Raw genomic sequence first — 51,380 nt, forward strand, 5'->3', positions numbered from 1 at the left:
GTCCCGCCTGACGGGTGTCGGCGTGCTGAACCTGTCGGGGTGCTTCGCGCTCGGCATCACGGGGCCGGTGCTGCGCTCGGCCGGGCACCCGTACGACGTGCGCAAGGCGTTCCCGTACTGCGGCTACGAGGACTACGACTTCGACGTCCCGACCGACACGGCGGCGGACTGCTACTCGCGGGTGGTGCTGCGCATCGAGGAGTGCTACCAGTCGCTGCGCATCGTCGAGCAGTGCATGCGGCGGCTGGACGAGACGCAGGGCGCCCCCGTGATGGTGGCGGACAAGAAGATCGCCTGGCCGGCCCAGCTCGCGGTGGGCCACGACGGGCAGGGCAACTCCCTGGACCACATCCGCCACATCATGGGCACCTCGATGGAGGCCCTCATCCACCACTTCAAGCTGGTGACGGAGGGCTTCGGGGTGCCCGCGGGGCAGGCGTGGCAGACGGTGGAGCACCCGCGCGGCGAGCTCGGGGTGCACCTGGTGTCCGACGGCGGCACGCGGCCGTACCGGGCGCACTTCCGTGACCCGTCGTTCAACAACCTGCAGGCCGTGTCGGTGATGTGCGAGGGCGGCCAGGTGGCCGACGTCGTCGTCTCCGTCGCGTCCCTGGACCCGGTGCTGGGAGGGGTGGACCGATGACGGCCGAACCGGTGGGCGCGCGCTCGCGCACGGGGTACGACGCCGAGACGCTGGCCGCGCTGGTGGCCGACGCGGAGCAGATCCTGGCCCGCTACCCGGATCCGCGCTCGGGCCTGCTGCCGCTGCTGCACCTGGTGCAGTCGGTGGACGGGTACGTCAGCCGGGACGGGATCATCTTCTGCGCGGAACAGCTGGGGATGACGGCGGCCGAGATCTCCGCGGTGGCGACCTTCTACACCCAGTACAAGCGCCACCCCAACGGCGAGTACACGGTGGGGGTGTGCACCAACACGCTGTGCGCGGTGATGGGCGGGGACGCGATCTTCGACCGCCTGGCCGACCACCTCGGCGTCGGGCACGACGAGACCACGCCGGACGGCTCCGTCACGCTGGAGCGCGTCGAGTGCAACGCCGCCTGCGACTACGCACCCGTGGTCATGGTCAATTGGGAGTTCTTCGACAACCAGACCCCGGACTCGGCCGCCGAGCTGACCGACCGGCTGCGCGCCGGCGAGACCGTCGCCCCGACGCGCGGCGCCGCCTCGGTGTGCTCCTTCAAGCAGATGTCCCGCGTGCTCGCGGGGTTCGACGACGGCCGCGCCGACGAGGGCGTCGGGGCCGGCGGACCCACGCTGGAGGGCCTGCGGCTCGTGCGGGCGGCCGCGGCCGTCGACGACGCGCCCGGCACGCCGGGCACGCCCGCCGCGGCGACCTCGGACCGGCCGGGCGCCGAGGTGCCGCCCGAGACCGGCACCGAGCAGTCGAGCGCCGAGCGCAGGCCGACGACGCCGTCGGACGACACGGGACCGGCGGGCCCGGCCGACCCGGAGGAGGGTGACGATGACTGAGCTGATGGCGGCCCTGACCGACACCTGGGACGCCGAGAACTCCTGGAAGCTGTCCACCTACGAGGCCGCCGGCGGCTACGAGGGTCTGCGCCGCGCCCTGCGGACCGACCCGGCCGACCTGGTCCAGATGGTCAAGGACTCCGGCCTGCGCGGCCGCGGCGGCGCCGGGTTCCCCACCGGCATGAAGTGGGGGTTCCTGCCCGAGCCCGACGGCGGTCCCCGTTACCTCGTGGTCAACGCCGACGAGTCCGAGCCGGGCACCTGCAAGGACATCCCGCTGATGATGGCCAGCCCCCAGCACCTGGTCGAGGGCGTCGCGATCACGAGCTTCGCGATCGGCTGCCACCACGCGTTCATCTACGTGCGCGGCGAGGTGCTGCACGTGTACCGGCGGCTGCTCGCCGCCGTGCGCGAGGCGTACGCCGCCGGGCACCTGGGCCGCGACATCCACGGTTCCGGCTACGACCTCGAGGTCACCGTGCACGCCGGGGCCGGCGCCTACATCTGCGGCGAGGAGACGGCGCTGCTCGACTCCCTGGAGGGTCGCCGCGGCCAGCCGCGCCTCAAGCCGCCCTTCCCCGCCGTCGCCGGCCTCTACGCCCGCCCGACGGTGGTCAACAACGTCGAGTCCATCGCCTCCGTCCCGGGCATCGTGACCCACGGAGCCGACTGGTTCTCCTCCCTCGGCACCGAGAAGTCGTCCGGGCACGGACTGTTCTCCCTGTCCGGTCACGTCACCCGTCCGGGGCAGTACGAGGCCCCCCTGGGCATCACGCTGCGCGAGCTGCTCGACCAGGCCGGCGGCGTCCGCGCCGGCCACCAGCTGAAGTTCTGGACCCCCGGCGGCTCGTCCACGCCGATCTTCACACACGAGCACCTCGACGTCCCCCTCGACTACGAGTCCGTCGGCGCCGCCGGCTCCATGCTCGGCACCCGCGCGCTGCAGATCTTCGACGAGACCACCTGCGTGGTGCGGGCCGTGAGCCGCTGGACCGACTTCTACGCCCACGAGTCGTGCGGCAAGTGCACCCCGTGCCGCGAGGGCACCTACTGGCTCAAGCAGATCCTGCACCGCATCGAGGCGGGCGACGGCGAGGAGACGGACCTCGACCTCCTGCTCGACCTGTGCGACAACATTCTCGGCCGGGCGTTCTGCGCCCTGGGGGACGGGGCGACGTCGCCCATCACCTCGTCCATCCAGTACTTCCGGACCGAGTACGAGGCCCACCTGGGCGGGCGAGGCTGCCCGTTCGACCCGGCCCGGTCCACCCTGTTCGACGACACGCCCCAGGCGCCCCCGGCGCTCGCGGGCGCGGGAGGCCACTGATGACCGCCACCACCGACAAGCCGGCGGCCGCACCCCCGGTCGAGACGGTGACCTGCACGATCGACGACGTCGAGGTCACCGTCCCGAAGGGCACGCTGGTCATCCGCGCCGCCGAGCAGGTGGGCATCCAGATCCCGCGGTTCTGCGACCACCCGTTGCTCGAGCCGGCCGGCGCGTGCCGCCAGTGCCTGGTCGAGGTGTCCATGCCCGACCGGGAGGGCAACCTGCGCGCCATGCCGAAGCCGCAGGCCTCGTGCACGATGACGGTCACGCCCGGCATGGTGGTCCGCACCCAGCACACCTCGCACGTCGCCGACAAGGCGCAGCAGGGGGTCATGGAGCTGCTGCTCATGAACCACCCGCTGGACTGCCCGGTGTGCGACAAGGGTGGCGAGTGCCCGCTGCAGAACCAGGCGATGACCAACGGGCGCGGCGACACGCGGTTCGTCGACGTCAAGCGCACCTTCCCCAAGCCCATCGAGGTCTCCTCGCAGATCCTGCTGGACCGGGAGCGCTGCATCCTGTGCCAGCGCTGCACCCGGTTCAGCGAGGAGATCGCCGGCGACGTCTTCATCGACCTGCAGGAGCGCGGCGCGGAACAGCAGATCGGCCGCTTCGACGAGGAGATCCTCGACTTCGCGCCGCCGTCCGGTCAGGACCGTGCCGACTCCGCGGTCGACGTCCCGCAGGGCGTCGCCCTGCCCGACACCTCGGGTCAGCCGTTCGCGTCGTACTTCTCGGGCAACACCGTCCAGATCTGCCCGGTCGGGGCGCTGACCGGCGCGAAGTACCGGTTCCGGTCGCGGCCCTTCGACCTGGTCTCCTCGCCGGCGATCGGGGAGCACGACGCCTGCGGCTCGGCGATCCGCGTGGACCACCGGCGCGGCAAGGTGATGCGCCGGCTGTCGGGGAACGACCCGGCGGTCAACGAGGAGTGGATCACCGACAAGGACCGGTTCGCGTTCACCTGGCAGGCCGCGGACGACCGGATCACGACGCCGATGGTCCGCGAGGACGGCGCACTGCGCCCCGCCTCGTGGGTGGAGGCGCTGGACGTGGCGGCCCGCGGGCTCGCCGCGGCGCGGGACTCCGGCGGCGTCGGCGTGCTGCCCGGCGGACGGCTCACGGTCGAGGACGCGTTCGCCTGGTCGCGGTTCGCGCGCACCGTGCTGGGCACCGACGACGTCGACCAGCGGGTGCGGGTGCACTCGGTCGAGGAGGTCGACTTCCTGGCCCACGCGGTGGCCGGCACCGGCGTCGGCGTGACGTTCGCCGACCTGGAGAAGGCGCCCGCCGTGCTGCTGGCCGGGCTGGAGGCCGAGGAGGAGGCCGGGGTCACGTTCCTGCGGCTGCGCAAGGGCGTCAAGGCCGGTGCCCGGGTCTTCTCGGTCGCCCCCTTCACGTCCCGCGGCCTGGCCCGGCTCGACGGCACCCTGCTGCCGGCCGCACCCGGGACCGAGGCCGAGTGGCTCGGCACGCTGGCCGCGCAGGCCGCCGGCGACCTGGTCCCGGCGTCGGCGGACCGCGAGACGCTGGAGGACGTCGCCGGTGCGCTCGGCGCCGAGGGCGCCGTCGTGCTGGTGGGCGAACGGCTGGCCGGCGCGCCGGGAGCCTACGCCGCGGCGCTGCGGCTCGCCGAGGCCACCGGGGCGCGGATCGCCTGGATCCCCCGCCGCGCGGGGGAGCGCGGCGGCGTCGAGGCGGGCCTGCTGCCGGGTCTGCTGCCCGGTGGACGCCCCCTGACCGACGCCGGGGCCCGCGCCGAGGTCGCGGCCGCGTGGGGGGTGGACGACGCCGCCCTGCCGCAGGCCCGCGGCCTGGACACCGTGGGCATCCTCGATGCGCTGAGCGTCGGGCAGCTCGCCGGCGCCCTGGTCGGCGGCGTCGAGCTCGCCGACATGCCCGACCCCGAGCACGCCCGCCGGGCGCTGCGCGCCGCCGGGTTCGTCGTCTCCCTGGAGGTGCGGGCCTCGGAGGTCACCGAGCTGGCCGACGTCGTCCTCCCGGTCGCCCCGCCCGTGGAGCGTGCCGGGTCGTACTGGAACTGGGAGGGCCGGGTGCGTCCCTTCGCCGCGGCGCTGGACTCCACCGCGCTGACCGACCACCGGGTCCTGGACGCGCTGGCCGCCCAGCTCGGCGCCACGCTCGGCGCCGCCGACCCGGTGCAGGCGCACCGGGCGATCGCGGCGCTGCGACCCTGGCACGGGGAGCGGGCGCCCGCCCCGCAGCAGACCACCAGCGACCCGCCCGCCGTGCCGGCCGGCACCGCGGTGCTCGCCGGCTGGCGCCTCCTCCTCGACGACGGGCGGATGCAGGACGGCGAGCCGTTCCTGGCCGGTACCGCCAAGACGCCGGTGGCGCGGATGAGTGCCGCGACCGCCGCCGGGTTCGACGTCTTCGACGGCGACCGGGTCACGGTGTCCACCGACCGGGGAGCGATCACGGTGGCGGTCGCCATCACCGAGATGGTCGACCACGTCGTGTGGCTGCCCCTCGCCTCGCGGGGCTGCCGGGTGCACGACGCCCTCGGCGTCAGCCCCGGCCAACCGGTCCGGGTCGCCCCCGCCGAGAAGGGAGGGGACGCATGATCCCCGGGGTCGCCGCCGACTTCTCCGCCGATGCCCTGTGGGTGTCGGCGATCAAGGCCGTGCTCATCATCGTCTTCCTGCTGACCAGCGTCCTCTTCGCGATCTGGTTCGAGCGCAAGCTCGTGGCGCGCATGCAGCTGCGCCCCGGCCCCAACTGGCACGGCCCGTTCGGGCTGCTGCAGTCCCTGGGCGACGCGATGAAGCTGCTGCTCAAGGAGGACGTGACCGTCACGAACGCCGACCGGCGCGTCTACCTGCTCGCCCCGATGATCTCGGTGCTGTGCTCGCTGCTGGTGTTCGCCGTCATCCCGTTCGGGCCCAACGCGACGATCCCGTTCACGGACTTCAGCACGCCGCTGCAGCTCACGGACTTCCCGGTCGCCGTGCTGTACGTGCTCGCGTGCGCCTCGATCGGCGTGTACGGCATCGTGCTGGGCGGCTGGTCCTCGGGCTCCACGTACCCGCTGCTGGGTTCGGTGCGCTCCAGCGCCCAGGTCATCAGCTACGAGCTGGCCATGGGCCTCAGCCTGGTCAGCGTGTTCATCATGGCGGGGTCGATGTCGACCTCCACGATCGTGGAGTCCCAGACGAGCATCTGGTGGTTCGTCCCGCTGGCACCGGCGTTCGTCATCTACATCATCTCCATGGTCGGCGAGACCAACCGGCTACCGTTCGACCTGCCCGAGGCCGAGGGCGAGCTGGTCGGCGGATACATGACCGAGTACTCGTCGATGAAGTTCGCCTGGTTCTTCCTGGCGGAGTACATCGCCATGATCAACGTCTCCGCCGTGGCCACCACGCTGTTCCTCGGTGGCTGGCGGGCGCCGTGGCCGCTGTCGCTCATCAACGACGGCATGTTCAACACCGGCTGGTGGCCGCTGCTGTGGTTCCTGGCCAAGGTGTGGCTGCTCATGTTCTTCTTCGTGTGGGTGCGCGGCACGCTGCTGCGGCTGCGCTACGACCAGTTCATGGTGTTCGGCTGGAAGGTGCTCATCCCGGCCGGATTGGTCTGGGTGGTCGTCCTCGCCGGATTCCAGTACGCGGGCCTCGTCGGGATCACGCGCACGCAGATGATCGTCGCGATCGTCGTGGCCGCCGCCGTCGTGCTGGCCCTGCTGTGGCTGTGGCCCCAGAAGAAGGAACCCGAACCACCCGGTGGGACGGGCGCCGACGGCGGGTTCGACGCGTTCGCCGGCGGGTACCCCGTGCCGCCCCTGCCCGGGCAGTCGCTGCCGCCGTCGCCCCGCGCACGGCGCAGCGTGGCGCCGGCCGAGGACGCCGGAGCAGCCACCGCCACCCGGGTCGCACCCGACGCCGTCGACGAGGACGAGGAGACGCGATGACCGAGCCGTACGAGTCGCAGCGACCCAAGAAGGGGCCGATCGGCGAGCTGTTCGCCCCGGTGGCCGGGTTCGGCGTGACGTTCTCGTCGATGTTCAAGCCGACCGTCACCGAGCAGTACCCGCGCAGGAAGACCCCGCCGCAGACCCGGTACCACGGGCGACACCAGCTCAACCGGTACGCCGACGGGCTCGAGAAGTGCATCGGCTGCGAGCTGTGCGCGTGGGCGTGCCCCGCCGACGCCATCTACGTCGAGGGTGCGGACAACGCCGAGGCCGTCGCCGGCTCGCCCGAGGCGCACATGAGCCCCGGCGAGCGCTACGGCCGCGTCTACCAGATCAACTACCTGCGCTGCATCTTCTGCGGGCTCTGCATCGAGGCGTGCCCCACCCGCGCGCTGACGATGAGCAAGGACTACGAGATCGCCGGTCCGACCCGCGCGGGCATGATCTACGAGAAGCAGGACATCCTCGCGCCGCTCGCCGAGGGCATGCTCGCCGCGCCGCACCCGATGGTCGAGGGCACCACCGACACCGAGTACTACCGCGACGAGATCTCCGGCCCCACCCAGGAGCAGGTCGACTGGGTGCGGGAGCACCGGCCCGACGACGACACGCTCGCCGCGGCCGCCGCCGTCGTCACCGGGGACGCCCCGAAGCCCACCCCGTCCCAGCACGAGCTGCGTCCCGACCAGGACCGTGCCGTGGCCACCCGGGCCGCCGCCACGCAGTCGTCCGTCGACGTCCGCCCGGTGCAGACCGAGGAGGCCCGCCCATGACCGTCTCCGGCGGCGAGACCGTCCTGTTCTGGGTGATCGCCCCGCTCATGGTGATCGCCGCGTCGGGACTGCTCGTGGTGCGTCGCGCGGTGCACGCCGCCGTCTGCGTCGTGTTCGTCATGATCTCCCTGGCCGTGCTGTACGTGGCCCAGGAGGCGCCGTTCCTCGGAGCGGTGCAGGTGGTCGTCTACACCGGCGCCGTGATGATGCTCTTCCTGTTCGTCCTGATGCTGGTCGGCGTCGACTCGGCCGACTCCCTGACCGAGACCATCCGGGGCCAGCGCTGGATCGGGCTGCTGCTCGGCCTCGGGCTCGCCGTCGTGCTCTGCGGGGTGGTCGCGAGCGCGACGTTCCGCCAGCCGGTCGGGCTGGCCGAGGCCAACGCCGTGACCAACCCCGTGGCCCTCGCCCGGGTGCTCATGGAGCACTACGTGGTGGCGATGGAGGTGGTCGGCATCCTGCTGGTCACCGCAGCCCTCGCCGGGCTGGTGCTCACCCACCGCCGTCGGCTCGGCGCGAAGCCCAGCCAGAAGGCGCTCGCGGAGGCCAAGGTCGCCGAGCTCCCCACCGGCCGCACGCTCACCCCGCTGCCGGCGCCCGGCGTGTACGCCCAGCACAACGCGATGGACGCCCCGGCGCTCGACCCGGAGGGCCGGCCCATCGAGAAGTCCGTCTCGAGGGTGCTGCGCATCCGCGGGCAGGAGCGCTCGGCCACCGAGCTGCTCACGGCGGAGGAGACGCTGGTGCGCCGCGAGCTGGAGCGGCCCGACGACCCGGTGCCGAGCGTCGGGCCGGCCAGCGGTACCGACGGCGACGGGGGAGGGGCCCGCTGATGGAGCTGACCAACTATCTCTACCTCGCGGTGATCCTGTTCGCGCTGGGGGCGACGACGGTGCTGCTGCGGCGCAACGCCATCGTGGTGTTCATGGGCATCGAGCTGATGCTCAACGCCACCAACCTGGCCCTGGTGACGTTCGCGCGGATGCACGGCGACATCACCGGTCAGGTGCTCGCGTTCTTCGTGATGGTCGTGGCCGCCGCGGAGGTCGTGGTGGGTCTGGCGATCATCGTGACGATCTTCCGTGCCCGGCGGTCGGCCTCGGTCGACGACGCGAACCTGCTGAAGAGCTGAAGGGGCGACGATGACGACGCAGACCCTGTCCCTCGCGCCCTGGCTGGTGGCGACACCGCTGCTCGGGGCGGCGCTGCTGCTGCTCGTGGGCCGCCGCAGCGACCGCTGGGGCCACTGGATCGGCGTGCTGGCCTCGACGGCGACGTTCGTGATCGGCCTGGTGATCCTCCTGGCGATGCTGGCCCTGCCCGCCGAGGAGCGCACCGCCGACCACGTGGTCACGACCTGGCTGGACGCCGGCGGGCTGAGCGTGGACCTGGGCTTCCGGGTGGACCCGCTGTCGATGACGTTCGTGATGCTGGTGACGTTCGTCGGCACGCTCATCCACGTCTACTCGGTGGCGTACATGTCGCACGACCGCGACCGGCGCCGGTTCTTCGCCTACCTGAACCTGTTCGTCGCGGCGATGCTGCTGCTGGTGCTGGCCGACAACTACCTGCTGCTGTTCGTCGGCTGGGAGGGCGTGGGCCTGGCCTCGTACCTGCTCATCGGGTTCTGGGACCACCGGCTGCCCAACGCCGTCGCGGGCAAGAAGGCGTTCCTCATGAACCGCGTCGGCGACATGGGGCTCATCGTGGCGATGATGCTCATGGTCGCGACCTTCGGGACCCTGAGCTTCGCCGGCGTCCACGAGGCGGCCTCCGGTGCTAGCCAGGGCACGACGACGGCGATCGGCCTGATGCTGCTGCTCGCGGCCTGCGGCAAGTCGGCCCAGCTGCCGCTGCAGGCGTGGCTCGGGGACGCGATGGCCGGCCCGACGCCGGTCTCCGCGCTGATCCACGCCGCCACGATGGTCACGGCGGGCGTCTACCTGCTGGTCCGGTCGGGGCCGATCCTCGAGGTCGCCCCGGACGCCCAGCTCGTGATCGCGATCGTCGGCACGCTGACCCTGCTGTTCGGGGCGATCGTCGGCTGCGCGAAGGACGACATCAAGAAGGCGCTCGCCGCCTCGACGATGTCGCAGATCGGCTACATGATGCTGGCCGCCGGGCTGGGACCGGTCGGGTACGCGTTCGCGATCTTCCACCTGGTCACCCACGGCTTCTTCAAGGCCGGGCTGTTCCTCGGCGCCGGCTCGGTGATGCACGCGATGGACGACGACGTCGACATGCGCCGGTTCGGCGGTCTGGCCCGGCTGCTGCCGGTCACGGCGATCACGATGGGGCTGGGCTGGCTGGCGATCCTCGGGGTGCCGCCGTTCTCCGGCTTCTACTCCAAGGACAAGATCATCGAGACGGCGTTCGTCGGCGAGGGCTGGCAGCCGTGGGTGTTCGGCTTCGCCGCCCTGCTCGGCGCGGGGATCACCGCGTACTACATGTCGCGGCTGGTGTTCATGACGTTCGCGGGACGACGCCGCTGGTCCGGCGAGTCCGGCGGCGACCTGCCCGAGCGGCACCCGCACGAGTCCCCGGCGCTGATGACGTGGCCGATGATCATCCTGGCCGTCGGTTCCGTCGGCCTCGGGTTCTTCCTGAACGCGGGGGACCGGCTGGTGCACTGGCTGGAGCCGGTCACCGGCCACACTGAGGGTTCAGGGCACCACGAGCCGGTGCTGGCGGTGCCGGTCATCATGACGCTCACGCTGGTGCTCGTGGTCGTCGGTGCCGCGCTGGCGTTCTGGCAGTACGCGACGCGCCCCGTGTCGACCGAGCCGCCGGCCGCCCCGGCGCTGGTGCGGGCCGCGCGGGTGGACCTGCACCAGGACGACGTCAACGAGACGTTCGTGATGCTGCCCGGGCAGTACCTGACGCGGTCGATGGTGTTCGCCGACCGGACCGCGGTGGACGCCGGCTGGCTGGGGCTGGCGGGCGGCATCGGCCGGCTCGGGACCTGGCTGCGCGGGATGCAGTCGGGGTACGCGCGGCAGTACGCGGCGATCACGCTCGGCGGGCTCGGGGTGATCGTGCTGGTGGTCTGGCTCGTGTCGGGCACGGCGAGCTGAGGGTGTGGAAGGGATGACGATGTCGACATTTCCCTGGCTGACGGCGCTGGTGGTCTGGCCGCTGGTCGCGGCCCTGGCCACGGTGCTCACCGGCGTCGGGCGCGGGCGTCCGGCGTCGGGCGCCGCCACCGGTGGCGGGACGTTCAGCGCCGGGACCGCGCGCACCGTCGCCCTGACCGGTGCGCTGGTCGAGGTGGCGCTGCTGGTGGGTGCGTTCCTCGCCTTCGACACGGGGGCGGCGGGCACCCACCAGCTCACCGAGACGTACTCGTGGATCCCGGCGCTCGGCGCGAGCTACGCCGTCGGCGTCGACGGGGTGGCGCTGCTGCTGGTGGCCCTGTCGGTGGGTCTGGTGCCGCTGGTGATCCTCGCGGCGTGGCACGAGCAGGGCGGCGACCACGTGCGGCTGCGCCGCTACCTGGCGACCGTGCTGGTGCTGCTGAGCTTCATGGTGCTGGTGTTCACCGCGCGCGACGTGTTCCTGTTCTACGTCGTCTTCGAGGCGATGCTGATCCCCGCCTACTTCCTGGTCGGCGGGTTCGGGCAGGGCGCCCAGCGCCGGTACGCCGCGGTGAAGTTCCTGATCTTCTCGCTGGCGGGCGGGCTGGTCATGCTGGCCGCCGTCATCGCCCTGTACCTGCAGGTGCCGGTGGACGCCGCGACGGGGCTGCGGCCCGAGGACGCTTTCCTCACCGACAACCTGACGGGGCTGGCGCTCGACCCGACGGCCGAGCGACTGATGTTCTGCGCGTTCTTCCTCGCCTTCGCGATCAAGGCGCCGATGTTCCCGGTGCACACCTGGCTGCCGGACGTCACCCAGAACGCCACGCCGGGCACGTCGACGCTGCTGATCTGCGTGCTGGACAAGGTGGGCACGTTCGGGATGCTCACCCTGTGCCTCCCGCTGTTCCCGGAGGCCAGCCGGTGGGCCGCGCCCTTCGTGGTGGTGCTCGCCGTCATCTCGATCCTCTACGGCGCGGTCCTGGCGATCGGGCAGACCGACGTGCTGCGCCTCATCGGCTACACCTCGGTGTCCCACTTCGGGTTCATCATCCTGGGGATCTTCACCTTCACGTCGCTGGGCATCTCCGGGTCGAGCTTCATGATGCTCAACCACGGGATCTCCACCGGGGCGCTGTTCCTGCTGGCCGGGTTCGCCATCGCCCGGCACCCGCGCCGCAGCCAGCAGATCGCCGACTACGGCGGCATGAAGACCGTGGCCCCGGTTCTGGCCGGCACGTTCCTGGTGGCCGGCCTGTCCGCCCTGGCCCTGCCCGGTCTGGCCACGTTCGTCTCGGAGATCATGGTGTTCCTGGGCTCCTACGGCCGTTGGCCGGCCGCCGCGATCGTCGCCGTGCCCGCCGTCGTGCTCGCCGCCGTCTACGTGCTGCTGACGTACCAGCGCATGTTCACCGGGCCCCTGGGTGCCGACGTCGTCGGCGCGAAGGACCTGGGTGGCCGTGAGAAGACGGTCGCCGGCGTGCTGGTGGCCGCGCTGGTCGTGCTGGGCCTGGTGCCCGGGCCGGCGCTCGACTACGTCCGTGAACCCGCGTCGGTCTCCGTCGAGCTCGTCGGCGCGACCGATCCGGAACCCGTGCTCGGCGCGGCAGAGGGGAGCGAGCAGTGAACGAGTTCGTCGCACCGGAGATCGACTGGATGGTCCTCACGCCCGTCCTCGTCGTGCTCGGCGCGGGCGCGGTCGGGGTGCTCGTCGAGGCGTTCGTCCCGGCCCGGGCCCGCCGCACCACCCAGCTCGTGCTCACCCTCGCCGCCCTGCTCGCCTCGCTGGTCTGCGTCGGGCTGCTGTGGGACCGCGTGACCATCGACGGTTTCGCGCTCGTCGTCGACGGCACGTTCCTGCTGACGCCGTTCACGCTGGGTGTCCAGGCCGTCGTCGGCGTGCTCGCGATCCTCGGCGTGCTGGTCATCGCCGACCGGACCCGGACCGGGCAGGACGCGTTCGCCCCCACGGCGGCCGCCGTGCCGGGCACCGCCTACGAGGACGCCGCCGAGCGCGCCGGCCTGGAGCAGACGGAGATCTTCCCCCTGGCGCTGTTCGCGACCGGCGGGATGCTCCTCTTCCCCGCCACGGACAACCTGATCGTGCTGTTCATCGCGCTCGAGGTGCTGTCCCTGCCGCTGTACGTGCTGTGCGCGACGGCCCGCCGTCGTCGCCTGCTCAGCCAGGAGGCCGCGTTCAAGTACTTCCTGCTCGGCTCGTTCGCCAGCGCCCTGATGCTGTTCGGCATCGCCCTGATCTACGGGTTCGCGGGCACCGTCAGCCTGGAGACGGTCGGGTACGTGCTGCAGCACCCCAACAGCACGGTGCTCGCCGACATGCCCGAGCTGGTCCTGGCGGGTGTGCTGCTGGTGACCGTCGGGCTGCTGTTCAAGATCGGCGCCGCGCCGTTCCACACGTGGACGCCGGACGTCTACCAGGGCGCGCCCACGCCGGTCACGGCGTTCATGGCGGCCTGCGTCAAGGCGGCCGCGATCGGCGCGATGGTGCGCGTGGTCTTCACGCTCGCCGCGGGCCTCGACGAGCCGCTGCGCGCCGACCTCGAGGCCGCGCTGTGGGTGGTGGCGATCCTGACCATGCTGGTCGGCACCGTCGCCGGTGCCGTGCAGACCGACGTCAAGCGGATGCTCGCCTACTCCTCGATCGCGCACGCCGGGTTCCTCGTGGTGGCGATGGTCGGCTTCTCCGAGGTCGGTTCCGCGGCGGTGCTGTTCTACGTATTGGCCTACGGTCTGGCGACGCTCGGCGCGTTCGCCGTCGTGACGCTGGTGCGCGAGCAGGACCGGGACGGCGTCGTCCTCGGGGAGGCCACGCACCTGTCGCAGTGGGCCGGGCTCGGCCGCCGCTCGCCCTGGCTCGCGGCGGCGTTCTCGGTCTTCCTGCTGTCGATGGCCGGCATCCCGCTGACCGCCGGGTTCATCGCGAAGTTCGAGGCGTTCTCGGCGGCCGTCGACGCGGGCGCGTGGCCGCTGGCCGTGCTCGGTGTGCTCGCCTCGGCGGTGGCGGTGTTCTTCTACGTCCGGCTCATCGTGCTCATGGTGCTCACCCCGCCGGTGGAGGACGGGGAGGTCCTCGCGGCGCAGGCGGCGTCCGACGACGGTGCTCCGGCGGAGGGCGGTGCCGGGACGCTGACCGCGGCCCGCGAGGCCGTCCGGGCGTCGGTCGTCGTCGTGTCGTCCCGCGGGCCCGCCGTGGTGGCGATCACGCTCTGCGTGGTCGGCGTGGTGCTGCTGGGCCTCCTGCCGGGGCCGGTGCTGGACTGGGCGCAGCAGGCGGCGACGTTCCGACCGATCGCTCCGTGAGCCCGGTTCGGCCCCGGACCGCGGAAAAAGATAGGTTCGGACCGTGACAGGTCCTCACTCCGCTCCGGCTGCCGCCGCCGTGCCGACGTTCCCGACCGGCGTGCCGCTGAAGGACGCCGCTCTGGCCGACCGTATCGGCGGGCGCCTCGCGCAGGTCGACGCCGTGCTCGACCAGGCCGTGGCCTCGACCGACGCCCTGGCCGACGACGCCGGCCGGCACCTGGTCGCGGCCGGCGGCAAGCGGTTCCGTCCGCTGCTGACGCTGCTCGCCGGCGAGCTCGGGGACGGCGCGAACCCCCAGCTCGTGGATGCTGCCGTCGTCGTCGAGCTGACGCAGGTCGCCTCGCTCTACCACGACGACGTCATGGACTCCGCGCCAGTGCGCCGGGGTGCGCCCGCCGCGCACACCGTGTGGGGCAACACGGTCGCCATCCTCGTCGGCGACCTGCTGTTCGCCCGGGCCTCCGCCCTGGTCGCCGGTCTGGGACCGGAAGCCGTGGTGCTGCAGTCGCGGACCTTCGAGCGCATGTGCCTCGGCCAGCTCCACGAGACCACCGGCCCGGGTGCCGGCGACGACCCGGTCGAGCACTACCTGCAGGTGCTCAGCGACAAGACCGCCTCGCTGCTGTCCACCTCGGCACGCCTGGGCGCGATGTTCGGCGGCTGCCCGGAACCCGTGGTCGAGGCCGCCGCGGCCTACGGCGAGAAGGTGGGTCTGGCGTTCCAGCTCGCCGACGACGTGCTCGACATCGCCTCGTCCGGCACCGAGTCCGGCAAGACCCCCGGGACGGACCTGCGCGAGCACGTGCCGACCATGCCGGTGCTGCTGCTGCGTCAGCGCGTGGACCGCGGCGAGGGGACGGCGTCGGACACCGACCTGCTCGCGCGCCTGGACGGCGACCTGTCCGACGATGCCGCGCTGGCCGCCGTCGTCGCCGACCTGCGCGAGCACGCGGTCCTCGCCGAGACCCGCGAGCTCGCGGTGCGCTGGGCCCGCGAGGCGGCCGCCGAGCTCGAGCCGCTGCCCGACGGGCCCGTCAAGGAGGCGCTCACCGACCTCGCGACGGCGCTGGCCGACCGCACCGTCTGAGCGCGCTCACGCCAGCACGCGTGCCGCCGTCAGGGCGACGGCGGCACCCGCCAGCATGAACGGGCCGAAGGCGATGGCGGTCTTGCGGGTCGCGCGGCCGGTGACGATGAGCGCGAGGCCCACCACACCGCCGATGAGGAACGGCAGAACCGCGGTGCCCCAGAGGACGGGCCATCCGAACCACGCCGTCACCATGCCGAGGGGGAGGGCCAGCTTGACGTCCCCGAAGCCGAGGCCACTGGGGTTGACCACGTGCAGCAGCAGGTAAGCGGCGCCCAGCGCGGCACCACCGAGCATGCTTCGCCAGAGAGCCTGGAGATCGCCGGACGCCAGTCCGGCCGTCGCGAGCAGGACCGCGACGGCCCCGGTCATCGGCAGACTGATGACGTCGGGCAGTCGGTGCGTGCGCAGATCGATCACGTACAGGGGGACGGCGGCGATCGCGGCCACCAACAGGGCTGCCGTCGACCAGCCCGGGCCGCTGACCCACCAGGCCCACGGCACGGTGAGGATCATCCCGACGGCGGTCGCGCGACGATGGGGTGCGATCTCCGCTCGGACGCGTGCCCACCAGGGCGCGGTGTGCACGCTACGGCTCGTCATGCGGTTCCTCGTTGCTGACGTGGACGGTGTCGCCCACGGCCAGACCCCAGGAGCTGAAGCTCCCTTCGGGTGCTTCCAGGACGGCGACGACGTCCCGCCGGGGCCTCGTGAGACGCCATGGTCGGAGCACGAGCGTCCGGACCACGGTGCGGTCCGAGTCGACGAGTGCGACGTCGAGGGACGTGGTCATCCCCGCACCGTGCACGGAGTTGCAGGGTGTGAGCAGCAAGGCCGACGGAAGTCGCCGGCGGAAGAGCATCCCGCGGGCGCGACGCGCCCAGGTGTCGGCGACCTCCACCGGTGCGACGACGGCATGGTTGATCGTGAGGTGTGGCAATGGGCTGCTCCGTCCTGATGACCGCCACCAGATACGATCTCACTCTTCGGGACGATAGCCATCGATCGTCCTCATCGTGGGACGGTGTTGCTGCTGAATTTAGTCCCTTTCGTCTGTTGTGCGGGCCGAGATCCGGCTCGACGGCGCCACACGGAACCTTGATGTCGAGTTCTCGGCGGATCGATGATCACTCCGGGCAACTTCGATGCGCTATCCTCACGCGTCGGCATCTTGTGACGCAATGAACAGGGGAAAGGCAGCGTAGTGCGAATTGTCGCCGTGGGAGCGCCCGAGGGTGTCAACCCCGCGCTCAGGACTGCCCGATCCTCCTTGGTGCATGTGGTCGAGGCCATCGGCGGTCTCACGGGCGAGACGCTGCTCATGAGTCGGGACCCCCAGGGCAGGGCGGTCGCTCGATCGGCACGCCTGGCGATCGGCGGCAACGATCTTGCTCACCTGCACATGCCTTGTCGCGCGACGCAGTGGGCGCTGGTTCTCGACGCCCTCGTCCGGTTGCCGGACTCGGCGATGGGCGGCGCCCGGGCCGCTGCCGAGGCGCTGCTCTTCACGACGCGCACGCAGCTCGTGATCTCCTCCGTCACGGCCCTGGACCGGCCGTCCCCCTCGTTCGGGCAGCACGTCGCCAGCTATTGGCCCGGGGCTACGTTCGTGGTCGACCTGGCTGCGGGAACGGTCGGACCGTTCCGCCGTTCGATCGAGGTTCCGCCGCACGGCGTCGTCCTCGCCCGGTCGGGCAGACAGGTGGTCCCGGACGGGGTCGTCCGGGCGCTCCCCTCGCCGCTGCTGGAGATCCGAGTGCCGGGCACCGAGTGGAAGGCCAGGCGCTGGCTGGAGGTGACGGGGACGGAGACCTCCCCGGAGCACATCGTCGCGACCGCTCTCAACGGCGGGACGTGGGCACGCTGCTCGGTGTGCGGACGATCCGGCCTCTCCGCACGCTGCCTGTTCTGCGAAGTGGACCTGCCCGGAGCTGCGACGGCCGGCGTCGCAGCCGCAACCTCGCAAGGAGTCCTCCAGTGAACCCCCGTCAACGACGAGGAGCCCTGCTCCTCGTCGTCACGTCGCTCTGCGCCATCGCGGTCTTTCTCGGACTCCTGACGTACGTCGGTTCCGTCAGCTCCCAGGTGGGGCCCATGGCCACGGCGGTCCAGCTGAAGCAGGGTGTCGAACCGCTCACGCCGATCGAGCCGGAGATGCTCGAGGTGGTGGAGGTGCCCGAGCGGTGGGTGCCCGACACCGCCATCGCCTCCGTCGACGAGACGGCAGGACTGGTCTCGGCCACCGGCTACGAGGCGGGCACGCTGGTGCAGACCGGGATGCTGGTCCCCCGCCCGGGTATCCAGCCCGGATTCCGCGAGGTCGCGATCATCGTCGACGCGGAGACGGGCGTGGCGGGGAAGGTGAGCCCCGGAGACCACGTCGACATCATCGCGACCGTCGAGGAGACGGAGGACCGGCCGCCGAGCTCGGAGGTCTGGGTGGAGAACGCCCTGGTGCTCGACGTCGGTCTGCCGAGCGAGATCGAGGAGGAGGGCGACGACTTCGGGACGAGCCAGGGTGTCCCCGTGACCTTCGCGCTCACGACCGAGGACAGTCTGCGTCTCGCCTACGCCGAGAGTTTCTCGGTCAAGCTCCGGCTCGCACTGCGCGGAGCCGGTGACGAACAGAGGCTCCCGCAGGACGAGCGCACCTACACCGCACAGGGGGAGTGATGGCGACCAAGGTTCTGCTGGTGACCCTAGACCCGCGGGTCCGGGAACACTTCGGCAACGTCCTCGCGGAGTCCGACGTGTTCGAGATCGTTGCCGTCGCCCCGGACGGGGCCAGCGCGCGCACGGTTCTCGAACGAGAGCCCGACGTCGCCGTCGTCGTCGTCGACGAGGGCGCCGAGGCCGGCAACGGGCACGGTGTGGCGCGTTCGATCGCGGTCACCGCACCCCTCGTGGGCGTCGTCATGCTCGTGCCGACGGCGGACCCGCAGTCGTTGTCCCGCGCCATGGACGTCGGGGCGCGATCGGTGGTCTCGCACGGCGCGGGCCTCGAGGAGGTCACGGCGCGACTCGAGAGCGTGGCGACCTGGTCCGGTGCCGCGCGTGCGACGGTCGGCTCGGAACGCGCGGCAAACAGGGCCGGCGAGGTGCTCGTGGTGGCGGGAGCCAAGGGCGGCGTGGGTACCTCGACGCTGGCCCTGCTCCTCGCTCAGGCGACCGCGCAGCGGCAGACGGTGACGGCCGTCGACTTCGATCTCGGCGCAGGCGACCTGGCCGGCTTCGCCGGGGTGAGCACCCGGCGGTCGGTGGTCGACCTGGCCGAGGTCTCTGGCGAGATCACCGGACGGATGCTGCGCGAGACGTCCTACGAGCTGACGGGCGGTGTCCGGCTGCTGCCCGCCCCCACCGACGGCGAGCGCGGCGAGGAGATGTCCGGGCCTGCTGCCCGCGCGATCGTCGGGGGCCTGCGCTACGAGTCGGACCTCGCGGTCGTCGACGTCGGTAGCCATCTGGACGACGCGACTGCTTCGGTCCTCGAGTTCGCGGACCGTGCCCTGCTGGTCGTCAACCCCTCGTTGCCCGCCCTGAGGGCCGCGCGGCGGACACTCACGCAGTGGGACAGGCTCGCGATCCGGCGACCCGAATCGGTCCAGCTCGTGCTGAACCGGCGGACACCTCGGGACGAGGTGACCCGACAGCTCGCCGAGCGGATCGTCGAGAGGCCCGTGGCGTTCACCATCCCCGACGGCGGCCAGCCGTTCGAGAGCGCCATGAACACCGCGACGCTGCTGGAGGCGCAGACGCCGGTCCACCGAGCTGTCGCCGAGGTGGTCGCGCGCCCCGCGACCCAGGCAGAATCTCCCGGGACGACCGATCCGGACGGCTCGACACCCACCGCCACCAGGCGACGTGGGCGGCGTCGCTCGGCGACGGCTGCCGGAGAGCGCGGCCAGGCGGCGATGGAGTTCCCGGTCATCATCGCGCTGGCCCTCGCACTCCTCCTCGTCTGCGCCCAGGGGCTCGCCTGGGCGTCCGGACTCATGGTCGCTCGTGCCGCTGCCCAGGAGGGGGCTCGCACCGTCGGGATCGCGCAGTCCTACGACGGTTCGGTCGCCCAGCAGGCACGCGAGGACGTGCGGGAGCGTCTTCCCGAGGGTCTTCGGGACACCGCGGTGATCCGTGTCTCGCAGGGGAGCGTCGACGTTCGCGTGCGCAGCACGCCGGTGATCCCGGGCCTGCGCTTCTCCGCCTCGTCGTCGGCCGACGTGTTCGAGGAGCGCTGAGATGGTGGCCGGGACCAAGCGCGACGTCGGCCGGGGCGACGAGGGCCAGGCGGCGATCGAGCTCGCCGGGGCGGTCTTCGTCCTCCTCCTGGTGACCGTGCTCGCCATCCAGGGGATCCTCATCGCTCAGGGGGCCTCGGTCGCGCAGGAGTCGGCGCGCAACGGCGCTCGCGCGCTCAGCCAGGAGCGCTCCGACTGGCGCCGAGCAGCCCAGGAGTCGGTTCCTGACGGCTGGGGGATCGTCCGCATCGACGGCAGCAGGCCCGGGGACCGTGCCCGGGTGGTGACCGAGCTCGAGTTCCCCCTCGGTGTGGCGGGTATCCACGTCACGGACGTACGGATCACTCGGGACGCCGAGTTCGCGCAGGGGAGCTGAAATGGCCCTGAGAGACCGGATCGCCGCACCCGAGAAAGACACCGAGGACCACGACCTCGCGAACATCTACCGCGAGCGCCTCCTCGAGGAGATCGACGTCGACGAGCTGGCGCGTCTGAGCCCGGCTCAGCGGAGGGTCCGTCTGGAGCGCATGCTCTCGCGACTCCTCTCGCTCGACGGGCCGATCCTGTCGGCCCAGGAGCGCGGTGCCCTCGTGCAGCGCATCGTGGACGACGCGCTCGGGCTCGGTGTGCTCGAACCGCTGCTCGCCGACGAGTCCGTCACGGAGATCATGGTCAACGGTCCGCAGGACGTGTTCGTCGAGCGCAACGGGCAGGTGCAGCGGGTCCCGACGCGCTTCGCATCGTCGGAGCAGCTCTACCAGACGATCGACCGGATCGTCTCGAGCGTGAACCGTCGCGTCGACGAGTCGTCGCCGATGGTCGACGCCCGCCTCCCGACGGGCGAACGCGTCAACGTCATCATCCCCCCGCTCGCGCTGGACGGGCCGACGATGACGATCCGTCGCTTCCCCACCCCCTTCCGGATGGGGGAGCTCGTCGGCAAGGGGAGCCTCGACGAGCAGACGGCGAGCCTCCTGGCGGCGTGCGTCCGTGCGCGGCTGAACGTCGTCGTCTCCGGTGGGACGGGTTCCGGGAAGACGACCTTCCTCAACGCGCTGTCCGGACTCATCCCGGACGACGAGCGCATCGTGACGATCGAGGACGCAGCCGAGCTGTCCCTGCAGCAGGGCCACGTCGTGCGGCTCGAGTCGCGGCCGGCGAACGTCGAGGGACGTGGCGCCGTGACGATCCGCGACCTGGTGCGCAACGCGCTGCGGATGCGTCCCGACCGCATCATCGTCGGCGAGGTCCGCGGCGGCGAGACCATGGACATGCTGCAGGCCATGAACACCGGTCACGACGGGTCGCTCGCCACGGTGCACGCGAACAGCGCCTTCGACGCCCTGGGGCGCCTGGAGACCCTTGCCTCGATGAGCGAGCTGGACCTGCCGGTCACCACGATCCGTGACCAGATCAACTCCGCGATCGACGTCGTCGTCCACCTCGCGCGCGGTGTCGACGGGTCTCGCCGGGTCGTGGAGGTGCAGGCGCTCGTCTCGGAGCGGCGTGGCGACTACCGGATGAGTCCGCTGGCCGAGTTCGTGCCCGGCCCCCTCGGACCCGACCACACGGTGTCGGGTCGTTTCGTCCAGTACGGGCTGCCGGACGAGCTCCGTGAGCGGCTGCGACGTGCAGGTGAGACGGCGTTCGTCGCCGAGGACGTGCTCGGATGACGGCCGGCCTCCTCGTCCTGGCGCTCTTCGTCACTCTGGCGCTCTGCGTCGTCACCGTCGCGGTTTTCCAGGGCAACGCGGTGGCGCAGCGTCGCATGGTCGCCGCCGCCGACCTCGGCGCCGACGCCGGCCCGAGCGTCGTCGACCGGGTCGACGTCCGGCTCCGCACGACGACGTTCGGCAAGCGTCTTGCCTCGTCGCTCGCCGGTGCCGGGCTCCAGGCCTGGTCGCCCACGTTGTTCCTCCTCGGGACTGCCGGCATCGCCTTGGCTGCCGGTCTGCTGTCCGTGCCTTTGCTCGGGCGGGCTGCCGCCCTCCTCGTGGTCCTCGCGGTGGTCGCCAGCGCCCAGCGCTGGGTCGGCAACAAGCGTCGAGCGCGCACGGAACGCTTCGTCGCGCAGCTCCCGGAGGTCGCCCGACTGCTCGCCAACGGTGCTCAGGCAGGCCTGGCGGTGCGACGCTCCGTCGAGCTCGCCGCCCGCGAGATGGACGAGCCGGCGAGCTCGGAGCTCGCGCAGGTGAGCTCCGAGATGGCTGTCGGGCAGAGCCTGCAGGGTGCGCTGGGAAACCTGAGCGAGCGGCTGCCCTCCCGGGAGCTCTCGGTCCTCGTACAGACGCTCGCGATCCAGGGGCGGTCCGGTGGCGCGCTGGTGACGGCGCTCGGGAACATCGCGGCAGCGCTGGAGGAGCGTCGCCAGCTGCGCCGTGAGATCAAGACGGCCACGGTGGGTGCGTCCTTCACGGGATACACCGTGATCCTCATCGGCGTCGGAGCCGTGGTGCTCATGAACATCATGACTCCGGGCGTGCTGGACGACATGCTCGGTACGCTGCTGGGCCAGATCATCCTGGTCGTCGCCGGAGCGCTGTTCCTGGTCGGTTGGTTGCTGATGCGACGTATCTCGAAGGTGGAGCTGTGACCGCGCTCGCCATCGCCCTGGGCGGGGCCCTCGCCGTGGGCCTCGCGTTCGCAGGCCTCCGGCTGCTGACCAGTACCGGCCTCGAGGAAGTCGAGGAGGCCTACGCGACGAGCGAGACGTCGGACGACAGGCCCAGAGGGTTCGTGGCTGTGCTGGACCGGCTGGGCAACCTGTTCCTCGGTTCGGCGTTGCGCGTCTACGGCAACGTCCGGCTGCAGAGTCTGGACCGGACGATCCGCCGTGCGGGGCGTCCCGACGGCGTGACGGTCACCGTCTACGTCCGCCGCCAGACGGGCTTCCTCGTGCTCGCGGTCCTGTTCCTCGTCGTCTTCGCGATCGCCGGCAACGCCTTTATCGGACTGCTCGTCGCCGCGATGCTCTCGCTCTGGATGCCGCTGTGGCTCCGGTCGGCCGGCGAGCGCCGGCAGCAGCAGATCGAGTCCGATCTGCCCGACTTCCTTGACGTGCTGGGTGTCACGGTCGCGGCAGGTCTCAGCTTCCGTCAGGCGATCGAGCGGGTCTGCGAGTTCCACGACAGCGCACTGTCGCAGGAGATGCGGACCACCCTCCACGAGATGAGCGTGGGCCTCTCGCGCCGTGAGGCGTTCGTCGGCCTGCGAGACCGGGTGGGTTCCGAATCGGTCGCCACCTTCGTCACCGCGTTGCTGCAGGCCGAGGAGTTGGGTGTCCCTCTCGCCGACGCGTTGACCGCGATCGCGGCCGACGTCCGTCGCGAACATGCTCAGGCGACGCGGCAGCGTGCCGCCAAGGCCGCGCCGAAGATCTCGCTCGTCGTCACCATGACCATCCTGCCCGGTGCGCTCCTGCTCATCGTGGCCGCGATGATCATGGGGAACCGGGAGGCGCTCGGTGGCTTCCTCTGAGCACGTGACCTTCAGCCACAGCCACCTCGCGATCGGCGGGGTCGTCCGTCTGCTGTGCGCGGTCCGCCTGGTCGTGGTGGGCCTCGCCGTCGTCGTCGCAGCGCTGGACGGGGAGGTGGCGATCGGCATCTGGATCGCTCTGCTGGCCTCGCCCTTCTCCTTCGTCCCGGCGCTGAACTGGCGGCCGCGGGGGGACGTGTACGCACGAAGTGCGACGTTGCTGGCGGCGGACCTCGTCGTGGCCGTCGTGGTGATGGTGTTCCTCTCCGGCTCCCAGTTGATGGCCGTGTACGCCGCCGCCACCGTGGCCCTGTGGTCGCTGCTGGTCGGTCCACGCCTGGCACTGGTGATGGTGATTCCCGTGTGCCTCGTCCTGGTCGGGTGGCTCGACCCGGAGGATCCCTGGGGCTGGGTCCTCGGGCTGGCGGCAGCAGCCGGTGCTGCGGTCCTTGCTGGGTGCGGGCATGCACTCGGACGTGGGCTGCGCCGGCAGGAGCGGCTCGCGGTCGAGCTCGGGGAGACGAAGGCGCAACGCGCAACGGCGGCCGAGCGGCTCCGGCTCGCCCGGGACCTGCACGACACGGTCGCGGGGGACCTGGCCGGCCTCACGCTCTCCATGGCGGCACTGCGGCGTCGTGTCGAGGCGGCCGGCGTGGACGAGGAGACGGTGCATCTGGCGCGGTCCATCGAGGCTGCGGTGTGCACCACGCATCAGGACACGCGCCGGGCGCTCGGCGAACTGCGCGAGGCGGCGGAACCGACGTCGGACGTGGTCCGGTCGCTCGCGGGCCGGTGGCAGCGACGGACGGGGACGCCGGTCGACCTGTCTCTCGACCTGCCGGCGGGCGACGACGGCCGGTCCGCCCACCTGCGCGCGGTGCTCCAGGAGCTGCTCGAGAACGTCCGCAAGCACGCCGAGGCCGGGGCGGTGACGGTCGTGATCACCACCGGTCCGTCGGGCGAGCTGCACCTCACCGTCGAGGACGACGGTGTGGGCTTCGCCGTGCCGGACGACGCCCGCGACGGCTGTTTCGGGCTGCAGGGCATCCGAGAGCGGGTCGCCGCCTGCGGCGGCTCGGTCCGGTGGGAGCGCCGCGCCCGGGGCGGGACGGTCGTCCATGCCAGCTTCGTGCACGAGCCGCGCGCCGACCTGGTGGAGGTCGGATGAGAGTCCTGACCGTGGACGACAACGCCCTGATCCGCCTCGGTGTGCGTGCGGCGCTCGAGACGTTCGACGACGTCGAGAGCGTCGCGGAGACGGACGATCCGGACGTTGCTCTGACCGCTGTCGCCGACGGCGCTGTCGACGTCGTCCTGCTCGACGTCCGCATGCCGAAGGTGTCCGGACTAGACCTGCTGCCCGGGCTCGTCGAGCACGCGACCGTCGTCATGCTCACCCACACCGAGGATTCCGAGGTGCTGCAGGAGGCCATGTCGGCGGGTGCAGCAGGTTATATCGTCCACGGATCGTTGTCGCCGGAGGAGATGCTCAACGTGCTGCGTCTGTGCGCGGCGGGCAGCCAGGTGGTGACCGGGGTGCCCGCCAGGTGGCACGCCGGCCGTGGCGGCGAGGCCGGGGGCGCGGACTCGGCCTCGGCCCGGGAGAGGTTCGGTCTGTCGCCCCGGGAGCACGAGGTGATGGAGGCAATCGCCCGCGGACGGGTCAACGCCGAGATCGCCCGCGAGCTGGTCCTCAGCGAGAAGACCGTCAAGAACCATGTCAACAGCATCTTCGCGAAGCTCGCCGTGGCATCGCGTGGTCAGGCCATCGCGCGCTGGAGGGACGCGGTGGACGGTGTGGGCCCAGGGGCCTAGTCGGAACTGGGCCCGGAGTTGGGTCCGGATGCCCTGATGCCCGGGCCGGGCGTCACGCGATCATGGTCGCAGGCACCGCGCCCGCGGTGGCGCAACGAAAGGCGGCCGGCGGCCGTCGGAGGAGGAATCGTGGAGAAGTTCTCGAACAAGGTCCTCGCGACGCAGGTCGCGCTCACCGGGTTCATCGCGGGGGCCTTCGAGCGCGCCCAGGACGAGCGCGGCCAGGGCTCCATCGAGTACGCGGGCATCATCGTGGTTGTCGTCGCGATCATCGCTGCGATCGTCACTTTTGCCACCCCGATCGGCAGTGCCATCGCAGGCAAGATCAGCGAGGCCGTGAACAGTTTCTCCGTCGGCGGCTGATCCCGGGCAGGCTACCGTGCGGCGGGGGAGACGACCTCCCCCGCCGTCTTGTCCGTCGGTGTCGATGAGGAGCGAGCGAGTCGTGGGTGGGAACAATCTGGTCAAGGGAGCCGTCGCGCTCTCGGTCGTGATGGCGCTCGCCGCCTGCACCGACGGGTCGCCGGACACCGAGCCCTCTCCCAGCGCGCCCGTGGCGCCCTCGGCGGGGGAGAGCGCGAGCAGTCCGTCGCCGAGTGAAACAGCGGCCGAGGCGGTGGCCGGGGCACGCGAGTACTACGGGGTCCCGGTCCAGGTCAGCATCGGACCGGTCGAGAGCACGGGCGATCTCGCCGTCGTGCCGGTCGAGGTGGCTGTCGACCCGGAGGCCGACCCCGAGCTCGTCTCCGCGGCGCCGCCGCTCGGCCTGACGCTGCCCGGCGCCGACATCCGCGCAGATGGCAGTGCGGGCGGGGCCTCCGGGGTCCGCCTGGTCGACGAGGGAACGGTGCTCCCCGTCGGGGTCTCCGCGAGCTCCTCGTTCACGGCGACCGCGGGGCTGCTCCCGCTGGACGCCGGCACGCCCGTCTCGGCCGTGTCGGTGCACGCCGCTCCTGCGGGCGACACGGTCGACGTCCTGCTTCCCCGCCTCGGCATGTTCCGCGACGTGCCGGTGGTGGACGCCGGACCCGACGTGGACGCGACGCTCGCCGAGGTCGGCGAGCCGGTCGACCCGCCGTCGTACGCGCTCCGGTCGTTCTCCGTATCGTTCGACGACGTCGCCTCGACCTCGGAGGAGGGGGACGTCGTCACGGTGACCCTGACCTCCGACGTGCTCTTCGACCCGAGCGAGCACCGGCTCGACGGCGAGGCGAAGAGGGCCGTGGCGGACGTCGTCACGCAGATCCAGGACACGGCCGGTGCCGGGGAGATCAGCGTGGTGGGGCACACCGACGACGTCGACACCGACGCCTTCAACCAGAAGCTCTCCGAGCGGCGCGCCACGGCCGTTGCGGAGCAGCTGCGGTCCGGCCTGAGCGGCGACTTCGACGTCACCAGCGAGGGGCGGGGCGAGACCGAGCCGGTCGTGGTCGGGACGAGCCCCGAGGCGCGGGCCGCCAATCGCCGGGTCGAGATCGTGGTCACTGCCGAGCAGCCGGCCTCCGGGGGCGAGCAGGACACCTCGGACGGGCTGCCGGCCGCCGAGGTGCCCGAGAGTGCGGGCGGTGAGCCTGTCACCTTCGAGACCGACACGCCGGGTCAGGAGTTCCGGGTCGAGGTCGCCGAGATGGTGCGGACGGACGAGGGGATCGTCGGCTCGCTGCGGCTCGCTCAGCTGTCGGGTCCGGAGGTCGTCGCCGGAGTGTTCGGGGGCGACACGTACTCCGGGTTCGCGGCCAAGCGCGGCTTCGCGGCCTCCAACCAGCTGGGCGGCCTCCACGAGGTCGCGCTGCTCACCGGCGAGGAGCGCATCTTCCCCCTGGACTACGAGGTCCCCCAGGACGCTCCGCTGTCCATCTCGTCGCGCCGCCTCCTGGCCGAGGAGCTCATCGACTTCCCGCTTCCGGACGACGGCGTCATCCTGGTCACCGGCGTGTGGCCGGACACCGGCCAGGACGCGGTGACGATCGAGGCGACCAACAGGTTCCGGCTGACGGACGTCCCGGTGAGCGACTCGTGACCCACCGTGGGGAGTCGATGTCCGCCCGCCGGTGCGCCGACGAGCGCGGCTCGATCCACGTCGCGGTGATCCCGATGGTGGTCGGCCTGCTCGCCGCCGCCGTCCTGGTCATCGTGGTCCTCGGCGGTGTCACCGGGGAGCGCCGGGAGTCGACGACGGCCGCCGACGCCGCCGCGCTCGCTGCGGCCGAGACCTGGGACCGGGAGCTGGAGGACACCTTTACCTGGCGGGCCGGTAGCTCCGAGCACGTGAGCTTCTGGGCACTGGCGGGCACTCCGGTCTCCGCCACCGTCGATGCGGGTGCCATGCGGGCGAAGGCGTCCGAGTTCGCGGAACGCAACGGCGCCGAGCTCCGCGAGTTCTCCGTCGACACCGAGCGGCTCGAGGTGTCGGTCTCCGTCCGCAATCGCTCCACCGTCCCCGAGACGTCGACTCGAGTTCCCGCCGAGGCGACGGCCCGGATCGAGCTGACCGGAGGTCTGTGCCTGTCGGGCGTGCAGATCGGGTACCGCCTCCCGTGGGGATGCCAGACCTGGCCGGAGGCGGCGCCCACGCCCCCACCGGCGCCCACGCCCACTCCGACCCCGTCGCCCTCGCCGTCCGACGGTGAGGAGCCCGAGCCCGAACCCTCCGACGAGCCCACCCCGTGGACACCCCCGCCGTTCGTGCGGCCGGATGTCGATCCGTACGAGAGCGAAGTGGTCCTGACACGATGATGATGCGTCGAACTCGGCACCGTACCGATCTGCTGCGCGGGGAGCGAGGCGCGGCGGCGGTCGAGCACGCCGGCGTGATCGTGGTGGTCGTCGCGGTCGTGGTCGCTCTCCTGGTGGCGATCAGCCCGGTGGGCCAGGCGATCGCCGGGAGGATCTGCGAGGCCGTCGGGGCGAGCTGCGGCTCGCCGGCCGCCGTCGAGGCCGACGACGAGCCGACCGAGCCGTGCGTCCTGGCGAGCGACACCGTGAACGTCAAGTACTCGCTCTCCGTGTCCTTCGTCGACGTCGGTTCCGGGGTGGGGATGCAGACGGAGGAGCTGAGCGACGGCACCTTCAAGACGACCCTTTCACTGTCGGGCCAGGCGGGTGCCAGCCTCACCGCCGGTGAGCTCCAGGCAAAGCTCCGGATCGGGGACTACGGCGGCGGGGCCGACCTCTCCGCGTCGGTCAGCGCCGCTCAACGTCTCGGGGGCGGCCTCGAGTACACGTTCGACTCCGCGGAGGACGCCGCGGACTTCGAGGAGTGGGCCTATCGCACCTTCGCGAAGGAGTCGGCCAAGGCCGCCGCTGGACCAGCCCTGGGCCTCGGTGTCGAGATCGCGAACTGGGCGGTCGACAAGATCACCGGCTACGACTACGACCCACCCGCCCCGACCGGCTTCTATGCGGAAGGCGGGCCCGTGATCTCGGGTAGCGCCGGGGCACAGGCCATCGTCGCCGGCGCCAACGCGAGCGCGGAGTTCTCGAGCGCGCTGGGCTACCGGCAGGATCTGGAGTCGGGTAACCACACGGTCTACTCGAAGATCAAGCTCGATGCGAAGGCCGCATCCGATCTCGGGTTGAAGACCCTGGCCGAGGGGGGTGCCGGAACGGAGTTCGTCGCCGAGGTGACGGTCGACGAGAACGGGCAGCTCGCCGGCCTGAGCGTGGCCGGCGCAGCGACTGCGGACGGCGCCTACGACCTGACGGGCCTGCTCGACACTCCGTTGCAGGACTCCGGCGGCCGAGGAGTTCGCGTGCGCGCCAGCCTTCCCGTGACGGACGCGAATCGTGACCAGCTGACCTCTGCGCTGGCGGATCTCGGTGTCTACGGTGGGGGGTCACCGTCGCGGATGGCTGACGCGATGTCGAGCCTCTTCGACGTCGCCGCAGACTCGGGCGAGGTCACCGCCCAGACGCTGGATGTCAGCAGCAGCAACCTGCTCTCCGGCGCGTTGGGGGTCAAGGCCCCGGCGGTGGGAGGCGTCGGCGTCGGAGTGGAGTCGGGAACGAGCTCGCAGGACTCCGTGGACGCCTGGTACCTCGGAGACCATGGATGGAACGACTGGGAGGCGTGCAGCTGATGAAGCGAGGATGGATCGGCGTGGGGCTCGTCGTCGCGTCGACGTTGGTGATCGGCAGCTGCGGCGCAGGCCAACCGGATGATGCCGCCGACGGTCGGGCGCCGACGGCGGAGGACACCGGAGCGGCGTGGTCCGTCGCACCGGCGACCGCGATCGACGGGGCGAGCCCTTACACGGAGGACGGAATAACGGTCCAGGTGCCCGAGGGCTGGGTCACGGATCGTGCCGAGGACGAAGGAGTCGTCCGGATCATGGTCTACGACCCGGCCGACGAGTTGAACCCGGTCGCGATCACGGTCAGTCCGGACGCGAGCGACGAGGCGGTGGACGTCCAGGCGGACGTGACCTGGACGCAGCTCGGAGCGGCCGGTGCGACCGAGCTCGAGCGCCATCCTGTCGAGTGGACGCCCTGGCCTTACGCGCAGGCGATCACCGGTGTGGTCGAGCGCGACGACGGTGCCGGCTCGACGTTCGTCTCGATCAGCGCGCGGGACGAGGCGGAGTCGGTCATGGTGAGCGTCTCGGCGCAGACTGCCGAGGGCGGTCTCGAAGAGTCCCTGCAGTACCAGGTGCTGCAGACGGTGGAGCCCGCGTCGTGACGGGGCAGTTCTCCTGGCGGTCCGTCGGGGTCTTCGTCCTCCTGGACGCGGTCACCTACGTCCTGGCGTACTGGGTGCTCCTTCCGTTGATCAGCGGCTGGCTGGCCGCATGGCCCGAGATCGTCCAGGTGGGTTTCGGTCACGTGCTGACTGCGGTGCGCCTCGTGCTCGTCGGAGTTCTCGTGGCCCGGGGCTACCGGTCCCGCTACGGTTCCGAGCGGCGGACCGACCCTCTCCCGAGCGTCGCGGCGGGTGCTGCCCTGTCGGCCGTCGGCGGAGTCGTCCTCGCACTGGTCGGGGCCTCGGTGACCGGCGCGGCGCCTCCGGAGGCTGCAGCGATGGGGGTGGGCCTCGTCGAGTGGGTGGCTTTCGGCGCCCTGGGGGCCATGCTCGTCGAGGCCGGTCAACCGGAGCGGGTCTCGATGCGCATCCGCGACGAGGCGGGCATGCGGTGGTGAGCGGGCAACGATGATGATCGATCTCGCCGGCAGCGGCTTCTTTCAGGGGCTCGTGGTCGTGGTCGGACTCGCCTTCGCGCTGACGTTCCTCATCGTCGCGATCCTGCACTGGCGTCGACGACGGGTGTTCTCGTCGGGTGTGCGCGGTTCCGGTGTCGTCGTGCGCGTCGAGCCCACACCGGTGATGAATCGCTACTCGCTCGTCGAGCGCCCCACCGAGATGGTCACCGTGGCGACCCAGGCGATGCCTGCCGGTGCGACCCCGCAGAAGGTTCCCGCGGGACAGTACGTCGTGGGTCAGGAGGTGCCGGTGGTGCAACCCGCCGGACGTCCTCACGACGTCCGCCTGGACCGTCCGGACCTGGAGCCGGCGGCGTGGCGGGTGCTGGGCATGGCCGCGATGGCCCTGGCGGTACCGGTGATCGTCGTGCGCTTCCTGGCTGACGGGGCGTGATCGCGGCGGCACGTCGGCGGAGAAGCAGCGAGAGATACCGGGATCGGGAGTTGGGCGACGCACGATGAAGGACATGGCGACGGTGATGGCGCTCGTCCTGGCTCTGTCCGGGCTCGGTTCGGTCGCCGGTCAGGGACCTTCCGAAGGTGGCACTGGTGGCGCGGGTGGCGTTCCGATGCTCGGGGACTTCTCCTACCCGTACTTCGGCCGCGCCGAGGACCCGGTGGTGCACGGCGTCGTGCACGGGGTCCGGCGGGTCGACGGCGGCACGATGCTGTACTACTCCCTCGGCGAGCCTACGGAGGGCGTCGGGGCGGGGAAGACGCCCGTGTACTCGCGCGACGAGTGGGACCCGGAGCACTACGGGCCGCGAACCGTCGCCTCGGTGAGCGTGGTCGATCCCGACGGCCTCCAGGCGTACCGTCCGTTCTCCGCGGACGGGGAGGCGGTGGCTGTGGAGGCGCGAGAGATCGACGCGGCCCCGGGACGACTGGTGGTGGCGTGGGCGATGCTCCCCGAGATGCCCGAGGGGGTGACCAGCGTCGACGTCATGATGCCCCGAGGGAGCGTGGTGTCCGACGTCCCGGTCGAGGACGGAGCTCTCGAACCTGTCGTCGACGAGCCCGCGCCGCTGCTGGGCGAGGGCTGGCCGACGGTGCCGGTACCGTCGGACCTCGCCGAGGTCGATCCTGGCGTGTCGATCCTCGACCTGACACGCCACGTGGGTGACGCGGACGGCACGGTCGAGGTCGAGGAGTCCGTCGAGGACGTCGTCGTGACCCTGGACGCCGACGTGCTCTTCGACAAGAGTTCCTTCGAGCTCTCGAGGTCCGCGGTGCAGGAGATGGATCGGGTGGCTGCGGACATCGCCGAGCGCGGTACCGGGGACGTCGTCATCACCGGGCACACGGACTCGGACGGGTCCACCAGTGACAACCAGGTTCTTTCCGAGCAGCGTGCACGAGCCGTGCGCGATGCACTGCAGCCCGCGAGCGGTGACGGGGTGACGTTCAGAGTCGTCGGGCGGGGTGAGGACGATCCCGTCGCCACCAACGCGACGGACGAGGGTCAACAGGAGAACCGGCGAGTGACCGTCGAGTTCACCGTCGAGCAGGAGGAACGGTGAACGCCCGAGAGAGCGCGGTCGTCGTCGCCGGCCTGAGTATCGGCATGCTGGCTGCCTGCACGAACGGCGACGCTGACACCGCGCCAGGTCCTGACGCGGGTGTCTCCGAGTCCGCGACGACCGGTGCCGAGGCCGACCCGGAACCCGTGGACCCTGCGGAGCTGGTGGCGGACCTGGAGGCGAGCGTGATGGCCGACGACGAGGAGGGGATGTCGGTAGCTTCCGTCGAGGGCGAGCTGGAGACGGTCGGTGGGGGGAAGCGACCGGTCACCGTGAAGGTCCGCGGGATCCGCCCTGGTGTGGCGTCGACCGAGGTCGAGTTCTCGGTGCGGTCAAAGGGTGACTCCGCATCGCTCGACACGCTCGCGCTGACCGATCGTGCCGGGAGTCTCTACGGCGTGGCCGTCATCGATCCGGAAGCCGATGAGCGGTACGAGGCGTTCGAGGACGCCGGCGACTCCTACTACTCGACCTGCTCGTACAAGCCGAAGACTTTGTCCGGCACTCCCTACTACCTGACGTGCCTCGTCGCTCCTCTCCAGGGTCGGCCCGAGTCGGTGTCGCTCCAGATCCCGGACCTGCCGCTGATCGAGGACGTGCCGGTGACATGGTCTCAAGAGTGAGAACAGCACGTTCCTTCGGCCGGAAGACCTCAGGCGAGAGCGACGTCAGCGAAAGGTGCACTGACATGGCGACGAACCCTCGGTCGCGCAGCCTCAGGATGTCCTCGGGTGCACTCGTGGCTGTGCTTCTGGCCGCGTCGACCGCGGCCTGCGACGACTCCCCGGACGAGACCGTCGGGCCGACGCCGCGGGCCGACGTGTCCACGGCTCCGGCGACCGACCTGTCGGCGCCTGCCGAGACCGTGGACCTCGTCGTGGGCGGAGCCGAGGTGACGGCGGAGGTGTTCCCGCTGGTCCGGTCCGGCGAACACATCGTCCTGACACTGGACCTGGCGACCGACGCGACGGAAGACGTCACTCTGGGGAGGATCTTCCGCGGTGAGGTGGTGGACGCTCCCGTCGAGGGCGGTGGGATCCGATTGGTCGACCTGGAGAAGAAGCAGGTCTTCCTGCCAGGGCTGGACGCTCAAGGTGATCCCGTCGGTACCGGGGAACGACTGGGATCCCTGGACCCCACGGGCATGCGAGTCCAACGGGTGTACACGGCGCCGGACGGGCCGGCGGACTCGCTGGGCGTGCTGCTCCCCGGGGAGTACCTGGCTGAGGTGCCCCTGGCCGACGGTGAGATACCTGGGCCGGCCCTGACGAGCGCCGAGGACGTCTCCGCGGAGCCCGTCGAGGCGACGGATCCGTCCGAGGTCGCCGAAGCCCCAGTTCTGCCCCTGGAGTCGTTCACGGCCGAGCTGGACGGAGCGGTCAGGGTGCTGGAGTCCACCGAGGAGGTCACGGTCAACCTGGGCGGCGACGTGCTGTTCGACTCGTCGTCGGCGGAACTGCGCTCGGATGCGCAGGCCGCGATCGACGCCTCGGCGCGGCGCATCGAAGAGCGGGCCCCGGGCACGGTGTCCGTCGTGGGCCATACGGATGACGTAGGCGGCGAGGCGTCGAACCAGAAGCTGTCCCAGCGCCGCGCCGACGCGGTTGCCGATGCCTTGAGCGAGCGGCTCGACACATCGGACTATCCGCTGGAGACGTCCGGACGGGGAGAGAGCGAGCCGCTGGTGGCCAACACGACGGACGAGAACCGCCAGCTGAACCGACGGGTGGCGATCAGGCTGGTCTCCGAGGTGACGACGACGTCCGAGGTGGCGGCTGAGGGTGAGCTCCCCTCGTTCGAGGACGGCCCGGTCGGGACCGGTGCCGAGGGTGTGGTGGTCGACGGGACCCGTCCGTGGCGCTACAGCGTGCCGGAGGCGCGGCGTGTGGGTGATTCCGTGGTGGTGGATCTGCAGGTGACGGCCGAGGACGACGAGGTCGAGTCCGGTTTCGGACCGGGGAACTTGGCCGGCTACTGGTCCTACCGCGGTGACGACGTGTCCGTTCCGAAGAACATGCTGGGTCTCACGGTCCTCTCCGGCACGTCTGCCGTCTACCCGTACGACTACAAGATCCGTGAGGACGGGGACATCGAGGTCTGGAACCCTCTGGGCGAGCTCGACACGCTGCGCCGGGTCGACGGCGGCGAGACGGTCACGTTCACGGCGGTCTATCCCGGATTCGAGGACGCCGAGACCATCACCGTCCAGCTCAACCACAACGCCGGGGCCATGCCCTTCCGTCTGACGGACATCCCCGTCGTCGACTGAGACCAGAACCTCACCGTGCCACTTGTGCCTGTCATCATGTCGACGCGGTAGGCGAGCGTGCGGAAGGAACAACGAGATGACACTCCCTCTGCGAACGACGGGTGCCGTCGGCGTCGCCCTGCTCGCAGGCGCCGTCGTCGGCTGTTCCGCGGACGAGGCTGCCGAACCGGCCGACGGTTTCCACCGTGTGGAGACCGGATGGATGCAGGTCGACGTGCCCGAGGGCTGGGTCCACACCGGCGAGGTGACCGAACGGTGGACGGACTCCTACCAGGACGCCGAGGGGGCGGCCGCGACGACCCAGCTCCTGCTGGCACCGGAGTTCGGGGACACGGACGCTCTTGTGGCGACCAACTCCGTGGTCGCTACGGCTCAGGTCGGTGGGTTCCCAGGCTTCGACATCGTCGCCGATGACGGCGAAGGCGCGGACGAGGAGGAGGGCCGGCGCGAGTTCAAGCGCGTCGACTTCACCTACGACGGCGAGGACGGCCAGGAGTACCAGGGTGTCCTGTGGGGCGTCGCCGACGACGGTGACGAGCACGTGATCCTCGCCCAGCTGACCGGGGCCGACCTGGACCCGGATCTGGTCGCCACGATCGAGGAGAGCATCGTGGTGGTCGGCGAATGACCGCCACGACGCCCGCCACGCGCGGCGGAACCGCGCGAGCCCTGCTGATCGGGTGGATCTGCGCGCTGGTCGGGTTCCTCGTGGGGGAGTACGGTGCCGGACTGGTCCTGGTCGGGCTGCGCTCGTCGTCGGGTGATCAGGCCATGATCGACTGGAGCTGGCTGCCTTGGATCGCGGCTGCCGTGCTGTGCGGACTCGCCGTAGGGCTGTGGACGCCGGTCGGCGCCGAGACCCCGTGGTGGCGGTGGCTCGCGGTCGGCGCGCCGGTCCCGGTCGGCTCCGGCCTGGTGACCTGGGCCTACTTCGCGTCCTATGGGGTGGCGATACCGGATCAGTGGCTGTCCACCCTGGTCCAGGTCCTGATCGCCGTGGCGCTGGCGCTCGCGGTCGGGCTGATGCGCACCCGGCGTGCGGGTCGTGGAGAGGCGCCATGACCGCTCCGGTCACGACCCGACGTCTGCCGGTCGGCGCTGAGGCGGCCCAGCCGAGATGGCGGGCGGTGACCGGCTCGCGATGACGCAGCAGCACTCAGGAGTCCGAGAGCTGCCGGCCCGGTCGGGGACGAAGCTCGGCGTGTACGCCGTGCTCGGGATCGTCGGCGTTCTGGCGGTGCTGTTCCTCTGGTCGCAGCGATCGCAGGCACCCGGTCCCACCGACGACGGGGCGACGGCGCCATCGTCGGCACCGACGGCGCCGGTCGTCCAGGTCGAGGACGGTTCGACCGTGCCGTCGGGTCACGACGCCTTGCTGGCTTCCGGGATGCGCGTCACCGCACCGAGCGTGCAGGCGACGTCGAGCACCGCCACCGTCGACTACGCGGTCTACCCGGCCGACGGCGCGGGCGACGGGGTCGTGACGATCCCGTCGGCGCACTTGGTTCTCGTCCTCGACGGCGTCGAACTGGCGCCCGCACGGGAGGACGAGGCCGAGCGGCGCCTGCGCGGCGGCCCTGCCGGCTTCTTCGCCGGATTCGACGTCGACGGGCTCGAAGCCGGTGGGACCGTCGACGTCGGTGTCACCACGCGGGACGGCACGTCGTTCGAGTTCGTCGACGTGCCGGTCGAGGATCCGGTCTCGGGACGCGTCCGGGGCCTGTGAGCGTCGCGCCGTGGGGCTCGGGGTTGGGCCCGGAGTAGGTCCACGGACACTGTGCTTCCGCCGTCGGATCGGTGAGGAGCGGACCGCGCGGTGCTCCGTCGAGGCCGCGCGACGTTCGACGAGGGGTCCGTGGGCCGACCGCGACGACAACGGCGACCTGGGAACGGGTGACATCTACGAGCAGGGTTGCACGTCCGGCTCGAGCACGGACTTTGCGGTGCCGGTCGATCTCGAGATGGGAGCGATCACGGGCATCGGCGGGGACAACGTCTCGAGCTTCCGTGCGACGACGGTTGCCGCTACTGGAACGGCCGAGAGCCGGTCGAGCGCAACGGCTGCGCGGCCTGATCCCGTACAGTCCGGCGAGAACGTCCGCCGGCATCACCTCGACGCGACAAGGAAACTCTGATGATGCACCGTCTCCTCCTCATGGGGGTCGTCACGGCACTGGCTGCTGGCGCCACTCTCGCCGCTTGCAGCGGCGGCACCGGCGACGAGGCGGCGTCCTACGGTTCCGAGGCGATCGCCCCGGCCGACGCGCCCGGTGACTGGCAGGTCCACGAGACGGGTCCGGTCTCGATCGCCCTCCCTGCCGGGTGGGCGGAGGCCGAGCCGCCGTCCTCGGAGGAGGGTGCGGAGGCGTGGGCCTTCACCGACGGCACGCCGGCCGAGGGCGAGAACACCAACGGTGTCACCGTCGTCGTCTCTCCGGAGGCTCAGGGTGACATGCTCACGCAGACCGAGAACAGCCTGCTCTCGGCGGAGCGGTCGATGGGTGCCGTGGACGGGTCGTCCGAACAGCTCACCTGGCCCGGTGCCGCCGACGCCGCCTACTCGACCTACTTCGTGACGATCCCGCTCGGCAGCGAGGACGGCGAGCAGATCCGGTTCGAGTCGCTCGGTGTGGTGAACGAGGCGGGTGAGCAGGCCTTCGTGCTCGTCTACGGTCCTGACGCCACCTATGACGCGGACGCCGTCCACCAGGTGCTCGAGTCGGTGACCGTGCAGTGAGCGGCGGTCCGTACTCGCGTGAACGCCGCCGGGCATCGCTGAAGGGTTTCGGCTACCTCGCGTTGATCGGTGGCCCGGCCGCGGTGCTCGTGAGTCTCGTCATGGCGTTCGGACTGTGGTCCGCTGGTGATGACGACTCATCGTTCGGGCTCAGGTCCACCGTCGCCGCTGGCGACTCACTGGTCGTCAACGAGCCGGACGCCACGGTCGTGCTGTGGGCGACTCCGGGCGACATCGAACTCGGTGAGGTCTCCTGTGAGACCCGGGACAGCTCCCTTCCGATGGATGGAGCTCCGCAGGAGCCGGGGGCGGCGGTGCAGCTCGACGACGACGGCGCGCAGTGGGTCCGGCTGAACGCCGTCGAGGGAATGCAGAGGTCCGTGACCTGCAGCGGGCCAGGCATGACCGAGTTCGGCTACGCCGCCGACGCAGAAGTCGACCAGGACCGAGGCGCTTGGTTCTTCGGCGTGTTCGGCGTGCTCGTCACCGGGGCGGGTCTGCTGGCCCGTCGTCTGACGCGCAACTCCTCCGGTCGCCCGTAGGACGAGGAGGCACCGTGCGCGGAGTCGGGCACGGAGGACGAGGAGGAGATGTGGGAGTCGTTCCGGGGATGCGGCGGCACCTCTCGGGCTCGATGGTCGTGCTGGCCATGGTGCTCGCCGGGTGTACGGCCGGGGGAGACAGCGGGGAGCCGGCCGAGCTCGAGGCCGATCTCGCCGCGGAGTACGGCGGCGAGACGTGGACCGTCACCTCATCGGACTCGATCGACGGGGCGGAGAGCTATGCGTCCGACGGCGTCGAGTTCCAGCTCCCGCCGGACTGGGTCGTGGACCGCACGGAGAGCGAGGAGTTCGTCCAGCTCCAGGTCTACGACCCGGATGACGAGCTGAGCATCGTCGGGATCACCGTTGCGACCAAGGACGTCAGTGACGGTGACGTGATCCTCGCCTCCGACGCCACGTTCACCCAGCTCGGCGCCAGTGGTGCCCACAACCTCGAGCGGCACGTCGTGGAGTGGGGGACCTGGCCGTTCGCCGTCGCGATCTCGGGCGATGTCGTCCGCGAGGAGACCGAGGACTCGACGTTCGTCTCGATCAGCGGCCGCGACGAGGCCGGTTCGCTCCGGGTCGGGCTCTCCGCGCAGACGTCCGAGGGTGAGCTGGAGGACGCCCTGCAGTACCGGGTCCTGCGCACGGTCCGGGCGACACATGGGTCGTCCGATGACTGACGTGACCGACACGGCGGCCTTCGGCGCGCTGACGGTGGTCGTGGCCCTGCTGCTCTCGGCCGGGTGCGCGGTGTACGTGGTGGTGATGTGGCGCCGGCAGCGGGCCTACGCGAACGGTGTGCGGGGCACCGCGGTGGTGATCGGTATCGAGGCCACGCCCTGGGCGGTGCGGCACAACCACTTCGCCCGGGCGACCGAGACGGTGACGGTGGCGACCCACCAGTGCCCGCACGGCGTCCGGCAGGAGCGGATCCCGCCCGGGCAGTACGTGGTGGGGCAGACGGTCGAGGTGGTGCAGCCGGAGGGCCGCCCGGACCTGGTGCGCCTCGATCGTGCCGACGTCGTCGGGATGCCTCGCCTGGTGTGGGGGTTCGCGGCCATGGCGGTCCTGGCCCCGGTGATCGCGTTGCGGGGCCTGGCTTCCTGAGGCTGCGGCCGCTCGGTCCGGTCGTGTTCTGGCCGCCCGGACCCTCGACCGCCCCCGGTGGCGTCAGCGCGCCGAGTCGACCGAGACCTCGAGGCCGTCCAGCGGCACGTCGGTGCTGGCGGTGCCCAGCACGGCGAACCGGTCCGTCACCCGCAGCACGCCGTGGTAGGCGGCGCCGTCGGCTCCGGTGTACTCGAAGGTGACCCGGTCGGCGCTCTGCTCCAGCACCTCGAAGGTCGGGACGTTGCCGGTCATGTCGGTGACGTAGAGCTCTGTGAACCCGTCCTGCGGGGAGCCGCTCACCGCGATCTGCTGCAGCGACTCGGCGTCCTCGGGGGACGACCAGGAGTACGTCCACGTCGGCGAGAGGGTGCCGGTCTCGGTGAGGCCCTCGGGGACGTCGACGCTGACGGTGCCCGCAGCGACGCGTTCGTAGCCGTCGGCCACGGCCGGGGCGAAGACGGTGGGGGCCGCGGCCACCGCGGCGGTGGCGACCAGGAACGCGACGACGACGGCAGCACCGACGGCGGCGACGGTGTCGCGTCCGCCCCGGGTCACCCGCGGGACGGCGCCGGTCATGGTGTTGACCCGTGCGTCGCCGGACGGGGCCGCGAAGACCTCGGTGCCGTCGTCGTGCCGCGTGGCGGAGGACGGCGCGGCACCGGGCCACACCGCCTCCTGCAGGGTGGCGGCGCGCCGGTTCTTGACCCGGCCGACGAGGACACCGGTCGCGGCGGGCGTCACCACCGCGAGCACCACCAGCAGGACGCCGAGCGCGGGGGAGGCGTAGCTCTGGCCGTTGACCTGGAGCTGCGCGGCGATCCCCGTGGTCGCCTGGGCGATGCCGGCCAGGACGAGCCACAGCAGCGTGGGTCCGCCGAGGGCGACCACGGACCACTTCCACCACGCCATGCCGGTGTGCCACCGGTACACCCCGCACGCGGTCAGGCCGGCGACGGCCCCGGCCGCCACGGGCGTCAGCACCAGCAAGGCGACGACGGCGACCATCGTCCCGCCGAACGCCGTCGAGCCCGCGTCGGGGTCCAGCAGCGACCCCGAGGCCGCCACGGTGACGAGCACGGCAGCGAGCAGGAGGACGAAGCCGACGGCGGCGTAGGCGGCGGCGCCGAGCAGCCAGGCGGTGGCGAGACGAAGTGGGCGCATGGAGGTCCTCAACGGTCGGTGGATCGAGCGCGCCCATGCTGGCAGCCGCGCCCGCGCCCGGACAGGGCCCGTGGGCCCAACGTCGGGCCCAGGTGCCGTGCTGCTCCCGGGCAGGTCCGGAGCCGATCGGGGAGCGCGGTAGCGTGCGCCACCGGGCGTCCTCGACGGTCGTCGACGCCCACGAGGAGGAACAGTGGCGGGACGGATTCCGAAGAACGGGGCCACGGCAGCTCTCGTGGCTGTGGCCGCGCTCCTGATGCTGAGCCTGCTGCTCGACCTGACCGGTGGCGTCGCCGAGGCGACGACGCTGGGGGTCGCGCTGCTCGTCGCGGTCGTTGTCGTGGTCGCCGTCCTGCGGGGTGCGCACCGACGCGTCGTCGCCTGTGCCCGCAACGCTGCGCGCCACCGCCCGGGAGCAGTAGTCGTCCCCGGCGTGACGACCGCGGAGATGCCCGCGATCGCCCGGCACCAGGGGTCGTCGGCCCGTGGCTGGTCGTCGGCGGGCGGCAGCGCGGTCGCTGTCGTGGTGACGCCGACGGGGCTGGAGGTGTGGGGCCGGCGGGACACCGCGCCCCGCTGGGTGGTGCAGCGCACCCGTGACGGCGTCACGAGCAACACTGCTGCGTTCGGTGGCCGGGAGGTTCCGGCCGTGTGGGCGCACGACGGTCTCGCGGCGGTGGTGTTCGTCCCTGCCTATCGGCCCCTGCGGGCCAGCGCGGGGATGGTGGGGGACGACGTCGGGCGGGCTCTGGCCGACCTCGGTGCCGACCCCGACGGACGATCCGCCGACGACGATGTCATGATGTGAGACATGACGTTCACTTCCCGAGACGGATATGGCATCCTGGGGTTTCGTTGAGACGCTGGGAGTGAGGTAAACCTCACCTCGACGGAGGCGAGACCTCCTAGAATCGAACTCCACGCAAGCCCCGATCCGGAAGGCGTACCTCGCAGTGAGCAGCACCCGACCTCTGCGCGTCGCGATCGTCGGCGCAGGCCCCGCGGGCATCTACGCCGCGGACATCCTGTCCAAGACCGACCTCGACGTCAGCATCGACCTCTTCGAGCGGCTGCCGGCCCCCTTCGGCCTCGTGCGCTACGGCGTCGCCCCCGACCACCCGCGGATCAAGGGCATCATCGGTGCCCTGCACAAGGTGCTGTCCCGGGGTGACGTGCGTCTGCTGGCCAACGTCAACTACGGCGTGGACCTCAAGCTGGAGGACCTGCGGCAGTACTACGACGCCGTCGTCTTCTCCACCGGCGCCATCAAGGACGCCGAGCTGCCGATCCCCGGCATCGACCTCGACGGGTCCTACGGCGCCGCCGACTTCGTCTCCTGGTTCGACGGGCACCCCGACGTGCCGCGCACCTGGCCGCTGGAGGCCCAGCACGTCGCCGTCCTCGGCGCCGGCAACGTGGCCCTGGACGTCTCACGCATCCTGGCCAAGCACCCCAAGGACCTGATGTCCACGGAGATCCCGGCCAACGTCCAGGCGGGTCTCGAGGCCTCGCCGGTCACCGACGTGCACGTCTTCGCGCGCCGCGGCCCGGCCCAGGTGAAGTTCTCGCCGCTGGAGCTGCGCGAGCTCGGCCACGTGCCGGACGTCGACATCGTCGTCTACCCGGAGGACTTCGACTTCGACGAGGGCTCGATGGCCGCCATCGAGGCCACGAACCAGACCAAGCAGGTCGTCAAGACCCTCACGGACTGGACCCTGGTCGAGCCGTCCCAGCAGACGGCGTCGCGGCGCATCCACCTGCACTTCCTGCAGGCCCCGTCCGAGGTGCTCGGCGAGGACGGCAAGGTCGTCGGGCTGCGCACCGAGCGCACGGCGCTGCAGGGCGACGGCACGGTCAAGGGCACCGGCGAGTTCCACGACTGGCCGGTCCAGGCCGTCTACCGCGCCGTCGGCTACTTCGGCTCCCCGCTGCCGGAGATCCCCTTCGACGACCTCAAGGGCGTCATCTCCAACCGCGAGGGTCGCGTCGTCGACCTCGACGGCGAACATCTGCCCGGCGTCTACGCCACCGGCTGGATCAAGCGCGGACCCGTGGGCCTCATCGGGCACACCAAGTCCGACGCCTCCGAGACGATCCGCCACCTGGTCGAGGACGTCACCGGAGTCGGCGACGGCGGCGACGTGGCCGACGGGTCGCTCGACGGCGGCCGCACCGCCCCGCACGGCGAGCCGGCGCAGATCGTCGACTTCCTCGTCGAGCGCGGCGTCGACGTCATCACCTGGGACGAGTTCACGCTGCTGGACGCCCACGAGCTCGGTCTCGGCGAGACCGCCGGTCGCGAGCGCGTCAAGGTCGTCCCGCGCGAGGAGATGATCGACATCGCCAAGGGTCGCGCCTGACGATCCCCGCGAGGTAGACCAACGCCCCGCGGGTTCGGGGAGCTCGGGGGCGCTGGGGCGGCACCCGCCGCAGCGCGCAGCACGCAGGGCGGGAACCGCCGTCGAGCCCCGCGCGTTGCCTCGGTGGAACCCGCCGGACCGCCCGGCCCGGCGGGTGGAGGAAGGAGTCATCCGGTGGGTCATCGCCACTTCAACGGTCTGAAGACCGTCCTGCTGTTCGGTGTGCTGTGGGCGGTGCTGCTCGGTCTGTGGGCCGTGTTCTTCCGCGGCAGCCAGGGCATGCTGTTCCTCTTCACGGCCATCGGTCTGATCGGGACGTTCGTCGGGTACTGGAACTCCGACAAGATCGCGATCAAGGCGATGCACGCCTACCCGGTGACCGAGCTCGAGGCCCCGGAGATGTACCGGATCGTGCGCGAGCTGTCCACGGTGGCCCGCCAGCCCATGCCGCGGCTGTACATCTCGCCCACCCAGGCGCCCAACGCGTTCGCCACCGGCCGCAACCCCAAGAACGCCGCCGTGTGCTGCACCGAGGGCATCCTGCGCATCCTCGACGAGCGCGAGCTGCGCGGCGTGCTGGGCCACGAGCTGATGCACGTCTACAACCGCGACATCCTCACCTCCTCGGTCGCGTCCGCGTTGGCGGGCGTCATCACGTCGCTCGCGCAGTTCCTGCTGATCTTCGGCGGCGGCGACCGCCGCGAGGGCGGCAACCCGCTGGCCGCGATCGCCCTGGCGATCCTCGCGCCGTTCGCGGCGATGCTCATCCAGATGGCCATCTCCCGCACCCGCGAGTACGACGCCGACGAGGACGGCGCCAAGCTCACCGGCGACCCGATGGCGCTGGCCTCGGCGCTGCGCAAGCTCGAGCAGGGCACCAAGGCGGCCCCGCTGCCGCAGACGCAGTCGCTGGAGAACGTGTCCCACCTGATGCTCGCCAACCCGTTCCGCGGCGGCGGCATGGCCAAGCTGTTCTCCACCCACCCGCCGATGGACGACCGCATCGCCCGGCTGGAGAAGATGGCCGGCGGCACCGGGTTCGGCCCGGGCGGCATCACCCGGTACTGATCCGCCGCCGGCGGACCGTGCCCCCCCCGTCGGCGGACCGTCCCCCCGTCGGCGGCCCGGCGCGCGTCTTCGCTACCCTGAGGCGCGATGACCGACCACACCACGCCGCCCCGCGCTCTGTCCCCGGCCCTGGACGAGGACCCTCGCGTCGCCGAGTGGGAGCGGCGCACCGAGTGGCCGCTGATCGCGGCCGCCGGGGTCTTCCTGGTCGCCTACGCCGTCCCGATCGTGTGGCCCACGGCCCCGAGCACGGTCCACAGCGTGTGCCAGTGGGTGGTGCTGGGTTCCTGGCTCGTCTTCGTCGTGGACTACGCCGCCCGTCTGCTGCTGTCCGAGCGCCGGTGGTGGTTCGTGCGCCACAACCTGCTCGACCTGGCGATCGTCGCGGTGCCGCTGCTGCGGCCGTTGCGGCTGCTGCTCCTGGTCAAGGCGATCAAGCGGCTCAACCGGGCCGGGGCGACGGCGATGCGCGGCAAGGTCGTGCTCTACGCCGCCGCGGGGTCGGCGCTGTTGGTGCTGGCCGGCGCCCTGGCGGTCACCGATGCCGAGCGGGGCGCCCCGGACAGCACCATCCAGAACGTGGGCGACGGGTTCTGGTGGGCGCTGGTGACGATGGCGACGGTCGGGTACGGCGACACCTACCCGGTGACGGTCACCGGCCGGTTCGTGGCGGTCGGCATGATGCTGGGCGGCATCGCCGTGCTGGGTGTCGTGACGGCGACGCTGTCGTCGTGGCTCGTGCAGAACGTCGAGGAGCGCTCGGACGAGGAGCGCGCCGAGCGCCGGGACTCCACGGACGACCTGTGGGCCCGCCGCGGCGACGTGGAGGGCCTGGTCGCCGAGGTCCGTGCCCTGCGTGAGGAGGTGTCGCGGCTGCGGCCCGACGGCGGCACGCCCGCCGTGGCGGAGGCGCCGCCCACGCCGTCGGACACACCGCCGGCCCGCTGACTCAGGACTGCGCGAGCACGGCCTCAAGTGCGACGGCGACGCCGTCGTCGTCGTTGGCGCCCACGACCTCGTCGGCGCAGCCCAGCACGTCCGGGTGACCGTTCGCGACGGCGAGACCCCACCCGGCCCAGCGCAGCATGGGCAGGTCGTTGGGCATGTCGCCGAACGCCCAGACGTCGGCGGCGTCGATCCCGAGCCGGTCGCACCAGCGGGCCAGCGCCACGTCCTTGGTCACCGACGGGGCGAGCAGCTCGGCCAGGCCCGCCGCGCCGGAGAACGCCAGGTGGGCCCGCTGCCCGGCGACGTCACGCACGGTCGCGAAGAAGGCCTCCTGGGCGGCGTCGTCGACGCCACCGCGCTGCACTTCGCCGACGCGGGTCGAGGGGGCCGAGCCCGGTCGCACGGCGAGCAGCTTGCCGACCGGTGCCCTGCGCCCGGCGTCCGTCGCCCCGCCGGCCGGGGTGCCGCCGTCGGGCAGCGTCAGCTCCACGGGGACGGCGCGCACGTGGTCGGGCAGACCGGGCTCGTCCTTCGGGAACCAGGGGTCGAACGCCGGGCCGTCGGTGCGCTCGAAGGCCAGGGCGACGTCCGGCACGGCGTCGCGCAGGTCGGCGGCGAGCCCGCGGACGGCGTCGTCGGCGAACCCGTCGACCTCCAGCGCCTGTCCCGAGGCCAGGTCCCACACGGCTGCCCCGCCGAGGCAGACCACGCGGCCGTGGGTGCCGACGCAGTCGGCCAGGCCGCTCAGCCAGCGGGGCGGACGCGCCGTCACGAGGACCACCTCGATGCCGGCCTCCTCGGCCGCGCGCAGCGCGGAGCGCGTGCGGTCCGAGACCGTGCCGTCCGAACGCAGGAGGGTCCCGTCCAGGTCGGACGCGACCAGGCGTGGCGGCCGCGCGACCGAGCTCACCGGTAGTTGACGAACTGCAGGGCGACGTCGAGGTCGGCGCCCTTGAGCAGGGCGATCACGGACTGCAGGTCGTCGCGGCTCTTGGAGGTCACGCGGACCTCGTCGCCGGTGATCTGCGTCTTGACGCCCCTGGGTCCCTCGTCGCGGATCAGCTTGGTGATCTTCTTGGCGTTCTCGCCGGACAGGCCCTCCTTGAGCGAGGCGCCGAGGCGGTACTCCTTGCCGGACGGCTGCGGCTCGCCCTCGCCGGTGTCGATCGCCTTGAGCGAGACGCCGCGCTTGACGAGCTTGGTCTGGAACACGTCGAGGGCGGCGTTCACGCGCTCGGCGCTGTTCGCGACGATGAGGATCGACTCGCCGCTCCAGGAGATGGAGGCGCCGACGCCGCGGAAGTCGTAGCGCTGGTTGATCTCCTTGGCGGCCTGGTTGAGGGCGTTGTCGACCTCCTGGCGGTCCACCTTGGAGACGATGTCGAACGACGAGTCGGCCACGGGAAGCTCCTTGCGCTGGGCGGGATCAGAGTGCTGGGTCCACGGTAGTGCGTCCGACGGCGGCCAGGCGGGCGGCGCGGGACGCCCGGGTGGCGTCGACGGTCAGGACCACCAGCGCGACCCACACCAGGGCGAAGCCGACCCACCGGGTGGTCGGCATGTGCTCGTCGAACACGAGCAGACCGAGCAGGAACTGCAGCACCGGGGTGAGGTACTGCAGCATGCCGACCACGCTGAGCGGCAGGCGCCGGGCCGCCGCCGAGAACAGCAGCAGCGGCAGCCCGGTGACGACGCCGCACGCCATGAGCAGCAGGGCGTGGCCCGTGCCCTGGATGCTGAACGTGCCGGCGCCGGTGACGGCGAGCCAGCCCAGGAAGGCCAGGGCGAACGGGGTGGCGACCGCGGTCTCGGCGGCCAGGCCGGGCAGGGCGTCCACACCGCGCCCGACGCGGTTCTTGACCAGGGAGTACAGCCCGAACGCGCCGGCCAGCACCAGCGAGATCCAGGGCAGGCCGCCCACGCCCGTCGAGATGACCACGACGGCGGCGGCCCCGAGCCCGAGCGCGACCCACTGTGCGGGGCGCAGCCGTTCGCGCAGCACCACGATGCCGAGCAGCACCGTCAGCAGGGGGTTGATGAAGTAGCCGAGCGCGGCGTCCAGCACGTGCCCCGTCAGGACCGCGTAGACGTAGGTGGTCCAGTTGACGATGATCAGCGCCGAGGCGATCGCGAAGAGCCCGAGCGCGCGCGGGTTGCGCAGCACGGCGACGAACGCCTCGAGCGAGCGCGTCGCGGCGAGCAGCACCAGGCAGAAGACGAGCGACCACACGATGCGGTGGGCGATGATCTCCAGGGCGCCGGCGGGCTCCAGCAGGGGGAAGAACAGCGGCATGGCGCCCCACAGGAGGAAGGCGCCGAGTCCGAGCGGGAGGCCCCAGCGGTCCGGGGCGGTGGACGTCACCCGCGCAGGATATGTCCGCCGGGTGGGCCGCGTCCCGACGTCGCACCGGCGTCGGGCGCCCGGGGTGACCGGCCGGCGTCCGGCGTGATCAGCACCACGGCGGACGGATTAGCACCCAGGGCTCGGAGACCGCTACAGTTGTCTCCGCGAGTTCGTCCGCGGACTCGCTCGGCAGGTTGCCCGAGCGGCCAAAGGGAGCTGACTGTAAATCAGCCGTCATCGACTTCGGGGGTTCGAATCCCTCACCTGCCACCGCACGGAGCGGTTCTCACCCCGGTGAGAGTGGTTCCGGCACCTGGGGAAGACGTCAGGTGCAGCCAGCGGAACGGATTTCGTCCGGCACCGCAGGCCGTGTAGAGTCTTCCCCGCGCCCCGATAGCTCAGTCGGTAGAGCATCTCCATGGTAAGGAGAAGGTCAAGGGTTCGATTCCCTTTCGGGGCTCTGTGACACACGCGGGGTCGTCCACCCGGGAATACCGGGCGGACGGTCTCGCGTTGCGTCACGCGCGGCGGGGTAGCTCAGCTGGTCAGAGCGCACGACTCATAATCGTGAGGTCGCGGGTTCGAGCCCCGCCCTCGCTACCAACAGACGAACACGGGTTCGGCGGCCGGCGTCGGACCCGATTCTTGACGCACGTTGCGCCTTCCGGGGGCGCGAGAGGTGACACACCATGGCTTCCAAGAGCGCGGACGTCCGCCCGAAGATCACGCTCGCCTGCGTGGACTGCAAGGAGCGGAACTACATCACGAAGAAGAACCGCCGGAACAACCCGGACCGTCTCGAGATGGCGAAGTTCTGCCCCCGCTGCGGCAAGCACACCGCGCACCGCGAGACCCGCTGAGCCTGCGGTAGCACCCGACGTGGCGAGCACTCCCGACCCCGCGTACGCCGGGCGTGAGTACCCGGCTACCGGTCCGTACGCCGTCGGCCGCGAGAAGATCCGCGAGTTCGCCTCCGCCGTCGGAGCCTCCCACCCCGCGCACCACGACACCGTGGCGGCGCGGGGTCTCGGCTATCCGGACCTCGTCGCGCCGCCCACCTTCGCCGTGGTGATCGCCCAGCGCGCCGAGTCGCAGTACGTCGCCGACCCCGCTGCCGGGATCGACTTCTCCCGCGTGGTGCACGCCGACGAAGGCTTCACGCATCACCGGCCGATCGTCGCCGGCGACGAGCTGGTCACCGTCCTGCACGTGGACTCGGTGACCCAGCGAGCCGGGATCTCCATGATCAGCACCCGGTGCGAGCTCTACGCCGCCGGTCCCGACGGCGAGGCCGACACCGACGACCACGTCGCCACCGTCACCTCCAGCCTGGTGGTGCGCCCGGAGGAGTCCGCATGACGCGCCCCGTGCTCGAGGAGCTGACCGTCGGCGACGTCGTCGCGACGCGCACGGTGCAGATCGACCGCGCCACCCTGGTGCGCTACGCCGGCGCGAGCGGCGACTTCAACCCGATCCACTGGGACGAGCGCTTCGCCCGCGAGGTCGGCCTGCCGGACGTCATCGCGCACGGGATGTGCACGATGGGCACCGTCGTCGACGTCGTGACCGACTGGGTCGGCGACCCGGGTGCGGTCGTGCGCTACGGCACCCGCTTCACCAAGCCTGTCCCGGTCCCCGCCCGGGGCGCGGCCTCCGTCGAGGTCACCGCGACCGTGGGCGCCCTCGACGTCGAGGCGCGCACGGCCCGCATCGACCTGGCCGTCACCCACGACGGCGCCAAGGTGCTCGGCCGGACGCAGGCCGTCGTGCGGCTCGGCTGACAGCTCCGCTTCCTCGAGGTGTGAGGTGCTTCACATCCGCAAGTGACACGAGTATCCTCTGCTTTGGTAGCGCTTCCACCGAGCGCGGACATCAAAGGAGATGCTCATGCCGCAGTCGACCCGCCCGTACGCCGCCCCGACCGACCTGGACGGTCCCGCCCGCACCGCACGAGCCGACGTCGCACCGCTCGATGCCCGCACGCTCAGTCGCCGCAGCCTCCTCGTCGCCGGTGCCGCCGGCGCGCTGACCCTCGCCGCGGGAACCGAGGCGTGGGCCGGGGGACGAGGGCACGGTGAGGAACGATGGCACGGCGGCCGCGGTCCCCACCACGGGGGTGAGCGTTCCCTGCGGTCCTCGGTGCGGCGTGCCGACGGCTTCCTCGGCGTCATGACCGCCGCGTACCCCGAGGTGAACGCCGGGCCGCGGATGGCGCAGTCCTACGCCGACCAGCTCGGCCTGTTCTCCACCGCGTTCGTCTACGACGTCGCCCTCACGATCTGCGCGTCCCTCGCCGTCGGGCAGGTGGACCGCGCCGCGACCCTCGCCGACGGGCTCGTCTTCGCCCAGGAGCACGATCCGGCGTACGACGACGGCCGCCTGCGCCAGGGCTACAACACCGGCCCGTACACGTTCTACGACGGCTCGCCGCAGCCGTACGGTCTCGAGCTGCCCGACGGCACCGCCAACATCGGGTGGCAGTTCGGATTCCTCGGCGCCGCCGTCGGGGACATGGCCTGGCCCGGCGTCGCGCTGCTGCACACCTACGCCGCCACCGGAGAGGCGCGCTACCGCGACGCCGCGGTCCGCATCGGCGAGTGGATCCTCGACAACACGTGGTCCGAGCGCACGCTCGGGGGCTTCTCGTTCGGCGTCGACGGTGGGAACACGCCGATCCCCAACGGGTCGACGGAGCACAACGTCGACTGCATCGCGTTCTTCCGCCAGCTCGAGGCCCTCGCCGGTGGGCGGCGCTGGCGCCGGGCCCGCGACCACGCGCGCGAGTTCGTCGACCTGATGTGGGACCGTCGCGGCGGGTTCTTCTACACGGGGACGAACGACGGCGAGGAGATCAACCGTTCGCCGCTCCCGCTCGACCCCGCGACCTGGGGGTGGCTCGCCATGCGGGAGAACAGCTACGGCCGTGCCCTCGACTGGGCCGACGACGCCCTCGCCGCCCGGGACGTGGCGGGCACCGGCAACTCCCAGCTCCCCGAGGGCGTGACCATCTCCGGCGTGACATTCTCCAGCGCCAGCCTGGAGTCCACGGCGTCGTACAACGGACTGCCCGTGCACCAGGACGGCGTGTGGCTGGAGGGCACCGCGCAGCTCGCCTGCGCCCTGGCCGACCGCGGCCAGGGGGCCCGGGACTCGCGCCGCGCACGAGCGCTGCTGGGCCAGTTGCTGCGGACCCAGGAGCTCGTCGGCGCGGGGCAGACCGTCGGTGGCGAGGTGCTCCCGGAGCGCTCCGGCGTCGTGGCGGCCTCCAGCCTGATCGACTCCGGGTTCGGTTTCGGCTACTTCCAGGTGCAGCACACCGGTGCCACGTCCTGGTACGTCATGGCGGCCGAGGGCGTGAACCCGCTGCAGGTGGGCGGTCTCGGCGTCTGACCCGCCCTCGTTCATGCCCACAGCGGTGCGGGCCGCTGACGTGCTACGTTGCAGGTGATCCCACGGGAGCCCAGGCAAGGGCTGAGATCGGGCTGTCGCCGCCCGGACCGTCGAACCTGACCGGGTCATGCCGGCGTAGGAAGTAGGAGCACACATGCACAACGACGCACCGTCGCGCGCGCTCGCCGTCGAGCGGGACGCCCAGTCCGGGATCACGGTCCCGGTCACCGAGATCACCCTGGCCGACTCGCCCGACGGGTCGGCCAACACCCCGGTGCGGGTCTACCGCACCGAGGGCCCCGGCGGGGACCCCACCCGCGGCATTCCCGCGCTGCGCGAGGCGTGGATCGCCGAACGCGGCGACACCGAGGAGTACGACGGCCGCGACCGCACCCTGGCCGACGACGGCCGCGGGGCCGCCCGCCGTGGAGCCGCCTCCGCCGAGTGGCAGGGGGCCCGCCGTCGCCCCCGCCGCAGCGCCACCGGCGAGCCGATCACCCAGATGGCCTACGCCCGTCGTGGCGAGATCACCCCGGAGATGCGGTTCGTCGCGGTCCGTGAGGGGGTCGACGTCGAGCTCGTGCGCTCCGAGGTCGCTGCCGGCCGGGCGATCATCCCGAACAACGTCAACCACCCCGAGTCGGAGCCGATGATCATCGGCAAGGCGTTCACCGTGAAGGTCAACGCCAACATCGGCAACTCCGCCGTGCACTCCTCGATCGCCGAGGAGGTCGAGAAGCTGCAGTGGGCCACGAAGTGGGGCGCCGACACGGTCATGGACCTGTCCACCGGCGACGACATCCACACCACCCGCGAGTGGCTGCTGCGCAACGCCCCGGTGCCGATCGGCACCGTGCCGATCTACCAGGCGCTCGAGAAGGTCGACGGCGACGCCTCCCGGATGACCTGGGAGATCTACCGCGACACGATCATCGAGCAGTGCGAGCAGGGCGTCGACTACATGACCGTCCACGCGGGGGTGCTGCTGCGCTACGTCCCGCTCACGGCCAACCGGGTGACCGGCATCGTCTCGCGCGGCGGCTCGATCATGGCCGGCTGGTGCCTGGCCCACCACCAGGAGAACTTCCTGTACACGCGGTTCGACGAGCTGTGCGAGATCTTCGCGGCCTACGACGTCGCGTTCTCCCTCGGTGACGGGTTGCGGCCGGGGTCGATCGCGGACGCCAACGACGCCGCCCAGTTCGCCGAGCTCGACACCCTCGCCGAGCTCACCAAGCGTGCCTGGGAGCACGACGTGCAGGTCATGGTCGAGGGGCCCGGACACATCCCGCTGCACCTGGTGCGCGAGAACGTCGAGCGCCAGCAGGAGCTGTGCGACGGCGCGCCCTTCTACACGCTGGGGCCGCTGGTCACCGACATCGCCCCGGGGTACGACCACATCACCTCGGCGATCGGGGCGACCGAGATCGCCCGGTACGGCACCGCGATGCTCTGCTACGTCACGCCCAAGGAGCACCTGGGGCTGCCGAACCGGGACGACGTGCGCACCGGCGTCGTCACCTACAAGATCGCCGCGCACGCCGCCGACGTTGCCAAGGGGCACCCGGGGGCGACGGCGCGGGACAATGCGCTGAGCAAGGCGCGGTTCGAGTTTCGGTGGCGCGACCAGTTCAACCTGTCGCTCGACCCGGAGCTGGCCGAGTCCTACCACGACGAGACGCTGCCGGCGGAGGCCGCCAAGACGGCGCACTTCTGCTCCATGTGCGGACCGAAGTTCTGCTCGATGCGGATCTCGCAGGACATCCGCGACGAGTTCGGCGACGCCGCGGCCCAGCGTGAGCGGGTCGCCGACGCCGAGGCCGGCATGGCGGAGAAGGCGGCGGAGTTCCGTGCCGCCGGGGGAGAGGTCTACCTGCCGACCCCCACCGTCCCCGCCGCCCCCGCCAGGTAGGCAACTTCTCCCCGAGGTAGGCAACTTCTCCGCGAGGTAGACCAGGACTCGCCGAGGTAGGCGATTTCCCCGCGAGCTATGGCACGTCCGGCGCGATCTCGCGCAGGAGTCGCCTATGTCGCAAGGAATGCGCCTACCTCGGCGAGAAGTCGCCTACGTCGCGCAACCGTGGCCTACCTCGCGAGGAAGTTGCCTACCTGTGAGTCTTCGGGTGGCTGACCCGGGGTCGGCTGGCCAGGGTGGTGTTGTTCTGGTCGCGGTGGCGTGGCTCGTTGCCTAC

General features: G+C 71.5%; 53 protein-coding genes, 3 tRNA genes and 1 riboswitch (1 of these 57 only partly in view). Of the genes, 50 read left to right on the forward strand and 6 right to left on the reverse strand.

Annotated features, from left to right (window positions below; all coding sequences use genetic code 11):
* The 12 genes in view from HDG68_RS14815 to HDG68_RS14870 are tightly spaced (at most 43 nt apart) and all read left to right on the forward strand, a layout consistent with a single transcriptional unit that may run on beyond the window.
* Window positions 1-643: the end of an NADH-quinone oxidoreductase subunit D gene (locus HDG68_RS14815; protein WP_172153414.1), read on the forward strand. 710 nt of this gene lie to the left of the window's left edge; the window shows 643 of its 1,353 coding nt (coding positions 711-1,353); its start codon lies beyond the left edge, outside the window; it ends in the stop codon at window positions 641-643.
* Complete coding sequence (gene nuoE / locus HDG68_RS14820; protein ID WP_172153415.1) at window positions 640-1,491, forward strand: NADH-quinone oxidoreductase subunit NuoE; 852 nt, start codon at window positions 640-642, stop codon at window positions 1,489-1,491. Before HDG68_RS14815 ends, nuoE begins: the two co-directional genes overlap by 4 nt.
* Window positions 1,484-2,818, forward strand: coding sequence for an NADH-quinone oxidoreductase subunit NuoF (gene nuoF, locus HDG68_RS14825; RefSeq protein WP_172153416.1), 1,335 nt, complete (start codon window positions 1,484-1,486; stop codon window positions 2,816-2,818). Before nuoE ends, nuoF begins: the two co-directional genes overlap by 8 nt.
* Entirely contained in the window at window positions 2,818-5,406 is a 2,589-nt protein-coding gene (locus HDG68_RS14830) for an NADH-quinone oxidoreductase subunit G (RefSeq protein WP_172153417.1), read from the forward strand. Before nuoF ends, HDG68_RS14830 begins: the two co-directional genes overlap by 1 nt.
* Window positions 5,403-6,749 carry an NADH-quinone oxidoreductase subunit NuoH gene (gene nuoH, locus HDG68_RS14835; protein WP_172153418.1) on the forward strand — a complete coding sequence of 449 codons (1,347 nt, stop codon included), beginning with the start codon at window positions 5,403-5,405 and terminating at the stop codon, window positions 6,747-6,749. The genes HDG68_RS14830 and nuoH overlap by 4 nt, the downstream gene beginning before the upstream one ends.
* The gene (nuoI, locus tag HDG68_RS14840; protein ID WP_172153419.1) at window positions 6,746-7,525 is read left to right on the forward strand and encodes an NADH-quinone oxidoreductase subunit NuoI; all 780 of its coding nucleotides are present in this window, start codon (window positions 6,746-6,748) and stop codon (window positions 7,523-7,525) included. Before nuoH ends, nuoI begins: the two co-directional genes overlap by 4 nt.
* A complete protein-coding gene (locus HDG68_RS14845; RefSeq protein WP_172153420.1) occupies window positions 7,522-8,358 on the forward strand; it encodes an NADH-quinone oxidoreductase subunit J in 837 nt (278 codons plus the stop codon). The genes nuoI and HDG68_RS14845 overlap by 4 nt, the downstream gene beginning before the upstream one ends.
* Window positions 8,358-8,657, forward strand: coding sequence for an NADH-quinone oxidoreductase subunit NuoK (gene nuoK, locus HDG68_RS14850; protein ID WP_172153421.1), 300 nt, complete (start codon window positions 8,358-8,360; stop codon window positions 8,655-8,657). Before HDG68_RS14845 ends, nuoK begins: the two co-directional genes overlap by 1 nt.
* A gap of 10 nt (window positions 8,658-8,667) precedes the next feature.
* The gene (gene nuoL / locus HDG68_RS14855) at window positions 8,668-10,599 is read left to right on the forward strand and encodes an NADH-quinone oxidoreductase subunit L (RefSeq protein WP_172153422.1); all 1,932 of its coding nucleotides are present in this window, start codon (window positions 8,668-8,670) and stop codon (window positions 10,597-10,599) included.
* A gap of 13 nt (window positions 10,600-10,612) precedes the next feature.
* Entirely contained in the window at window positions 10,613-12,226 is a 1,614-nt protein-coding gene (locus HDG68_RS14860) for an NADH-quinone oxidoreductase subunit M (protein WP_425483769.1), read from the forward strand.
* On the forward strand, window positions 12,223-13,920 hold the full coding sequence (nuoN, locus tag HDG68_RS14865) for an NADH-quinone oxidoreductase subunit NuoN (RefSeq protein WP_172153423.1): 1,698 nt from the start codon (window positions 12,223-12,225) through the stop codon (window positions 13,918-13,920). Before HDG68_RS14860 ends, nuoN begins: the two co-directional genes overlap by 4 nt.
* A gap of 43 nt (window positions 13,921-13,963) precedes the next feature.
* Window positions 13,964-15,010 carry a polyprenyl synthetase family protein gene (locus HDG68_RS14870; protein ID WP_343037607.1) on the forward strand — a complete coding sequence of 349 codons (1,047 nt, stop codon included), beginning with the start codon at window positions 13,964-13,966 and terminating at the stop codon, window positions 15,008-15,010.
* Window positions 15,011-15,016: 6 nt separating this feature from the next.
* On the opposite strand, the gene HDG68_RS14875 is transcribed toward HDG68_RS14870, so the two are convergent.
* Entirely contained in the window at window positions 15,017-15,526 is a 510-nt protein-coding gene (locus HDG68_RS14875) for a prepilin peptidase (RefSeq protein WP_246254046.1), read from the reverse strand.
* 73 nt (window positions 15,527-15,599) lie between these two features.
* Window positions 15,600-15,911 carry a DUF192 domain-containing protein gene (locus HDG68_RS14880; RefSeq protein WP_343037610.1) on the reverse strand — a complete coding sequence of 104 codons (312 nt, stop codon included), beginning with the start codon at window positions 15,909-15,911 and terminating at the stop codon, window positions 15,600-15,602.
* A gap of 420 nt (window positions 15,912-16,331) precedes the next feature.
* On the opposite strand from HDG68_RS14880, the gene HDG68_RS14885 reads away from it, so the two are divergent.
* The 26 genes from HDG68_RS14885 (at window position 16,332) to HDG68_RS15010 (ending at window position 37,914) form a co-directional block, all read left to right on the forward strand.
* Entirely contained in the window at window positions 16,332-16,991 is a 660-nt protein-coding gene (locus HDG68_RS14885) for a hypothetical protein (RefSeq protein ID WP_172153426.1), read from the forward strand.
* Window positions 16,988-17,683: a Flp pilus assembly protein CpaB gene (cpaB, locus tag HDG68_RS14890; RefSeq protein WP_172153427.1), complete on the forward strand. Its 696-nt coding sequence runs from the start codon at window positions 16,988-16,990 to the stop codon at window positions 17,681-17,683. The genes HDG68_RS14885 and cpaB overlap by 4 nt, the downstream gene beginning before the upstream one ends.
* Entirely contained in the window at window positions 17,683-19,245 is a 1,563-nt protein-coding gene (locus HDG68_RS14895; protein ID WP_172153428.1) for a nucleotide-binding protein, read from the forward strand. Before cpaB ends, HDG68_RS14895 begins: the two co-directional genes overlap by 1 nt.
* A gap of 1 nt (window position 19,246) precedes the next feature.
* Window positions 19,247-19,621 carry a TadE/TadG family type IV pilus assembly protein gene (locus HDG68_RS14900; RefSeq protein WP_172153429.1) on the forward strand — a complete coding sequence of 125 codons (375 nt, stop codon included), beginning with the start codon at window positions 19,247-19,249 and terminating at the stop codon, window positions 19,619-19,621.
* A 1-nt stretch (window position 19,622) separates the two neighbouring features.
* The gene (locus HDG68_RS14905) at window positions 19,623-20,918 is read left to right on the forward strand and encodes a TadA family conjugal transfer-associated ATPase (RefSeq protein ID WP_172153430.1); all 1,296 of its coding nucleotides are present in this window, start codon (window positions 19,623-19,625) and stop codon (window positions 20,916-20,918) included.
* On the forward strand, window positions 20,915-21,838 hold the full coding sequence (locus tag HDG68_RS14910) for a type II secretion system F family protein (protein ID WP_216648495.1): 924 nt from the start codon (window positions 20,915-20,917) through the stop codon (window positions 21,836-21,838). The genes HDG68_RS14905 and HDG68_RS14910 overlap by 4 nt, the downstream gene beginning before the upstream one ends.
* Window positions 21,835-22,722: a type II secretion system F family protein gene (locus tag HDG68_RS14915; RefSeq protein WP_172153431.1), complete on the forward strand. Its 888-nt coding sequence runs from the start codon at window positions 21,835-21,837 to the stop codon at window positions 22,720-22,722. Before HDG68_RS14910 ends, HDG68_RS14915 begins: the two co-directional genes overlap by 4 nt.
* Window positions 22,709-23,890 carry an ATP-binding protein gene (locus tag HDG68_RS14920; RefSeq protein ID WP_172153432.1) on the forward strand — a complete coding sequence of 394 codons (1,182 nt, stop codon included), beginning with the start codon at window positions 22,709-22,711 and terminating at the stop codon, window positions 23,888-23,890. Before HDG68_RS14915 ends, HDG68_RS14920 begins: the two co-directional genes overlap by 14 nt.
* Window positions 23,887-24,537, forward strand: a complete 651-nt coding sequence (locus tag HDG68_RS14925; protein WP_172153433.1) for a response regulator transcription factor — start codon at window positions 23,887-23,889, stop codon at window positions 24,535-24,537. Before HDG68_RS14920 ends, HDG68_RS14925 begins: the two co-directional genes overlap by 4 nt.
* 129 nt (window positions 24,538-24,666) lie before the next feature.
* A complete protein-coding gene (locus HDG68_RS14930) occupies window positions 24,667-24,900 on the forward strand; it encodes a hypothetical protein (protein WP_216648496.1) in 234 nt (77 codons plus the stop codon).
* Window positions 24,901-24,982: 82 nt separating this feature from the next.
* Complete coding sequence (locus HDG68_RS14935; RefSeq protein ID WP_172153434.1) at window positions 24,983-26,557, forward strand: OmpA family protein; 1,575 nt, start codon at window positions 24,983-24,985, stop codon at window positions 26,555-26,557.
* Window positions 26,554-27,273, forward strand: a complete 720-nt coding sequence (locus HDG68_RS14940; protein ID WP_172153435.1) for a pilus assembly protein TadG-related protein — start codon at window positions 26,554-26,556, stop codon at window positions 27,271-27,273. Before HDG68_RS14935 ends, HDG68_RS14940 begins: the two co-directional genes overlap by 4 nt.
* Window positions 27,204-28,616 carry a hypothetical protein gene (locus HDG68_RS14945; protein WP_172153254.1) on the forward strand — a complete coding sequence of 471 codons (1,413 nt, stop codon included), beginning with the start codon at window positions 27,204-27,206 and terminating at the stop codon, window positions 28,614-28,616. Before HDG68_RS14940 ends, HDG68_RS14945 begins: the two co-directional genes overlap by 70 nt.
* Window positions 28,589-29,215, forward strand: coding sequence for a hypothetical protein (locus HDG68_RS14950; protein ID WP_172153436.1), 627 nt, complete (start codon window positions 28,589-28,591; stop codon window positions 29,213-29,215). The genes HDG68_RS14945 and HDG68_RS14950 overlap by 28 nt, the downstream gene beginning before the upstream one ends.
* Window positions 29,212-29,673 carry a hypothetical protein gene (locus tag HDG68_RS14955; protein ID WP_172153437.1) on the forward strand — a complete coding sequence of 154 codons (462 nt, stop codon included), beginning with the start codon at window positions 29,212-29,214 and terminating at the stop codon, window positions 29,671-29,673. Before HDG68_RS14950 ends, HDG68_RS14955 begins: the two co-directional genes overlap by 4 nt.
* Before the next feature lie 10 nt (window positions 29,674-29,683).
* On the forward strand, window positions 29,684-30,127 hold the full coding sequence (locus HDG68_RS14960) for a hypothetical protein (RefSeq protein WP_172153438.1): 444 nt from the start codon (window positions 29,684-29,686) through the stop codon (window positions 30,125-30,127).
* 73 nt (window positions 30,128-30,200) lie between these two features.
* Window positions 30,201-31,253, forward strand: coding sequence for an OmpA family protein (locus HDG68_RS14965; protein WP_172153439.1), 1,053 nt, complete (start codon window positions 30,201-30,203; stop codon window positions 31,251-31,253).
* 188 nt (window positions 31,254-31,441) lie between these two features.
* Complete coding sequence (locus tag HDG68_RS14970) at window positions 31,442-31,876, forward strand: hypothetical protein (protein ID WP_172153440.1); 435 nt, start codon at window positions 31,442-31,444, stop codon at window positions 31,874-31,876.
* Between the two features lie 116 nt (window positions 31,877-31,992).
* Window positions 31,993-33,522: an OmpA family protein gene (locus tag HDG68_RS14975; protein ID WP_172153441.1), complete on the forward strand. Its 1,530-nt coding sequence runs from the start codon at window positions 31,993-31,995 to the stop codon at window positions 33,520-33,522.
* Window positions 33,523-33,598: 76 nt separating this feature from the next.
* Entirely contained in the window at window positions 33,599-34,150 is a 552-nt protein-coding gene (locus HDG68_RS14980; protein ID WP_172153442.1) for a hypothetical protein, read from the forward strand.
* The gene (locus tag HDG68_RS14985) at window positions 34,147-34,584 is read left to right on the forward strand and encodes a hypothetical protein (RefSeq protein WP_172153443.1); all 438 of its coding nucleotides are present in this window, start codon (window positions 34,147-34,149) and stop codon (window positions 34,582-34,584) included. The genes HDG68_RS14980 and HDG68_RS14985 overlap by 4 nt, the downstream gene beginning before the upstream one ends.
* A gap of 79 nt (window positions 34,585-34,663) precedes the next feature.
* The gene (locus HDG68_RS14990; RefSeq protein WP_172153444.1) at window positions 34,664-35,248 is read left to right on the forward strand and encodes a hypothetical protein; all 585 of its coding nucleotides are present in this window, start codon (window positions 34,664-34,666) and stop codon (window positions 35,246-35,248) included.
* Between the two features lie 408 nt (window positions 35,249-35,656).
* Entirely contained in the window at window positions 35,657-36,259 is a 603-nt protein-coding gene (locus HDG68_RS14995) for a hypothetical protein (protein ID WP_172153445.1), read from the forward strand.
* Window positions 36,256-36,801, forward strand: coding sequence for a zinc-binding metallopeptidase family protein (locus HDG68_RS15000; protein WP_172153446.1), 546 nt, complete (start codon window positions 36,256-36,258; stop codon window positions 36,799-36,801). The genes HDG68_RS14995 and HDG68_RS15000 overlap by 4 nt, the downstream gene beginning before the upstream one ends.
* A 50-nt stretch (window positions 36,802-36,851) precedes the next feature.
* Window positions 36,852-37,487, forward strand: a complete 636-nt coding sequence (locus HDG68_RS15005; RefSeq protein ID WP_172153447.1) for a hypothetical protein — start codon at window positions 36,852-36,854, stop codon at window positions 37,485-37,487.
* Window positions 37,480-37,914, forward strand: coding sequence for a DUF3592 domain-containing protein (locus HDG68_RS15010; protein WP_172153448.1), 435 nt, complete (start codon window positions 37,480-37,482; stop codon window positions 37,912-37,914). The genes HDG68_RS15005 and HDG68_RS15010 overlap by 8 nt, the downstream gene beginning before the upstream one ends.
* A 63-nt stretch (window positions 37,915-37,977) precedes the next feature.
* Here the strand turns inward: HDG68_RS15010 and HDG68_RS15015 are convergent, their stop codons facing one another.
* Complete coding sequence (locus tag HDG68_RS15015; protein ID WP_172153449.1) at window positions 37,978-39,078, reverse strand: hypothetical protein; 1,101 nt, start codon at window positions 39,076-39,078, stop codon at window positions 37,978-37,980.
* A gap of 193 nt (window positions 39,079-39,271) precedes the next feature.
* Here HDG68_RS15015 and HDG68_RS15020 point away from each other — a divergent pair, with 193 nt between their 5' ends.
* The 4 genes from HDG68_RS15020 to HDG68_RS15035 all read left to right on the forward strand — a co-directional run bounded on the left by HDG68_RS15020 (window position 39,272) and on the right by HDG68_RS15035 (window position 43,454).
* A complete protein-coding gene (locus HDG68_RS15020) occupies window positions 39,272-39,886 on the forward strand; it encodes a hypothetical protein (protein ID WP_172153450.1) in 615 nt (204 codons plus the stop codon).
* A gap of 145 nt (window positions 39,887-40,031) precedes the next feature.
* Complete coding sequence (locus HDG68_RS15025; protein ID WP_172153451.1) at window positions 40,032-41,438, forward strand: FAD-dependent oxidoreductase; 1,407 nt, start codon at window positions 40,032-40,034, stop codon at window positions 41,436-41,438.
* 174 nt (window positions 41,439-41,612) lie between these two features.
* Complete coding sequence (gene htpX, locus HDG68_RS15030; RefSeq protein WP_172153452.1) at window positions 41,613-42,506, forward strand: zinc metalloprotease HtpX; 894 nt, start codon at window positions 41,613-41,615, stop codon at window positions 42,504-42,506.
* Window positions 42,507-42,593: 87 nt separating this feature from the next.
* Window positions 42,594-43,454 (forward strand): potassium channel family protein, encoded by an 861-nt coding sequence (locus HDG68_RS15035; protein WP_172153453.1) that lies wholly within the window; start codon window positions 42,594-42,596, stop codon window positions 43,452-43,454.
* Window position 43,455: 1 nt separating this feature from the next.
* Here HDG68_RS15035 and HDG68_RS15040 read toward each other — a convergent pair whose 3' ends face one another.
* From HDG68_RS15040 to rarD, 3 genes are read right to left on the reverse strand one after another with little or no spacing between them, the layout of a single operon-like run.
* Window positions 43,456-44,364, reverse strand: coding sequence for an HAD hydrolase family protein (locus HDG68_RS15040; protein WP_172153454.1), 909 nt, complete (start codon window positions 44,362-44,364; stop codon window positions 43,456-43,458).
* Window positions 44,361-44,855 carry a YajQ family cyclic di-GMP-binding protein gene (locus tag HDG68_RS15045; protein ID WP_172153455.1) on the reverse strand — a complete coding sequence of 165 codons (495 nt, stop codon included), beginning with the start codon at window positions 44,853-44,855 and terminating at the stop codon, window positions 44,361-44,363. Before HDG68_RS15045 ends, HDG68_RS15040 begins: the two co-directional genes overlap by 4 nt.
* A 25-nt stretch (window positions 44,856-44,880) precedes the next feature.
* Window positions 44,881-45,816, reverse strand: a complete 936-nt coding sequence (rarD, locus tag HDG68_RS15050; protein ID WP_172153456.1) for an EamA family transporter RarD — start codon at window positions 45,814-45,816, stop codon at window positions 44,881-44,883.
* A 170-nt stretch (window positions 45,817-45,986) separates the two neighbouring features.
* Between rarD and HDG68_RS15055 the strand changes: the two genes are divergently transcribed.
* From HDG68_RS15055 to thiC, 8 genes are all read left to right on the forward strand, one after another.
* A tRNA-Tyr gene (locus tag HDG68_RS15055) sits at window positions 45,987-46,068 on the forward strand.
* 117 nt (window positions 46,069-46,185) lie between these two features.
* Window positions 46,186-46,258 (forward strand) — tRNA-Thr (locus HDG68_RS15060).
* Window positions 46,259-46,324: 66 nt separating this feature from the next.
* Window positions 46,325-46,401, forward strand: a tRNA-Met gene (locus HDG68_RS15065).
* Window positions 46,402-46,487: 86 nt separating this feature from the next.
* Window positions 46,488-46,658, forward strand: coding sequence for a 50S ribosomal protein L33 (rpmG, locus tag HDG68_RS15070; protein WP_106267369.1), 171 nt, complete (start codon window positions 46,488-46,490; stop codon window positions 46,656-46,658).
* Window positions 46,659-46,677: 19 nt separating this feature from the next.
* On the forward strand, window positions 46,678-47,157 hold the full coding sequence (locus tag HDG68_RS15075; RefSeq protein WP_172153457.1) for an FAS1-like dehydratase domain-containing protein: 480 nt from the start codon (window positions 46,678-46,680) through the stop codon (window positions 47,155-47,157).
* On the forward strand, window positions 47,154-47,579 hold the full coding sequence (locus tag HDG68_RS15080; protein ID WP_172153458.1) for a MaoC family dehydratase: 426 nt from the start codon (window positions 47,154-47,156) through the stop codon (window positions 47,577-47,579). The genes HDG68_RS15075 and HDG68_RS15080 overlap by 4 nt, the downstream gene beginning before the upstream one ends.
* 106 nt (window positions 47,580-47,685) lie before the next feature.
* Window positions 47,686-49,188 carry a Tat pathway signal sequence domain protein gene (locus HDG68_RS15085; protein WP_246254050.1) on the forward strand — a complete coding sequence of 501 codons (1,503 nt, stop codon included), beginning with the start codon at window positions 47,686-47,688 and terminating at the stop codon, window positions 49,186-49,188.
* Between the two features lie 54 nt (window positions 49,189-49,242).
* A riboswitch (TPP riboswitch) is annotated at window positions 49,243-49,347 on the forward strand.
* A complete protein-coding gene (gene thiC / locus HDG68_RS15090) occupies window positions 49,343-51,100 on the forward strand; it encodes a phosphomethylpyrimidine synthase ThiC (RefSeq protein ID WP_172153459.1) in 1,758 nt (585 codons plus the stop codon). (Overlaps the previous riboswitch by 5 nt.)
* The last annotated feature ends 280 nt before the right edge of the window (window positions 51,101-51,380 follow it).

It is taken from the genome of Isoptericola chiayiensis, assembly GCF_013149805.1.
GTDB lineage: Bacteria > Actinomycetota > Actinomycetes > Actinomycetales > Cellulomonadaceae > Isoptericola > Isoptericola chiayiensis.

What these genes read in the sequence shown, in the direction of transcription:
- nuoE (WP_172153415.1), top strand. Translation starts at nt 640, where the DNA reads ATGACGGCCGAACCGGTGGGCGCGCGCTCGCGCACGGGGTACGACGCC.
- nuoF (WP_172153416.1), top strand. Translation starts at nt 1,484, where the DNA reads ATGACTGAGCTGATGGCGGCCCTGACCGACACCTGGGACGCCGAGAAC.
- HDG68_RS14830 (WP_172153417.1), top strand. Translation starts at nt 2,818, where the DNA reads ATGACCGCCACCACCGACAAGCCGGCGGCCGCACCCCCGGTCGAGACG.
- nuoH (WP_172153418.1), top strand. Translation starts at nt 5,403, where the DNA reads ATGATCCCCGGGGTCGCCGCCGACTTCTCCGCCGATGCCCTGTGGGTG.
- nuoI (WP_172153419.1), top strand. Translation starts at nt 6,746, where the DNA reads ATGACCGAGCCGTACGAGTCGCAGCGACCCAAGAAGGGGCCGATCGGC.
- HDG68_RS14845 (WP_172153420.1), top strand. Translation starts at nt 7,522, where the DNA reads ATGACCGTCTCCGGCGGCGAGACCGTCCTGTTCTGGGTGATCGCCCCG.
- nuoK (WP_172153421.1), top strand. Translation starts at nt 8,358, where the DNA reads ATGGAGCTGACCAACTATCTCTACCTCGCGGTGATCCTGTTCGCGCTG.
- nuoL (WP_172153422.1), top strand. Translation starts at nt 8,668, where the DNA reads ATGACGACGCAGACCCTGTCCCTCGCGCCCTGGCTGGTGGCGACACCG.
- HDG68_RS14860 (WP_425483769.1), top strand. Translation starts at nt 10,613, where the DNA reads ATGACGATGTCGACATTTCCCTGGCTGACGGCGCTGGTGGTCTGGCCG.
- HDG68_RS14875 (WP_246254046.1), bottom strand. Translation starts at nt 15,526, where the DNA reads ATGATCCTCACCGTGCCGTGGGCCTGGTGGGTCAGCGGCCCGGGCTGG.
- HDG68_RS14885 (WP_172153426.1), top strand. Translation starts at nt 16,332, where the DNA reads ATGAGTCGGGACCCCCAGGGCAGGGCGGTCGCTCGATCGGCACGCCTG.
- HDG68_RS14895 (WP_172153428.1), top strand. Translation starts at nt 17,683, where the DNA reads ATGGCGACCAAGGTTCTGCTGGTGACCCTAGACCCGCGGGTCCGGGAA.
- HDG68_RS14900 (WP_172153429.1), top strand. Translation starts at nt 19,247, where the DNA reads ATGGTGGCCGGGACCAAGCGCGACGTCGGCCGGGGCGACGAGGGCCAG.
- HDG68_RS14905 (WP_172153430.1), top strand. Translation starts at nt 19,623, where the DNA reads ATGGCCCTGAGAGACCGGATCGCCGCACCCGAGAAAGACACCGAGGAC.
- HDG68_RS14910 (WP_216648495.1), top strand. Translation starts at nt 20,915, where the DNA reads ATGACGGCCGGCCTCCTCGTCCTGGCGCTCTTCGTCACTCTGGCGCTC.
- HDG68_RS14925 (WP_172153433.1), top strand. Translation starts at nt 23,887, where the DNA reads ATGAGAGTCCTGACCGTGGACGACAACGCCCTGATCCGCCTCGGTGTG.
- HDG68_RS14950 (WP_172153436.1), top strand. Translation starts at nt 28,589, where the DNA reads ATGGAACGACTGGGAGGCGTGCAGCTGATGAAGCGAGGATGGATCGGC.
- HDG68_RS14960 (WP_172153438.1), top strand. Translation starts at nt 29,684, where the DNA reads ATGATGATCGATCTCGCCGGCAGCGGCTTCTTTCAGGGGCTCGTGGTC.
- HDG68_RS14965 (WP_172153439.1), top strand. Translation starts at nt 30,201, where the DNA reads ATGGCGACGGTGATGGCGCTCGTCCTGGCTCTGTCCGGGCTCGGTTCG.
- HDG68_RS14970 (WP_172153440.1), top strand. Translation starts at nt 31,442, where the DNA reads ATGGCCGACGACGAGGAGGGGATGTCGGTAGCTTCCGTCGAGGGCGAG.
- HDG68_RS14980 (WP_172153442.1), top strand. Translation starts at nt 33,599, where the DNA reads ATGACACTCCCTCTGCGAACGACGGGTGCCGTCGGCGTCGCCCTGCTC.
- HDG68_RS14985 (WP_172153443.1), top strand. Translation starts at nt 34,147, where the DNA reads ATGACCGCCACGACGCCCGCCACGCGCGGCGGAACCGCGCGAGCCCTG.
- HDG68_RS14990 (WP_172153444.1), top strand. Translation starts at nt 34,664, where the DNA reads ATGACGCAGCAGCACTCAGGAGTCCGAGAGCTGCCGGCCCGGTCGGGG.
- HDG68_RS14995 (WP_172153445.1), top strand. Translation starts at nt 35,657, where the DNA reads ATGATGCACCGTCTCCTCCTCATGGGGGTCGTCACGGCACTGGCTGCT.
- HDG68_RS15010 (WP_172153448.1), top strand. Translation starts at nt 37,480, where the DNA reads ATGACTGACGTGACCGACACGGCGGCCTTCGGCGCGCTGACGGTGGTC.
- HDG68_RS15015 (WP_172153449.1), bottom strand. Translation starts at nt 39,078, where the DNA reads ATGCGCCCACTTCGTCTCGCCACCGCCTGGCTGCTCGGCGCCGCCGCC.
- HDG68_RS15035 (WP_172153453.1), top strand. Translation starts at nt 42,594, where the DNA reads ATGACCGACCACACCACGCCGCCCCGCGCTCTGTCCCCGGCCCTGGAC.
- rpmG (WP_106267369.1), top strand. Translation starts at nt 46,488, where the DNA reads ATGGCTTCCAAGAGCGCGGACGTCCGCCCGAAGATCACGCTCGCCTGC.
- HDG68_RS15080 (WP_172153458.1), top strand. Translation starts at nt 47,154, where the DNA reads ATGACGCGCCCCGTGCTCGAGGAGCTGACCGTCGGCGACGTCGTCGCG.
- HDG68_RS15085 (WP_246254050.1), top strand. Translation starts at nt 47,686, where the DNA reads ATGCCGCAGTCGACCCGCCCGTACGCCGCCCCGACCGACCTGGACGGT.
- thiC (WP_172153459.1), top strand. Translation starts at nt 49,343, where the DNA reads ATGCACAACGACGCACCGTCGCGCGCGCTCGCCGTCGAGCGGGACGCC.